Consider the following 57671-nt stretch of genomic DNA (forward strand, 5'->3'; position numbering starts at 1 on the left):
CAGGCCGGTAGCGAGCATAGCTACGACGACGAAACCGGCGACGGCAGCGACCAATTGCAGGAAGCTGGGGTGCCATCCGGCAAAGAAACAGGCAACAACCAGGACGACCAACTGGGGAATGAAATGCACTGCGGAAACCCAGACCGATGCAACCGGAAATAGCTCGCGCGGCAGATAGATCTTCTTGATGAGACCACCATTGCCCACGATGGAGCGGGCCGCGTTGCTGAGCGCCTCGGTGAAAAAGTTGATCAGAACAATTCCGGAGAACAAGTACACAGCGTAATTGCCCAGGCCGTCCGGGTTTCGGGCGCTCTTCTCAAGTCCAAGGAAGACGCCCAAGGCGACATAGAAGACGAGAAACTGGACGCCAGGCTTTACATAGGACCAAAGCAGCCCAAGTACCGATCCCTTGTAACGGATCTGCAGCTCTTTCCGGACAAGCAGCTTGAGCAAGAATCGCTGTCTAAACACATCAGCGAGCCCGCCCCCCACGCCCGGACGGACGAGAGGGGCGGACTCGTTGAAGTCACTCGCAGTTGTCACCCGTTGACCTTTTCCTGCGGGGTCGTGGTCACCGCGTCGAAAGTCTCGCGCCACGCCCGCTGGGACGTGAACTCGGGCAAGCTCCGGGAATATTCTTCGGCAAGCTTTTCCCAGTCCTGGAGAAGCTGTTGGTGGAGTTTGATACTGCGGGCCATCATGTTGCGGAAATGCTCGGGATGGCGCTTGTACCAGGATGCACCCGTTCCGTCCGCGGACGACACAATTGCGGAGTCCAGCTGGGACAGGCGCCACCAGCGGGCATCCATTGCCGGGACGAGTGCCTCGGGGTGCTCGAGCGCTCCAGGCCGCACGCCCTGAACCTGACGGACTCCTGCCGACGCGGCAGTCGCCAGGGCCGCGAAAATCGATTTCGGAGAGGACGGCTTCTTGCCGCGCCGCGGGGGCTTCACGCGCTTCACTTGGGGGAAGGTTGCAACGTCCTTTGTGATGCGGGCATCATCAAAGTCCGCACGTCGCGCTCGTATTTCGGGGAGCTTGGTCTTGATTGTCTCGTGCAAGTGGGACGGCCCCTTGAGGAGGTCCTCAAGGGCATCAAGCCGAAGCTCAACCGCGGAATACTGCATCGACAGCAGGTGCTTGACGTCCACCATGAAACTCTGGCGCGGCAGGAATCCGCCCTTTTTGTAGGGCGAGTAGACCAGGGCGGCAAGCCAGCGGTTTCGCTGGTGGAAGTATGCCTGCCAGTCGATCGTGTCATCTTTTTCAGTCCAAGGCATGTGCCACACGGCAGCCCCCGGAAGAGTGACTGTCGGGTAGCCATGGCGCCGGGCCCGGATGCCGTATTCGGCGTCGTCCCACTTGATGAATACCGGAAGCGAGAGCCCTATCTCGCGCACGACACTGGTCGGAATCAAACACATCCACCAGCCGTTGAAGTCCACATCGATCCGGCGGTGCATCCAAGGCGTCGTGCGAAGGTTGCTCGCGGAGAAATCATGTGCCTCTTTTGTGCTTTCGACGGCGCCCCACTGGAACTTGTACTCGTTGACTTCCTCGCCGAAGCTGTGCATGACGGAGCGTTCATACAGATTGAACATGTGACCGCCGACGATCGACGGCTTCCTCGTAAAGTCAGCGAAATTGATGGCGCGCAACACGCCTTCCGTCTCGATGATCACGTCATCGTCCAGCAACAGGACGTATTTGCTTCGGCCGTCCTCAACCGTCTCGAGCATTCCTCGGGCAAAGCCGCCCGAACCGCCGAGGTTTCCCTGCTCAATGAGTCCGAACTTGTCTCCAAGTCGGGCGGCGGCCTCTTCAAACCCTTCCTGGTCCCGAACCTTCTGCGTTCCCTGGTCGGTGATCAGGAGCCGGTCCATGACGTTCAAGAGCTCTGGAGAGTCTGCAAAAGTGGACAGGTGCTTGACACAGAAATCAGGGCGGTTGAAGGTGGTTACCGCAACCGTGGCGGTGCCCGCCTCGAATCCTTCGGGCTTGCGCACGGACCATTCGGCACCGAGAAGTTTGACCTGTTCAGACGCAGCCACGAGGTCAAACCAGTACCAGCCGCCATCGCCGAAGTTCGCCAGCGGTAGGACGACGTCCACCGGCCGCCCGGCGTCTACGCTGATGCTTTCCACCCTGTTGGAGGTGCCCCTCGCAGTGGAACGAAGGATGACTACGGTTGCCGGTGCGTCAACCGCGACCGTAAGACGCACACTGGTGACATCCGTGTGTGCCCTCCAATAGCTTGCGGGAAAAGCGTTGAAGTAGGTGCCAAACGAGAGTCGTCGATAGGCCGGCAAGTGCAGCTGGCGGCGGTTCTCAATGAAATCCGAGCGGATCTTTGCCCCGCTGGAAGTGACAGCTGTGACACCTGACCCCGACTTGGATGTCTGCGATTCTTCAGATACAACGCGCTGGGCCGCGTTGAAGTCCAGGTACAGGGGAAGGGTGTCGGAATCTCCGTCAGTCGGAAAGACAACACGATGGACTGTCTGCCACTCTTCGCCCAGCCCGGGCGTAGCGCCCGGATTCATGGGCTCCGTTGAAACGCTCATGCGTCCACTCCTCCGCTTTCAATCTCTGCGCCGCTTTCGAAGTGCGGACGGATCTTGTTGTCAAACATGGACAGGGCAGAGCCGATGGCCATGTGCATATCGAGATACTTGTATGTGCCCAGACGCCCCCCGAACAACACGTCCTTTTCAGCGGCTGCGAGATCGCGGTATTTCAGGAGCTTCTCGCGGTCATCCGGGGTGTTGATCGGGTAGTACGGTTCATCGCCGCTTTCCGCAAACCGGGAAAATTCGCGCATGATGACGGTCTTTTCCGTCTGGTAACCACGCTCCGGGTGGAAATGGCGCGGCTCGATGATCCGGGTGAACGGGACGTCGTCGTCGTTGTAGTTGACAACGGACGTTCCCTGAAAATCGCCCATGTCCAGGACTTCTTCTTCGAAATCGATGGTGCGCCAGGACAGATCTCCGGCGACATAGTCGAAGTAGCGGTCAACGGGGCCGGTGTAGACAACGGGTATCTTCCCGGCAACCTTGTCTTTTGAATACTCGTGGGAGTCATCGAAGAAGTCGGTGTTCAGACGTACTTCGATGTTCGGGTGTTCGGCCATCTTCTCGATCCATGCCGTGTAACCGTTGGTCGGCAGGCCCTCAAATTTGTCGTTGAAGTAGCGATTATCGTAGTTGTACCTGACGGGAAGCCGCGAGATGATTCCCGCTGGCAGGTCCTTGGGGTCCGTTTGCCATTGCTTGCCGGTGTAGTGCTTGATGAACGCCTCGTACAGGGGGCGGCCGATCAGCTGGATGCCCTTGTCATTGAGATTCTGCGGATCGGTTCCCGCGAGTTCGCCAGCCTGTTCCTTGATCAGGTCCTGCGCCTGGCTGGGAGTCAAGTTGGCGCGGAAGAACTGGTTGATCGTTGCCAGGTTGATGGGGAGAGAGTAGACCTCGCCCTTGTGCACGCCGTATACCTTGTGGACGTAGTTGGTGAAGCTTGTAAACCGGTTGACGTACTCCCATACGCGCTCATTTGAGGTGTGGAAGAGGTGTGCGCCATAGCGGTGCACCTCGATTCCGGTCTGCTCTTCCGTTTCGCTGTAGGCGTTGCCACCGATGTGGTGCCGGCGGTCAATGACAACAACCTTCAAGCCCAGCTCAGTGGCGGCCTGTTCTGCGATTGTCAGGCCAAAAAAGCCTGACCCGACGATGACGAGGTCAGCGGTCACAAATACTCCTGGTTCGAATGCGGGCAGCCCAATGATCTGCACTGGCTGCAGGTCAAGCCTACCCGAGATGCCGCATCCAATTGCCGCCGTGCTCGTTCGCCGCTCAGCGGACGGAGCGTTTTCCACATAGGCCAATCGACCAAGAACATCCGGCGCTCATTGCAAATACGTTGGAGGAGTATCAATCGTCCAAGCCGAAGGAGCGGCTACAAAGTGACATTCCATTGCACCTTGGTCCGGGGTCCGCGGGCGCCTCGGCAAGGGGAACCCATTGAGCTGACCATCGCCGTGGGCGACGGCAACTCAGGCGCCCTCGTCCAGGCCGCAGTCGCCGCTGAGTTCGGAACCGGGGAACTGGTGGTCGACGGGCTGCCGCTCAAAAGCCTCACCGTCGGCGCGGCGCCACTTATGCCCGGAGCCGTGTTGGTTGACGGCGCGGATTCGTGTGGACAGGACACCCCCGACAGCGGACGCGCGCCCACGGGGCTGTCGCTGCTGGTCCATACGGGCCCTTCGGCGGGCCTGATTGTTCCGCTTGAACGGGGCAGTTACAGGATCGGGCGGAGCGGCGCTGATATTTCCCTCCCGGATCCTGACGTTTCCCGATTCCACGCTGCCCTTGAGATATCCGAGACAGCAGTCACGATTACTGACAATGGGAGCGCGAACGGGACACTGGTGGATGGACGCAAGATCCGCTCGGCTTTCCTCTCGACCACGTCCAGAATCCGATGTGGTGGCTCTACCATGTCGGTTGTCTTCGACGATGGAGATTTCGGGGCGGAGTCACTGGGGACAGCGGGGCTTAGCATCGCGGAGCCTCTCTTGGTGCAGTCTCGAAGCGACGCCCATGCCCGCATCCAACTGCTCCTCACAGCGGGGTTACCGCTTCTGCTGGGAGTCGGCATCGCCCTGGCCACGGGAATGTGGATGTTCCTCGGATTCACGGCAATTTCTGCGATCGCAGTCCTCGCTCCAGCGATTTCGGGAAGACAGCAGCGCAGGCTTCTGGCCGCGGCGATCGAAGAGGCTGTCGAACAAGACAGAGCCCGGCGACGGCGATGCTCACCCTCCGCCGCAGAGCTAGCCGTTGCCGTCAGGTCATCTGCCTCATCGGCGTCGGACGAACGCGGGCGCAAGCAATTGACACTGCCGAGAACCGGCGCGGCGCAAGGAACGGTGGGCTGCCATGAAATCTGGCTCCGGCTCGGCACGCGTCCGCAGAACGCCTTGGTTGCACTCAATCCTCCCGATCCGGGCTTTGAACCGCCGCAGTTGGGCCCGGTTCCAGTAGTTTTGGATCCCACCACCCAAGCAGTTTCCTTCACGGGACCTGAAGCCAAGGTCGAAGGCATGTTCAGGTTTCTGCTCATGCAACTTGCGGGGTTTCCCAGCGCAGCGAATGTCCCCATCCTCATTCACGGCCCAATTGCCCATGTGCCGTTCAGTGCCCGTTTCCTACCCCGCGTCACGATGACCACGGACGCACGGTCGGCAGCAGCCATTCTCTCCACGGGAACCGGGGAACCGGGGGCACTCCTTTTGGTGGGGCCCGAGCCTGATCCCGACGACGATTCACTCCGGCAGGCGGCGGCCGAATCTGGCTGGAGAATCTTCCAACGGACGGCAGGCGGAGCTGAGGGCAATTGCGTTGTCGAGCTTTGGAACAGACGCGCAGTCCTCCGATCGTGTCTTTCAGAGACGGAATTTGATCCTGACCTGGTCCCGTACTCCGTCTTTGACCGCTACTGCCGCTCGTTGGCGGCCTTGCCGGCACCGGCGACAGCAAAGGCATCGTTTGTCCCCTCTACGTGCATGCTCGCTGAGCTGCTTCCGAACGACCCATCAAGCATCGCTGGCCGGTGGAGCGACTCTTCGTCGCGAAGCGGCCTAGCCGCGGTCATCGGACAAGGGGCCGAAGGGCCTCGGTCCCTTGACCTGGTTTCCGACGGCCCGCATCTCCTTGTGGCCGGAACGACGGGATCGGGAAAGTCCGAACTTCTACGCACTATCGTGATGGCGATCTCGCTGACCCACAGTCCTGACAGGGTCAACTTCCTGTTTGTTGATTTCAAGGGAGGTTCGGGCCTCGGGCCTTTGATTGATCTGCCCCAATGCACCGGAATGCTCACAGATCTCAGCGAACACGAACTGGAGCGTACCCTTGCGTCGCTACGTGCCGAGGTTCGGATGAGGGAGGCATTCCTTGCTGAGGCCAATGTCCCTGATCTGCCGGGATACTGGGCCAGGGTCGCTTGGACGGGAGCCGGGATCCAGGCGGTACGAGGAAAGCAATTGCCCGTCCTCCCCGGGCTAGTACTTGTGATCGACGAATTCAGGATGCTTGTTGAAGACGCGCCGGCCGCCCTGGCCGAACTGATGCGAATCGCCACCCTCGGCCGGTCTTTGGGCATCCATCTGATCATGGCAACACAACGCCCGCAGGGCGCACTGAGTGCTGACATCCGGGCCAACGTCACCACGAGCATCGCTCTTCGAGTCCAATCAGATATGGAGTCGCGGGACATCATCAACTCGTCCGCAGCGGCATCGATTCCGGTGTCCCTCCCTGGCCGGGCCTATTTGGTTCGCGGGGTAGAGGATGCTGCGCTTTTCCAGTCGGCGGTTCTCTCTCGCGGCGAAGGAGTTCGATCACTGACGAGGACCGTTGCCCGGCCGGCAGCAGAATCGCTCCGTGCCAGCGGTTCGTCTGAGATCGCCGAGGCAAAGATTCAAAGTCCAGAAACTACCCCGGCAGAAGCAGCGCGTCCCATTATCAAAAGAATCAATCAGGTTTGGGACACCCACGGAGGTAGACCGCTCCGGAGACCTGTTGCGGATGCGCTTCCTGAATCCATCTCGTTCCACCAATGCCTCAGGGCAGCCGCATCGGCGGGCAAACATGCGGCGCCCGCGAAATCGGAAGGGGGAGCGGCTTACCTTGGCTTGGTCGACTTGCCCACGCAACAGCGACTCACAGGCCTTCTCTGGTCTCCTTGTCTGCACGGGAATCTCGGGCTTGTGGGTCCTCCGGCAAGCGGAGTCGAAGACGCCTGCCGCGCGGTAGCAGCGCAGCTTGTTGCTAGTGCCGAGGAACTTCATCTCTATGTTCTGGATGGTGACGGCACTTTCGCCGGTGTTGCAGCCCACGGGCGCGTCGGTGCCATCGCTTGCCTCAGCCACCCAAAGAGGGGCGTCCGGATTCTGGAGCGGCTGACGGATGAAATGGCAGCGCGGCAGGCCCGGGCTGCTGTCGCCCGGGAAGTTCCCTTGCTGCTTGTCATTTCCGGCTGGGGGTCCTGGATCTCACAATTGCGCGCTGGGCCGCTTGCCTGGGCTGAGGACCTCGTTCACGCCATAGTCCGCGACGGGCCGAAGTCAGGACTGACGGTTCTGGTAACGGGTGACAGAGAACTGGTCGCATCGCGCATGTTCGGGTCAATTCCCAACCGTGCATACTTTCCGCTTGGCACTACGGAAGAGGGGCGGATGGCGTGGCCGCGGTTTGCGGCAATGAGGACTTTGCGGGGCAGGGCCCGCGTGAGTGGCGAATTCCTTGATGTCGACACGGCAGTCGCCCAGTTCGTCGCACCACCGTCAACCACGGCCTGGCCGTACTGCGAACCCCCTGAGCCTGAGCGGCGCCCTTTCCGGGTGGAGCCGTTGCCGCAGTTTGTCCGGGCCTCGGACATCGTGGCGGGCCACGGTATCGAAGCCATTGCTCCTTCTTCGGCTCGCCCGCGCGGGGCTGTGCTGCTCGGGTTGGGAGGCGACGAACATGAACCCGTTTGGATCACGCTCCCGCGATCGGGAGTCCTTCTTGCCCTTGGTTCCCCTGGATCCGGCAAGTCCTCGTTGCTCACCGCGCTGCCGTTGCTCAATCCAGGCCGTCAATGGAGGTCACCACCACAAGGTACAGATCCGGACGCTTTCTGGGCGGACTTCCACAGGAATGAAAGCAGCAAGCTTGTGGGTACCGGCACCATTCTCCTGGTGGACGACGCCGAACACTTGAGCAGCGCAACCGGCATGCTGCTTGCCGAGCTTCCGACTATGGGATTCTCCGTAGTGGCAACTGCGGGGCACAGTGCGGCCCTGCTGCGGCGGACGCCCCTGGTATCCCTTGCCCTGGCCCACGGAAGCGGGATTCTCCTTGGCAAAAGATCGCCTACGGATGGGGATCTCTTCGGTATCCGCGTCGACGTCGAACAGGCACCCACACCAGGCCGCGCTGTCCTGATTGAGAACGGAAGAACGCGCCCGGTACAGATCGCCGCTCCGGAATGACGAGCCGCGCCGGAGCGAAACGGTCAGAGCGCGGCGCGGGATCCGCCGGTTCGGGACGCAAACGCGATGACCCGCTTGTCGAACAGAAGGACAATTCCGGCCAAAGCCGGCACCACCATGGCAAGTCCTGCGAGTGTCAGCCCACCGGTCATCGTGGGAAACCCGATCGTCAACACGAACAACTGAGCGACCAACGCAGCCGCGCGGGTCCAACGATAGCCTCGGAACAAGAAATGGCCCACAGCAAACAACCACGCAGAGAAGGCCAGGAGCAGGCCCAGGGTAAACACCGCTCCCCAGAATGAAGCCACCGGCGCCCCGATCGCCAGCTGGTAGATATACAGGGCCGCTGCAGTCAACAGAGCGAGGCCTTCCAGCACAACCACAACCGAAATAAAAACGATTCCTCGGGGCCGCTTTCCTTCGCCGGATGCTCCGGCAGGGTTGTTGGGGCTGGTCCCTTGGCCGTCGTCGCCGGGCACGGCGGGGTCTTGGGCGGGGTTCAGAGGGGGTCTTGACACACTGGCACACTACCGGACATAGTCGAGTACCTGTGAGTAGACCGGCAGCCAATGTGATGCATCGCTCACGGTTTCAACGGCTTGAACCCCTTGTTTACATGGCGTTAACATGACACGCTTGACTGAGACGACCAAGGGGGCCCAATGGGTCCCCTTTCCTATGAAGCCTCTCGTGAATATTTTCACAAAAGGCTCAACTAGTACTCACGAATGGAGTGACTGATCAGCATGGATTGGCGTAACCGCGCAGCCTGCCTTGACAAGGACCCGGAGCTTTTCTTCCCAGTAGGCAACACCGGCCCTGCGCTTCTCCAGATCGAGGAAGCGAAGAGTGTCTGCCGTCGCTGTCCTGTCGTGGACACATGCCTTCAGTGGGCTCTTGAGTCGGGCCAGGATGCCGGCGTCTGGGGCGGCATGAGCGAAGACGAGCGCCGCGCGCTCAAGCGCCGCGCCGCCCGCGCACGCCGCGCTTCCTAAACGCCTACGGCAAGAGAACACGCCGCCCGAAGCGAACAGAACATACAAGGATGGCCCGGACCAAGGTCCGGGCCATCCTTGTATGTCTCGCCGGCTGCCAACACACCGGGTGACGTGTCCCTGGTGTCAGCTTCGCTCCAGGCTCAGGACGATCTCGACGGCGGTGCCGCCCCCTTCGCGGGGCATCCACTGGATGCTGCCACCCAACTCGCTCGTGACAAGCGTCCGCACAATCTGAAGGCCGAGGCCTTCTGTGTACGACCCCTCGGGCAGTCCAACGCCATCATCGGCGATCGTCACGGTCAGGAGTTCATCGCCGCGCTCCCCTGTCGAACGATCGGCCATCAACCATACAGTTCCGGCCCGGCCTTCGAGGCCGTGTTCCACGGCATTCGTCACGAGCTCGTTGATGACCAGGGCAAGAGGTGTAGCAAAGTCGCTCGGCAATTCACCGAACAGACCTGAGCGCTCGGTCCGGACATGCTGCGATGGGGACGCTACTTCGGCCGAGAGCCGGAACTGGCGTCCGATCAGCTCATCAAAGTCCACGCTCTGAGTGAGCCCCTGCGAAAGCGTCTCGTGCACCAGCGCAATGGTCGCCACCCGCCGCATTGCCTGTTCCAGGCCTTGCTTCGCCTCATCGCTGACCATGCGTCGCGACTGCATGCGCAGCAAGGCGGCCACAGTCTGCAGATTGTTTTTGACGCGGTGGTGGATTTCGCGGATGGTGGCATCCTTGGTAACAAGCTCAAGCTCGCGGCGTCGTAGTTCGGACACGTCGCGGCACAAGACCAAGGCACCGAAGCGATGCTTTTCATCGCGCAACGGAATCGCGCGCAATGACAGGCTCACGCCGCGGGACTCAATCTCGCTCCGCCACGGCATCCGGCCAGTGACTACCAACGGCAAAGTCTCGTCCACCATGCGCCGGTCCTTGAGGAGCCCTGCGGTTACCTCCGCGAGAGACCGCCCTTCCAAGGTCTCCACCTCGCCGAGGCGGCGGAATGCGGAAACACCGTTCGGACTCGCGTACTGCACGATCCCGTCCGCGTCGAGCCTGATCAGGCCGTCCCCCACACGGGGCGCGCCGCGGCGAGAGCCCGTGGGTGAAGCGAAGTCAGGCCACAGTCCCAGGGTTCCCATGCGGAGCAAATCGTAGGCGCATTGCCTGTACGTCAGCTCCAGGCGGGAAGGCATCCGCGAACTGGAGAGGTCCATGTGCGACGTGACGACGGCGAGGGTCCGCCCGTTCCTGACCATGGGCACGGCTTCAACCCGCAGCGCCATCTCGCTGCTCCAGCTCGTTTCACTGGAGCGTTCGATTGAACGGCTGGACCATGCCTTGTCGACTATCGGTTGCAGATCCGATCGGATGCCTTCCCCGACAAAGTCCGCATGAAACACCGTGTGGCTCGTCGAAGGCCTGACGTGTGCCAGCGCGATGTAGCCGAATTCCGGATGCGGAAACCACAAGGCCAAGTCTGCGAACGCAAGGTCGGCGACCATCTGCCAGTCGCCGACCAGGAGGTGCAGCCATTCGGCATCTCCAGGCCCGAAATCAGCGTGCTCCCTGATGGGGTCTGTAAAGATTGCCACTGCACCTCCATATAACGCCGGGGTTGTCCCTAGCGTCGAACGATTGACCTCAAGAGCCTCAATGCTACCGACAGCGAAGCCATGTCGTCGGCCTCCAGCGCGTTGACCTCGTCAAACATGCTCTTCGCACGACCTAGCTGCTCGGCGTTGAGGTCCTCCCAAGCCCGCAAACGGGCTTCGGCGTCGAGACCGGCGTCGGTCGATTCGAGCACCGACAACGTCATGTCCGCCACGGTCGAGTAGAGATCGTCGCGCAGAGCTGCACGGGCAAGCGCCTGCCACCGGTCGTCACGCGGGAGCGCGGTGATCCGCTCGAGCAGCGAATCTACATGGAAACGGTCAAACACCGTGTAGTAGACATTGCTGACCTCTTCCACCCGGGCGTCGCGGCTTTGCGCAATCTTGGCGATGTCCAGGAGCACGAAGCTCTCGAAAAGCTCAGCCCAGCGATGGGCAAGCTCGTCCGGCAAACCCCACGCACGTGCCTTTTCAAGCCAAGCGGTGACGCGCTCCTTGTCGCTGCCGCGCAGGTAGTCGAGCACCCGGGCCCTCATTGGATCCATCATCGGCTTGAACTCCGCAACGACCTCCGAGATCGGCTTTGAAGCGTTGCCCTGGCTCAGCAACCAGCGAACCGCGCGGTCCAGAAGCCTCCGGATGTCGAGGTGGACGGTGCTCCAATGCTCCGTGGGGAACGAAGCCGGCAGGGCATTGAGCTCCTTGACCATCGAGTCGAGTTCGTAGATCTCCCGGAGAGCGACAAACGCCTTTGCCACGGCAACCTCGGTGGCCGAGGTCTCCTCCATCGTGCGGAAGGCGAAGGTAATGCCGCCCAGGTTGATCATGTCATTGGCAACCACGGTCGCGATGATCTCGCGACGCAAAGGATGCGTGTCCAGTTCGGCATCGAACCGTTCCCGGAGCTGTTTCGGGAAGTACGAGCGGATCGTCTTACGGAACCAAGGATCGTCCGCCAGGTCGCTGTCGCGCAATGCCGACCCCAATTCGATCTTGGCATATGCGGCGAGGACGGACAGTTCCGGAGACGTCAGGCCCTGGCCTTGTTCCAACCGTTCGCGCAGTGTGTCGGTGGTCGGCAGGGCTTCAAGGTCCCGCTTGAGATCAGCAGACTTCTCGAGCCAGTCCATCAGGCGCTCGTAGCTCGGGCTCCATTCGGCGACGCGTGTGCGGTCGTTGAGCAACAGGATGTTCTGATCAATGTTGTCTTCGAGCACAAGGCGCCCAACCTCGTCAGTCATGTCGGCAAGGAAGGATGTGCGCTCGGAAGCGTCAAGTTTCCCGGCGGCAACCATCCGGTCGACGAAGATCTTGATGTTGACCTCATGGTCGGAGCAATCCACGCCGGCAGAGTTGTCGATGGCATCAGTGTTGAGGATGACGCCCTGCAGCGCTGCCTCGATGCGTCCGCGCTGCGTCATTCCGAGGTTGCCGCCTTCACCGACAACCTTGACGCGCAGCTCGCGGCCGTTCACTCGGATGCCGTCGTTCGCCTTGTCCCCCACTTCGGCATGGGACTCGGTGCTGGCCTTGATATACGTCCCGATCCCGCCGTTGTACAGGAGATCTGCCGGCGCGAGGAGTATGGCACGCAGAAGTTCCGGAGGGCTCAGCTGGACCGTTCCGTCCGGAAGGCCGAGGGCGCTGCGGATCTCTGGAGAGATCGGGATAACCTTGGCCTGGCGCGGAAAGACACCGCCGCCTGCACTGATGAGCGAGCGGTCATAGTCATCCCAGGAGGAACGCGGCAGATCGAAGAGACGCTGCCGTTCATCGAAGGAGGAAGCGGCGTCCGGCGTCGGGTCCAGGAAGATGTGGCGGTGGTCGAAGGCGGCCAACAGGCGGATGTGCTTGGAGAGAAGCATTCCATTTCCGAACACGTCTCCGGACATGTCGCCTACGCCAACCACGGTGAATTCCTCGGTCTGGGTGTCCAGATCCAGCTCGCTGAAGTGGCGCTTGACCGATTCCCACGCGCCGCGGGCTGTGATGCCCATTGCCTTGTGGTCGTAGCCAACCGAGCCACCGGAAGCGAACGCGTCGCCTAGCCAGAATCCGTACTCGGCGGCAAGGCCGTTGGCAGTGTCCGAGAACGTCGCCGTGCCCTTGTCCGCAGCCACCACCAAGTACGAATCGTCGTCATCCTGACGGACAACGTCCGACGGCGGCACAATCCTTTCGCCGTCGGCTGTAGTCACGAGGTTGTCGGTGAGGTCGAGTAGACCGCGAATGAAAGTCTTGTAGCTTTCGATGCCCTCGGCCATCCAAGCTGCGCGGTCAAGTGCGGGATCCGGGAGCTGCTTCGCAAAGAAACCGCCCTTGGCGCCGGTGGGCACAATGACAGCATTCTTCACCGTCTGTGCCTTGACCAGGCCGAGGATCTCGGTCCGGAAGTCCTCACGGCGGTCCGACCACCGCAGGCCGCCTCGAGCCACCTTGCCGAAGCGCAAGTGCACGCCTTCAACACGGGGCGAGTATACCCAGATCTCGTACTTTGGCCGCGGGAACGGCAGACCATCGATCTTGGTCGGATCCAGCTTGAAGCTGACGTATGACTTGCCTTGGAAGTAGTTCGTGCGCAGCGTCGACTCGATGAGGTTGACGAAAGTCCGCAGGACGCGGTCGGCGTCGAGCGTGGCGACTTGGTCAATCGCTTCGGCGAGCGTGGCGCGGGCGGTGTCCTGGCGGGCCGGACGTGCGGCGTCAGCTGATACAGGATCAAAGCGGGCTCCGAAGAGATCGATCAGGCCACGGGCAACCTCGGGGTTGGCGAGGAGTGTGTCCGCAATAAACTCGAAGGAGTTGGTGTTCCCCATCTGGCGCATATACTTCGCATAAGCGCGGAGCATCACCACTTGGCGCCAGTGGATTCCCTCGCGGAGCACCAGGCGGTCGAAACTGTCGGATTCCACCGTGCCGGTCACGGCTGCACTAAAGGAATCCGCCAAGAGCTGGCCGGTAGCCACCGGGTCGACGCCGGCGGGGTACTTCAGGCCGAGGTCGTAGAGGAAGAAGTCCCGGTGGTCGGCAGTTTCTATTTCGAAAGGCCGCTCGTCCAGAACCTCAAGGCCAAGGTTGTGGAAGTAGGGCAGGATCTGGCTCAGGCTCTTGGGTTCCAAGAGGTAAAGCTTGACGCGGGCATCCTCTTCAAGGAGCTCACCGGCACCATCGGGCAGGTAGACATGCACCCCAGGGGCCGCCTGGACGGCGACGGCGTCGCGATCGACCGTGGCGCCGTACTTCTCAAAGCGCTCAATGTCCTGAAGGGCGTCCTCGACTTCGTAGTCCACACGGTAGCCAGCGGGGAACGCATCGGTCCAGAGGGCGGAAAGCGCCTCGGCGTCCGATGTACTCGTGTTCTCGCGGAGCACCTCCGCAATTCCTTCAGCCCAGGACCGTGAGGCCCGGACGAGGCGCTTTTCGAGCTCTCCGGCGTCGACGTCGCGAAGTTCCGCCTCACGCGGCAGCCGGATGCGGAAGAATACCCTCGCGAGCGCGGACTCTGTGATGCGGGCTTCGTAATCGATGCTCTCGGCTTCGAATGTCTCGCGGAGTTCCTGTTCAATTCGCTGCCGGACATTGGTGGTGTAGCGATCGCGGGGCAGGTAGACCAGGGCGGACATGAATTGTCCGTAGATATCCGGACGCAAGAAGAGCTTCGTACGGCGCCGCTCCTGAAGCCGTTGGATGCCCAAAGCAGTCGTGGCCAGATCGTCGGTCTCAATCTGGAAGAGTTCATCACGCGGGTAAGTCTCGAGAATACCTACGAGGTCCTTGCCGGAATGGGAGTCCTGCGGGAAACCCGCTGAGCGGAGCACGGCGTCGACCTTTTCCCGGACGATGGGGATGTTCCGCACGGAACCGGTGTACGCGCTCGTGGCGAAGAGCCCGATAAAGCGGCGCTCGCCGTTGACGTTGCCTGCGACGTCAAAGCTCTTGACTCCGATGTAGTCAAGGTACGCGGGGCGGTGCACAGTAGAGCGAGAGTTGGCCTTCGTGATGACCAAGGCGCGCTTCTCGCGGGCCTTCCTGCGTCCTGCGTCGGTGAGGTGCTGGATTTGGTGCGGGTGGTCCCCCGCCCTCAAGAGCCCCAAACCGCTTGCTTCGCGCAACTCAAGGACGTCTTCACCGTTCTCGGTGATGAGGTCGTATTCGCGGTAACCGAGAAACGTGAAATTGCCGTTGTCCAGCCAGCGCAGGAGATCCTGTGCTTGCCTGAGCTCAGCAATGTCTTCGGGGTGGGCCACCTTGTCCAGGGATGATGCCAGTTCCAGCGCCTTCGTGCGCATCTTGGGCCAGTCTTCGACGGCGGCGCGGACGTCGTTCAGGACGCGGTGGATTCCGTCTACGAGTTCCTGCTGGAAGTCGTCCGCCACCCTGTCAACCTCGACGGCGATCCAGGACTCCATGTGGGAGACGTTGTCGCCCTGCGCGATCAGGTGGGCAACATTCGGCATCGCTGCGGTATCACCGCTCGAGATACCTATGTTGGAGGGCACCCGGGCGATGCCGGTGAGATCGCCTGACAGGTGATCACGCGAAACCACGAAGAGCGGATGCATGACGAGCCGGATGGCGCAGTTCTGGCGTACGAGCTCGGCATTCACGGAATCCACCAGGAACGGCATGTCATCCGTGACGATGTACAGAATGCTGCGATCTGCCTCGTTGGAAATCTTGACGTTGGCGGTGCCCGGTTTCCGGCTCTTTCCTACTTCCCGGTGCGCGTCCGCCCTGGAGGTCAATTGCTCGGCAGCGTATCCGCGGGCGTCCTCCTCTGCGAGATGCTCGTAGTAGTCCCCGAAGAACCCTTCACGGACTACTGCAGGTTTAGAACGATCCTCCACGCTGGATCCTGACGACATCGACAAACGCCTCCATCACATCTTGATTGCTGCGTCCTTGCAGCCCACATGGCGAGCCTAACGCTTTAGCCGCCGCCTTGCTCTGGAATAAATGACAGAGGATTTGCCATTTTGCTGGACGGGTGCACAGACCATTTTGGCGATTGCGTGCCGCAAGGCAGATTCAGGCGCTGTTTCCAAAAGCACAGAGCCGGATAGAAGGGCAGCGTCGCAGGCCTCCGGGTCGGACGGAAGAAACACTTCGATGCCGGAGCCAGGCCCATATCGTTCCCAGGCTTCGCGAAGCTCACGTTCAGGTGATCGGCCGGCAGCTGCTGCCCGGACCTTGTTCAAAACCACCAGGGGAACGGCTTGCGGGACGGCCCGTTCGAGCTCCGCGAGGCCACGCACGAGTCTCGGAACTCCGATTGCGTCGGCAGCACCCACTGCGTAAATGGTGTCCGCCAGTTCGATACTGCGGAGAGTGGAGGCATTGCGTCGGGGTGCCATGCTGTCGAAACTGAGTTCCTCATCGGCTTCGAGGCAGAATCCTGCATCGACCACAACGGCCTCGGCTACATCCCTGGCACACTCCAATACTGCGGCGAGCGCAGCGGCGCGGAGTTCGGTCCACCGGTCCGCGCGGGTTACGCCTGTCAGAACCCGAAAGCTACCGGCCTTGGTGAAGACAGGCACTGCGATCCGTTTGAGGGATTCAACGTCCAGCAATCCTTGGTCTGCCAACCGGCAAGCCTGCGCCAGTCCGGCGGATTCGTCCAACAGACCCAGCGAGGCCGCGACGCTGGCCCCGTAGCTGTCCGCATCGACAAGGATCACGGACTTGCCCTCGGACGCGAGTTCCGCGGCGATGTTCACCGCCACAAGTGTTCGGCCCGGCGCTCCAGTGGGTCCCCAGACCGCGATGATCCGGCCGGCACCTGCAGGCGACCGTTCTGCTGCTTCCTCAATATCGGAGGGGCGGAGTTCTGCGGCGGTGTCCGCGTAACTGGAACCCCGCTCCTCTGCGTGTTGGCTCCCCTGCCCGGACAATTGGCCTACTGAATCGGAGATCTTGGAAGCCAGCGTCGCCGAATCCACCCCCAGCGAGGCTGTCACGACGCCGATACTGCGCAGGCGCACCACCTCCGCCTGGTCATCGCTCAGGGCAACAATGGACACGCCGACGGCCGCCAGCCGGTCTACCAGCGATGCCGTCAGCTCCTTGGTACCTTCGGCTATGACCGCTGCACGAGCTAGACCGCTTTGGCACGCGGCCAGCAGTTCGGCGAGTTCAGCACATCGGCGCACGACGGTCACCGGCCCATGGAGCCGCTCGAGTCCTCCAACCAAATCTTCCCTGGACTGCCCGACTGTGACAACGGGGATGCTCACTTGCGGGCACCGCCCGGGTTCCAGACCACGGCAACCTTCGCTTTATTCGCCTGGGCGCCAAGAAGTTTCGGCATCTGCTCGTCCGTCACAAGTACCAGCACTACCTTCTCCTTGGACGCTCCGAGCGTGGATGCACCCTCGGTGACCTGGGCGATTTCCGCACTGGGCAACAATAGCTGCGGCGTGCCGAAGCCGTTACGAGCATCAGGGAGCGCAACCCAGACGTCCACCCGGGAACCAGCTACGGCTTGGGTGGGCAAGGACTCCTGAATCGAAATCGCAACAGGTTTGCGGTTCAGGGTATCGGCCGCTCCCAGGCTTTCCTGCGGGACAAGTTGGTTCTTGGCGATTCTTTGGACGGCGACCCTCCCTTCGGGCAGGCCGTCGGCCAAAGTCACGTAGCTGGACTCGACATCGTCGAGCCGCACTTTGACAACCGCAAGATCGTCCTTGCTCACTTTCTGGCCCACGGCAATCGGCTCGCGCGCCGCATACACCTGGATGGTGCGGTCCGCCGTTCCAACGAGGGCGATGACTCCAGCCAACGATGCCAGGACCAAGAGAATCCCCACCAAAAGGCGCGGATCCCTCCATGACGGCTTCTTGAGCCGCGCCGCGGCGGCTGCGCTAATTGCACTCACCTTGCTCCCCCAATCGCGTAGATCGTCGGCCGTAGCCTTCAGTGGCCCTTATTCTGACCGCATACAGGCAGATTCCAAAAGTCAAATTCTGCAAATGACGTCAAACTGTGGATAACCTCAGCAAATGGATTCAACAGTGGCAAAATAGAGGCATGCCCCGATTCCTCACCTTGGCTGACGTCGCCGAACAGCTTCAGATCAACTCGCCGCAGGCATACGCCTTGGTGCGAAGCGGAGAACTCAAAGCAATTCAGGTGGGCGGCAGGGGCCAGTGGCGCGTCGAAGAAAAGATGCTGGAGCAGTACATCGAGGAACGCTATGCCGAGGCGAGCAGGATGATCCAAGAGGCCAAATCCAAGTCCTCCTGATCCCCGGCAAGCATTCGGAAGCTCCCAAGCACTCAAAAGCTCCCAGGCACCAAAGGGATGACGGTGCCGGAGAGTCACCGCCCGAGCTAGAGGTCTTGGCCCCGCAGTGAACGCAGCGCAGCCAGGGACTGAAACGGAACTGTCGCCACGGAAACAACATTGCCGGACCGGCGCACTTCGCCCGGCATCATGACTGCGAGATCAAAATGGTCCTTGCCCACGCGGTCAACGACGCCGCGCATGGCCCTTTCTTCCGGCGTCGACTCAAGCAAATGGACTGCCAGTTCCGACCTGTCCCGGGCCAGCATCCGGAGTGCGCTTGCCAAGCCAAGGCGTTGCGCCGCCTTGGATTGGCTTGCCCACGCTTGGCGGCCAAGTCCCTGATACGTCAGTACCGCCGCTGCCGGCACCAGCCACTGGTGGCGTCCCTCGTCCAGGACCAGCCATTCGCTCCCGACATGACTCACAGCCCCGGAAACAAGTGTCCCCGAGCGAAGCTTCACATCAATCTTCCGGCCGATTGCTCCACGCAGCCTGTCAAAGACTTCGATTCCGGCGATCTCCACCCGGGCCCGTTCTGAAATTTCGGACTCAAGTCCCAGCAGGTGTTCAGAGGCTAGCTGTGCCTCCATGTCGTTAAACAGAGCATCCCAACGCATTGCGTCAGCGTAAGCGGGTACCCTCTGCGGGTCAATTTTCCTTCGTCGAACACGCAACTCTAGACAAGTGACGCTTAATATGATCAAAATGGTTCAAGTTTCATTAAACAGCATCAAATGATATCAACTGGGTAAGGGGAACCCATGGAACAGACCATGAGAACGGTTCGGAACGACGCTGCAATGGCCGCGGCCATTCTGACTCTCGGACTTTCGCTCGCTGCCACCGGACTGATCTTGACTGACAGATGGCACGTTGCAGCGGGGCGTCACCAGACACCGATGTTTGAAGATCTTCTGGGATTTGTGGCAACGGGTGTCGGTCTGGCCATCGTCGCGTGGTGGATTGCGACGCTCCTTCTGGCCATTGCCGCCGAGGTCCTCCGGCAATCGGGCAAAGGCAGCAGGGCCACCATCGCCGCCAAGCTCAGTCCCGCTTTCATGCGCAGACTGGCTGTGGCAATTCTTGGCCTGAACCTCGTGGGAATTCCGCTGGCGAATGCGGCCCCGGCACCAGTTGAACCTGCGTGGAGCCCCGCTGGCGGGACAACTGCATCCAGTGCCGTTTCCGCCGAGTGGGCACCAGCCGCAGTCCCGTCTACGCGCCTTTCCCCCTGCCGTCGATTGAGTCCGATCCTTCGAAGATCGAACCGCGCTGGCAACCACGTGCGCCTGCTACCGAGCCGGGTCTCCTAGGGTCCGCACCGCAGCGAACCTCAGAAATGCCGGATTCGCCCGGTCAGCGCACGGTAGTGGTGAGCCGGGGAGATTCACTGTGGTCAATTGCCGCAAGGCAGCTTGGCCCGATGGCCAGCGACGTCGACATTGCCCTCCACTGGCCAAAGTGGTACGCGGCAAACCGGCATGTCATCGGAAACGACCCTGGGCTCCTCGTCCCGGGTCAAATCCTCCAACCACCGCCCCGTGACTGAACCGTCCGAACCAAACCTTCCGCAGCCAACCCGCCATCCGTTAGCAACCGACCGATTCAACCAAGGAAATCCATGAGCGCAACATCAACTATCCATGCCCTGCCCGAAGCATCCCGGACGGCGACTTCGCCACGAATCACCCCTCCTTCATTCGGGGTCTCGTCTCGCGCCAAAGCCAAGGTGGACGGTTCGTCCCGCCAGGGCCTGCGTTCTCTCCGCAAAGTGGCCGACGTGGTCAGCCTAGATGGGGAAATACGCACGCTGGCCCGCAGCATCGCCCAAGCCGCGGTCGAGGTCCTTGCCGGCACGCGCCCCGCCCAGCAGCTCTCGCGGTCCCTGGATCCCAGATGCCTCACCGCACTCCAACACCGGGCGGCGCTGACCCGTGCCCATGCAGCCCGCGCCCAGGGCGGGCGGTCACGGCTTCACAGCAATCCGGTGGTCCGCTCGGTTCGTGTCTGCCCGGTGAAGCAAGGCGTGTACGAGGCCAGCCTGGTTGTCTCCGAAGAACTCCGCTCCCGCGCCGTAGCCATGAGGCTTGAAGGAGGCAATGGCGCATGGAAGGTCACTGCCCTCGAAATCGGCTGAGGCGAAGTCCACCAAGGACGGCACGGGGAAACGGAGAAGGACCTAAGGGCTTAGGTCCTTCTCCGTTTTCGCAGTACACGTCTGGAGCTGTATGTCTGCGAGCCACGTGTGGCTGCCAGCTCTACGCGTCTTGCAACGACCGGGCTAGCGGCGCTTCTTCTTGCTGGTCCCGCGCTGTTTGTCTTCGGCGGCGGCCTTGGCGGGGTTGCCTGAGCGTCCTGAGGACCGACCTTCTACCCGAGTCTGGCTCGCACCATCCTCACCGGGCGCTGTGTACTGCAGCTGAACAGGCTTCTCCGGAGCTTCGAGGCCGGCCGCATGGATTTGCGGATCGTGATGTTCCACGTGACCGCCCTCGGGGCTGCCGTCCACGACTACCACGTCTTCGGCGGGCGTGACTTCGACTTCGAGGTTGTAGAGGAAGCCAACGCTCTCCTCGCGGATAGCCTCCATCATGCTTTGGAACATCATGAACCCTTCGCGCTGGTACTCGACCAGGGGATCCCTTTGGGCCATTGCACGAAGGCCGATGCCCTCTTTGAGGTAGTCCATCTCATAGAGATGTTCCTGCCACTTGCGTCCGAGGACCGAGAGGACAACCCTGCGCTCCAGCTCGCGCATGTTCTCCGAGCCGATGGCTTCCTCCCGCTCCTTGTAGACGAGCTGTGCGTCCGAAAGGATCTCGTTCTTGAGGAATTCCACGGAAACGCGGGATTTTCCACCGGCTTCGTCAATGATGTCCTGGGACGTGACCGTCACCGGATACAGGGTCTTGAGGCTGGTCCACAGCTGGTGGAAGTCCCAATCGTCCCCGGTTCCCTCCGCCGTTGCAGCGTCGATCAGGGCATTGATGGTGTCTTCGAGGAAGAACTGGACCTTTTCGTGCAGGTCGTCTCCCTCGAGGATCCTCCGACGGTCGCCGTAGATGGCTTCACGCTGGCGGTTCAGGACGTCGTCGTATTTGAGGACGTTCTTGCGCTGCTCGGCGTTTCGGCCTTCAACCTGGCCCTGGGCCGAAGCGATTGCACGCGACACGAGCTTGGATTCGAGCGCGACGTCGTCCGGCACAGAGCTGTTCATGAGGCGCTCGGCGGCGCCGGAGTTGAAAAGCCTCATGAGGTCATCGGTCAGCGAGAGATAGAAACGGGACTCACCCGGGTCACCTTGGCGGCCCGAGCGGCCGCGGAGCTGGTTGTCGATTCGACGGGATTCGTGGCGTTCCGTTCCCAACACATAGAGCCCGCCAAGTTCGAGTACTTCCTCATGCTCGTCCTTGACTGCCTGCTTCGCGGCTTCAAACGCCTCGGGCCATGCGGCCTCGTATTCCTCGGAGTTTTCCTCGGGGTCCAGGCCGCGCTTTGCCAGTTCGGCGATGGCTGTGAACTCGGCGTTGCCGCCCAACATGATGTCAGTACCACGGCCGGCCATGTTCGTAGCGACTGTGACTGCGCCCTTGCGCCCCGCCTGCGCGACGATGGCCGCTTCGCGTGCGTGGTTCTTTGCGTTCAAGACCTCGTGGCGGATGCCTTCCTTGGCCAGCAGCTTGGCAAGGTATTCGCTCTTCTCCACGCTGGTGGTACCAACAAGGACGGGCTGGCCCTTTTCATGGCGTTCCGCGATGTCCTTGACCACGGCCTCGAACTTCACGATTTCGTTCTTGTACACGAGGTCCGACTGGTCGATGCGCTGCATATCCCGGTTGGTGGGAATGGGCACCACGCCAAGCTTGTACGTGCTCATGAACTCGGCGGCTTCGGTCTCAGCCGTTCCGGTCATGCCCGAGAGCTTCGAGTACATGCGGAAGTAGTTCTGCAGGGTCACCGTGGCGAGGGTCTGGTTCTCAGCCTTGATCTCGACGTTTTCCTTGGCTTCGATCGCCTGGTGCATGCCCTCGTTGTAACGCCGACCGGCAAGGATGCGGCCGGTGTGCTCATCGACGATGAGGACTTCGCCGTCCAGGATGACGTAGTCCTTGTCCCGCTTGAAGAGCTCCTTGGCCTTGATGGCGTTGTTCAGGAAGCCAATGAGCGGAGTATTGGCGGATTCGTAGAGGTTCTGAATGCCGAGGTAGTCCTCGACCTTCTCGATGCCGGCTTCCAGGACACCGACGGTACGCTTCTTTTCGTCGACTTCGTAGTCGGTTTCCGGCTGGAGGCGTAGCACGACCTTGGCGAATTCGCTGTACCAGCGATTGGTGTCACCTTGGGCGGGTCCTGAAATAATGAGCGGGGTACGGGCCTCGTCGATGAGGATGGAGTCCACTTCGTCGACAATCGCGAAGTTGTGGCCGCGCTGTACGAGCTCGGATTTGTCCCACGCCATGTTGTCTCGCAGGTAATCGAAACCGAATTCGTTGTTGGTGCCGTAGGTGATGTCCGCCGCGTACATCTGCCGGCGCACTGATGGATCCTGGTTGGACAGGATGCATCCGCTGCTGAGACCCAGGAAGCGGTAGACGCGGCCCATGAGTTCGGACTGGTATTCGGCGAGGTAATCGTTCACTGTGACGACGTGTACGCCGTTACCGGTAAGGGCATTGAGGTAGGCCGGAGCAGTGGCCACGAGGGTCTTGCCTTCACCGGTCTTCATCTCGGCGATATTGCCAAGGTGCAGAGCGGCCCCACCCATGAGCTGGACATCGAAGTGGCGCATCCCAAGCGTGCGGGAGGAAGCTTCACGCACGGCCGCGAAAGCCTCCGGCAACAGCTCGTCCAGCTGCTCACCGTCCTCGTGGCGGGCACGGAGCCTGTCAGTCTCTTCGCGCAATTCGGCGTCGGAAAAGGTTTTAAAGAGTCTTCGAGGGCGTTGATGGAATCGGCATAGGTCCGCAGTTGCCTCAGGGTTTTTTTGTCACCCGTGCGGAGAAGTTTTTCGATAAGTGATGCCACGTAAAGTTGCTCCCAGTCTCAAGCTGCCGAATTCTGGCGGTTTCAGTCTACGGGAGAGACCAAGACCACGCGGCCTCGTTTCCCTGAGAGCGGAGAGCCGGGCATCGTCCGCGCTTGGGGATGTCCGCGGAATTCAGTTTCGGGCCTCTACCGAGGCCAGCGCCGCGGAGAGATCGCCGCTCGGTGACACGACGATGTCGTCGAGTCCGAGCCAATCGGCCATGAGCCGCAGCTCTGCGAAGAGCTCGACGGCGGTGTCCGCCGGAGCGCCCGCTTCACCATGTGCGGCACGTACCAGAAGCTGCTTGGCTGAGCGGTCGGCTTTGAGGTCTACACGGGCGACCAAAGCATCGCGGAGAAGGAACGGCAGGACGTAGTAGCCGAACTTGCGCCTCTCCGCGGGAGTGTAGATTTCTATCCGGTAATGGAAGCCGAACAGTTCCTCAAGCCTTCTGCGCTCAAAAACCAGGGAGTCAAACGGGCTGAGCAGCGCCCTGCCGGTAGCAGCACGGGGAAGTCGGGCTTCCACGTGCCGATACACTACCCGGTCCCAGCCACGCACAGTGACCGGCTCCAGGCGCCCGGCGGCAACGAGCCTGCTGAGCGATGGTGCAGCAGCCTTCACCGGCGTCCTGAAATAGTCGGCGAAGCAACGGATTGTTCCGATTCCGTGGGCCTGGGCTGCGGCGTCGATCAGCCGGTCCATGGCCGCCGCCGACAGATCGGCACCACCGCCCTGGAAACTTGCCAAGCGGCCGTTGACTGCAGGCGATCCCGGCGGCAGAACCCTCGACGTCAGGGTGTACCTGCGCTCGAATTGCTCCGTCCTTGACGCAGCCGTCACGAGTCCCTCTTCAAACAAGTGCTCCAAAACCCGTTTGACCAGGTTCCAATTCCAACCCCAGTTGTCGTGCTGGCGTTCTTCCTCGTGCCCCAAGTGCGCTGTCAATTGGGCGGCCGTCATGGGGCGCCCGGTTGCGAGGGTGTCGAGGATACGGCTAGCCATATCTTCGCGGACTCCGCGCTCCAGGTGGGCCGCGCCGACCCAGCTGCGGTTTTGCCACAACAGCAGGTCCTGAAAGTGCTCCGGGCGGATGAAGCTGGCCTCGTGTGCCCAGTACTCCATCATGCGCCGCGGACTTCGCCCGGCCATTGCGTGGAGGATGCTTCGGTCGTAGTTGCCGAGTCTTGAGAAAAAGGGGAGGTAGTGACTGCGTGAAAGGACATTGACGGAGTCGATCTGCACCACCTGAAGCCGGGCAAAGGTGCGGCCCACCGTCCGTGAAGTCACGGGGCCGGTGGGCCGTTCCTTGTCCAGTCCTTGGGCTGCCAATGCAATCCGCCGTGCCTGCAACAGGCTCAGCGAAGCGGCCATGCCAGTCCTTTCATGGGAGATACGAATGTTGCCTAGGCTGTGGCAGCTTGGTCATTCGAGCGGTAAGCGTGGATCTTTTCCTCCACGGCTTCGTCTCCCGGCTCGCACGTGGAGTCGAGGGTGATCACTCCATATGTCCAGCCACGGCGACGATAGACAACCGACGGGGTGTTGGTTTCCTTGTCCACGAACAGGTAGAAATTGTGGCCCACCAATTCCATGTTGTCCACCGCGTCATCAAGGGTGAGCGAAGCGGCGGGGAAGACCTTGCGACGAATCAGGACCGGGGAATCGCCGGCCGGAATGTCGTTGTCGACGTCGTAGGGCGAGGTCTCCACCGGTGGCGTCGTTGGCTCCTGGTTATTGCTGGCCTCTACGTAGATGGGTTCGCTCGCACTGGCGGGCTCGAGCGCCGCGGTGGCCTCACGGACGGCTTTGGGCGTGTGGCGGCCATGGTGGACCTTCTTGCGGTCCTTGGCCCGGCGGAGTCTTTCCAGAAGCTTGCTATAGGCGAGATCAAAGGCGGCAAACTTGTCAGCGGCGCTCGCTTCGGCCCGGATCACAGGGCCCCGGCCCAGAACTGTCACTTCCACGGTGAGCTGGCCCGGTGTCTGGCGCGGGTTGGTTTCCTTTGAAACCTTCGCGTCAACCCTCTGGACCTTGTCCCCAAGCGATTCAATCTTTGAAATCTTCTCGCCTGCATACTCGCGGAAGCGATCCGAAACGGTCAGATTACGGCCGCTGATCATGAACTCCATGGTGCCCTCCAAACAACTCAGGTGACACGATAAGGGCGCTTCTTGGGGCTGATCTGACGGACAGTCGAGCCCCTTTCCGAGCCGCTATCGACAGGTACATCTGTTCTTGGTACCCATAACCGACGTTAGTTCATCGCCACGGGTAATTCACCCTTTCGTCACTTATTTTTTGTTTGAGTCGACGTGGGCTGCCACTCGCGCGCAATTTGGGGGAGCTCGTTTCCTGCCGGCGGCCGAGTAGCTGCGAGGACAACCGCGCCACACACTGTGCCGCCCGCAGCCGTTACTGCCCGGGACGCTTCAGCGAGGGTGGCACCGGTGGTGAGGACGTCGTCGACGATAATGCATGCCCTGCCCTCCAGGGAAGCTTCGTGGAACAGCCGAACAGTCATGGAGCCGCGGACACGGCGAGCGCGGTCCCCACGGCCCAAGCCCTTTTGTCCGCTTCCCGGTCCCCACGGCCCAAGCCCAGCCCGTTGGGCGGCGCCAGCCTGTTGGGCGGCGCCAGCCCGTTGGGCGGCGCCAGCCCATTGGAAGGCGTCGACACAACGTGAGGCGTTGCCCACAACCCTGTCGGCAATACTTTGAAACCAGGCCGGCAGGGCCCGGGTGAAGGTCTGGACAGCAATTCCGGGCCCCACCTTCTTCAAGGCATCCTTCACCTCCAGGCTTGGCAAGCTGCCCCGGCGCCGCAAATTGCCGAGCAAGAGATGGACCGGACTGAATCCGCGGCGTCGGAAGGCTGCGTTGCTGCTGGGAACAGGGACCACACAGATATCCACCCCGTCCCCAACGGCTGCACGGATGGCCTTCCCCAGGGCAGGAGCGAGTGTTGAAACCAGCTGTCCCTGGCCTAAGTGCTTGAAAGACAGCAGGGCTTGCGCAAGTTCGTCCCGATAGTGGCCGGCCGCGACAACAGGCAGGAGGACGGAGCCATCCACCGTAAGCAAGGCTGGCGCCTGCCCTTCGGCGCGGAAAGGGCGATCGCACAAAAGGCGTATCTCCCGCGCACAGACACCACAGAGAGCTGAGTCCTCGGCACCACAGCACACACATTCAACGGGAGCCAGAACGGCCAGCAACTCAATGACGGCGTCGCCCAGGCCCTGTGTGAGCCACATCAAGCGAGCAGGATGAATTCCCCGATGACGTGCGGCATGGCCCCTGACCACAAGATCGGGATCACGCACGCGGCGCTGCCTGTTGTCATTCCCCATTCCCCAAGCATGGGCCTTCTCACCCGCGGCCAACGGCAACGAACTTGCGCATGTGGAGAACCAGCCTATGTGGACAAGGGGCTACGTGGAGAAGTTGGCGATAGCCGACTGTTAGCCCGGGAAGGCCGGGTCCACCGGACCTTTGAGTTGCAGTTCCCAGCCATTGCCCACCCGCTGGAACACTCCGGCCGCCGACTGTCCGAATATCTGGTCGGGCCCGTTGCCCGCGCTGATGGTTGTCAGGCTCGGCCACGCCGGTAACAGCTGGGGCTGGCTGGATGTCAGGGAGAGCAACTCGGGAACAACGTTTTGACTGGATGAGGCCTTCATCACGGCAACCGTTGTGGAATTGACCCAAACACCTTGATCGGCAGGGGCCGAAGAAATCAAGGTAATCGGGGCGGTCAGATCTTTGGGGGTGCCGTCGGGATTGCGGACAATGCCGGTCACTTGCACGGATGACTTGCCGTTCATTTCGGAGATGACCAGCGCGCGCGTTCCTTCGCGGGATATTCGGAAATCCCTCACGACGCGCCCGGCGAGCCATGCCGGTGTCATCGTCACTGTGGGGACAGGCTGGCCCTGCGCAACGTTGGAGGGTTTGAATGCCACGACCTCGGTGGCACCGCTGGCTCCCGGCCCTGCCGTCCAGACCCAATCCTGCGGACTGAAGGAGGGATGGCTCAGCGTGCTCCTGGTTGTCAACTGACGGGCGGGCTGGCCCGGAATGATCGAATAAAGGACGGTTCCAGCGTCGTTGAGGAAGGCCACCGCCTGGGATGTCGGAGACTCGGCGGGCGCCTTCGGATTCAGCCCAGCCACCGGCTGCATGTCCGGGAGGGGCGAGATTCTGTTGTTCTCGTAGCGCACCAGTTCGTTGTTGCTGACTGCGATCTGACGGGCTGGTGCACTCTTCTCGAGCACCGGCGGCAGGACCGAACCGTTGTCTTCCACCCGGACAAGATCCTGGTCAGCCCGGAGCTGCACGTTCACCACATCCGATTGGCTGCGGAACGTCAGTGCCAGCTGATTCTGCATGCGCTGCCTGTCTTCGGCAGAAGCGTCGACGAGCTCCTTCGCTGACAGGTCAACCTGGGCTGCTCCCGAAACAACGGGCACCGATTCCCTGGCCAGCTTCATGCCCGAAGGAAAAGCGCTGACGACGGCGCCCCGCAGGTATGGTGCCGGACCGGCGAGCAAGGCGCTGGTCATCGCCTTGACGGTGTTCTTCTTGATGAACCAGCGGATATCCGGAACCGCGTACGTAAAAGTGGGGTCGTAGAAATAGATGGGCTGGGCCGCATAGATGACTTTGAATGTCTCTTCCGGGATCGCCGTACCGTCCGGAACCGCCGAGATCCGCCACTCGCCGTCGACCTGTTCCAGAGTCACCGGGATCGTCTCGGTGGTTCCTTCGGGAAACTGTGTGGCAACGCCGTCGGCGTCGACCGCGTAGGCGAGGTCGAGCTGGTACTTGAACTCATTTTCCACGCCGGTTTTGACGACTGTCGCCTTGCGGAAAACGAGGGTTCGCTTGTCCGACTTCCAGCTGACGGACAGCGACTGCGTAAGGTATTGCCGGGCCACTGCATAGTCGCCTTCGTACCCGCTGCCGGCGCCGTAGAAGTCTTCAATGATGGACGCCGGGCTGGCTCCCGGGTGTGGCGGCGGAGGGAAGAAGACGGGAGCGTTCGGGTTGCCCGCGCTTTGGTCTTTGCTCTTTCCCACGGGACCGGACCGTGGAATTTGCGCGCAGGAACTGAGGACCACCATGAGGACCGCAAGAACGGCGATTGTGGCCCTCAGCAGATACCGGCGCCGGGGCAAGTACGAGCGTCGGGAACTCATAGTGCGGTTCCCCCTGCTGTGTCGGCATCGTCCTTGCCGCCCGGAGGCGGGGCCGGAAGTAGCGCCGACGGCATCGCCGAAGGACCATTCGGCGTCGGGTTCGCTGAACCCTGCTCCGGCGGGGCTTCGCCCGCATCCACGACGAGCATTTGGCGCTCGGGGGCGGCGCCGGGCAAGTGGATATCCGCCGGTTCAAGCTGCAACGGGGATTTCACAATGGCGCCTCCCTTCTTGAGAGGCAAGGTCAATCGGAAGTTGGAACCAGATCCTTTGCGGCCCCAAGCCTGAAGCCAACCGTTGTGGAGCTTGGTGTCCTCCGCCGCGATGGAAAGCCCAAGGCCGCTGCCACCGGTTGTCCGGGCACGGGCGGGATCGGCACGCCAGAAGCGATCGAACACCCGCGCGGCCTCGGCCGGACTCATCCCTATGCCGAAGTCGCGCACTGAGACAGCGACCGCTTCATGGTTGGCTGCGACAGAGACATGGACGGGTTTTCCCTCACCATGTTCGACGGCGTTGAGCAGCAAGTTCCGAAGGATGCGATCGATCCTGCGGGAATCCATTTCGACGATGATGCGTTTGTGGCGGGAGGTGAGACGCACTTCGGAGCCGTACTCCGCGGCGACCGGCGAGGCACTGTCGATAACATGGGATACCACCTGGAGTATGTCCGTCGGCTCGGAGTCCAGAACAGCAGCGCCGGCGTCGAAGCGTGAAATCTCCAGCAGGTCCGAGAGCAAGGACTGGAAACGCTCCACCTGGTTGTACAGGAGCTCGGCGGAGCGCTTGTTGATGGGGTCGAAGTCATCCCGCGCGTCGAACAGCACCTCTGCTGCCATCCGGACAGTCGTGAGGGGGGTCCGCAGTTCGTGGGACACATCGGACACGAATCGCTGCTGCATCTGGGACAAAGTGGCCAATTGCGTGATCTGTTCCTGCAGGCTCGCGGCCATGTGGTTGAAGGAGGCGCCCAGCCTGGCCACCTCGTCTTCGCCTTTGACCACCATTCGCTCCTGCAACTGGCCCGCGGCCAGCTTCTCGGAGACGACGGCGGCATGGCTCACCGGACTCACGACGTTCCTGGTCACGTACCAGGCAATGCCACCGATCATCAGGATGAGCGCGGCGCCACCCGCCCACAGCACGTTCTGGATCTCGTCCAGCGTTTGTTGGGCGGTGTCCAGGTCGTAGAGGAGATAGAGCTCGTAGACGGTGCCGTTGAAGGTGACTTTGTTTCCAACAGCGATGCCCGGGTGGTCTTGGTTGCCGACCGGGAACTCCGTGGAAGCCCAGTACTGGTCCTTGCCCGATTCCTGGACCGATTTGCGGAGCGCGGGGGGGATGACGCGTACCGTCAATTGATCCGATGCCCGTGATTCCACCCAGCGGTTGCGCGGCTTGGTCTGTTCGGGCATGGCTTCGAAAACGTATCGCCGCTGGATGACCGAACCGTTGCCCTCGACTGCCTTGAGGGTGTCGTAAACGAGGGTGATGACGCTCGATTGGTCGTTGGCCTGTGAACCGTCAAAGGTGTCTTGGACTTGTTTGACGTAGTAGCGGCTCTCAGATTCGGCTTGCTTCAGGCGCTCCTGGAACAGGTTGTTCGCTATCTGGTTTGAGAGGTACGCCCCGACCACCGCAAATGACACGACCGACAGCACGATCGTCACGGCAACGGTCCTGAATTCAAGCGAGCGGCGCCAACGGCGCAGCAGGGCGCGCCACAAATACCGGATTCCTGGACGAATGTGGCGAAGTCCGGTCACCACGAGGCGGGAGACACGAAGTGCCAGGATCAGGGCGCGGCGGGTCCAGATGCGAGTGCGCTCCAGGATCCAGGGGAGGTTTAGTGCCCGCGCGTCGGTGTGTTCCGGGACAGGATGTCCTGCAACGGTGTGTTTGACCTCGGCCGATGCTGTCTCTTGGTCAGTGCCGGACTCGCCGGTGGAAGACTCAGGAGCCTGCTTTATATCCGACACCACGAACCGTCAATACAACTTCGGGGGCTTCCGGATCACGTTCGATCTTGGACCGCAGCCGCTGGACATGGACGTTGACCAGCCGGGTGTCGGCAGCGTGGCGATAGCCCCACACTTGCTCAAGGAGCAGTTCGCGGGTGAAGACCTGCCAAGGCTTGCGCGCCAGGGCGACCAGGAGATCGAATTCCAAGGGCGTTAGCGAAATCCGCTCTCCGCCGCGCGTCACCAAGTGGCCCGCGACGTCGATGGTGACATCGGCAATCCGCAGGGTCTCAGGCGCTTTCTGGTCTCCCGGGCGCAGGCGGGCGCGGACCCGTGCCACGAGTTCGGCCGGCTTGAAGGGCTTTGGCACGTAGTCATCGGCCCCCGATTCAAGGCCGCGGACAACATCGGAGGTATCCGATTTGGCGGTGAGCATGACGATGGGAACGTCCGACTCCCCGCGGATCTGCCGGCACACTTCGATGCCGTCCGAACCGGGCAGCATCAGGTCAAGCAGTACCAGGTCGGGCTTTGAAGAACGGAAAACTTCAAGCGCTTGCCCTCCGTCCGCGCAAAACACCGGGTCGAAGCCGTCGTTCCGCAGCACGATGCCGATCATTTCAGCCAGCGCTTCGTCGTCGTCTACTACCAGGATGCGTGCCTTCATAGTTATATATTCCCTTATCACCCTGCCTTTGTCCCGTTGAGCCGGATCACGGCATGGCGCGCTGCAGCCCGCAACCAAATGGGCTATGAGGCGCGACGGCGGAACTATAGGCTGGTGCGAACGGCCCCTTTCGGGGTCCGTGCATTGCCGCGGACGCATCTTTTGGGGAGGAAAACGTGTCACAGCCCGATCCGGGTTACCGGCCTGAACAGGGACCGCGGCCACCGTGGGGCGCCCCGCCACAATGGGGGGCTCCGCAAGCGGGCGCACAGCCACAGTGGGGAACGCAGCCACAGTGGGGGCCGCCACAGCATCCTGGGCAGCCGTGGGGCGCCCCGGTTGATCCGCGCTGGCCGGCCGGGGGTCCGCCGCCTTACGGCCAGCCCCGCTACGTCGCTCCCCCGAAACCCGGAATCGTGCCCCTCCGGCCACTGATGTTCGGCGAGATCATGGATGGCGCCTTTCAGACCATCCGCCGGAACGCCAAGACCATGTTCGGTTCGGCACTCGTTGTTCAGGCAATCAAGGGCGCGTCGAGCGGGGTGGCCACACTGGGCATGCTCGGCATAGCCCAAGCTCCAGTGGATGGTTTCACCACCCAGTCCGAAGCGATGCAGTACCTTGGCCCGGTCCTCGGCGTCGCCGCCGGAACCATGGGTGTTTCAATGCTCGCCATGGTGCTTTCCGCCATCCTCCAAGGCGTCATGGCAATCCCCGTCGCGAGATCGGCGTTGAACCGCCGGACCGGGTTCAAGCAAATGTGGACGCTGGCCCGCTCACGTATCTGGTCCCTTGTGGGGCTTGGCTTCCTCATGCTTGCCGGCTCATTGCTGTTCTTCGTGGTCATCATCGTGTTGGCCGCCCTCATCCTGACTGGCCTGGGACCGGTCGGGTTGCTTTTGGTTCTTCCTTTGGGACTCGGCGCGGTCGTCGTCTATGCCTGGGTCTACACAAAGCTGATGGTGGCCCCGGCCGCCGTCACCGTGGAAGAACTCGGCGTCCTCGCCGGTCTTCGGCGCTCCTGGAACCTCACGGCCAGGAATTGGTGGCGGATCTTCGGCATCACGCTGCTTGTCGGCTTCATGGTGGGAGTCATCGCGATGGTCATCCAGATTCCCTTGAGCTTGGCCTCCGGCGGAATGACGGCAGTCTTTTCCCCTCATGCCAGCGCCGAACAAATGACCACCACCTCAGTGGTCCTGCTGGTGGTTTCGCTGGTCATCGCGGCCCTGGTGGGTGCAGTTGGCTTCGCCTTCCAAACCTCGGTCGCGGCCCTGATCTACATGGACCTGCGGATGCGACGAGACGGCCTGGACGTGGAGCTGCTGCGGCTTCTGGAGACGGGAGAAGAACCCGACGGCGTTCCCGGCCGGAGCGGGGTTCGTCAACTTCGCACGCCGACATGGCCGCCAACGACCGGTCAGGGCTCACCAACGGGATGATCCAGGCTTCCGGGTCCTTGGCCTTTCTTTTCGCTGCCTCCGAACCTCCCGTTAACCCGGATCGCGAGGAAGCCCAACGGTGGGCAGTTGAGGAACTCTCCAAGCCGCAATACGCATCGGCCAAACCCAGTTGGATCGATGAAATGTGGAACCAGTTCGTCGAGTGGCTCCGTTCACTGAACGGCGATTCCATCAACGGGCCGAATATCGGCATGCCGGTGATTGGAGCGTTGGTGGTGGTCCTCATCGTGGTTGCCGTGATCGTGATCAGGCCGCGGCTCAACGCCCGCAAGAAGGAATCGGCGGAGGTTTTTGACGAGGCGTCGTCGGTGAATGCCGAGGCATTCCGCGCGTTGGCATCTGCCGCCGCGGGCCGTGGAGACTGGCAGACGGCCGTCGTCGAGCAGTTCCGCGCGGTGGTTCGCTCGGCTGAGGACCTCGCAATCATTGATACCCAAGCCGGCCGGACCGCGGACGAGGCGGCCGCCCAATTGGGGCGCTCGTTCGCGTCCGCCGGTTCGCGGCTTGAGCACGCTGCCAGGCTTTTCGACGGGGTGAGATACGGCAAGGCAGCGGCCACCTCTTCCGATCACGCCGCTGTCCTGGCCCTGGACACGGAGTTGTCGGCCACGAAACCTGATTTCGCCGGTCAGGCAGGCAACAGTCTGGCGGTGCCGCGATGACGTCAACTCCCGGCAAGGCCAAGGAAGGCGACACCCCTGGCCGAGCCCCCGACGCAGCACACAGTCAGGATGGAACCAAGGACGGCCAAAGAGTCCGGTGGACCGCGCGGTTGCTTGGCTGGTCAAGACGCCACATGGCCTGGATCATCATCGGAGCGATCGTGGTGGTGCTTGGGATCCTCACCGTGGCCCAACATCCCGCGAACACGGACAAGGCAACGCTGTCTGCACGTAATCCTGCCCCGGACGGGGCAATGGCAGCGGCCGAAATCCTCCGACAGCACGGCGTGACAGTCACGGAATCCGATTCCTTCGCCTCTACAACCTCGTTCCTTGCAGGGAAACCAGAGGCCACTGTCCTGCTGTATGACCGCAACGGCTATCTTGACTCTGCCCAGTTGCACGCGTTGGTGAAAGCAGCCGGACGCGTGGTGGTGGTGTCCCCCGGCCCCCGGACCCTGACCGGACTGGGCAGCGGGATCCGTCACGCAGGCGTGGTTCCGAGCGGCACGGCAACCTTGGAAGCGGGATGTGGCCAAGCGGATCCCCTCGCCGCGGGCCGTGTCTCCGGCAAGAACGGGTTCCTTTACAAGGGAGCCGACGCGACGTGCTACAGCCCAGGCAGTGGCGACGGCGGGATGTACGCCGCCAGTGCGGACGGCCGGCTCGTGGTTCTCGGCAGCACGGCCCTGCTCAGCAACGATCTGCTGCAGGAGGAGGGCAACGCCGCCTTGGCCTTCCGCACCCTTGGACCTGCCCCGGATCTCGTCTGGTATCTCCCCGGCCTCGGAGACGTACCCACCGCCGGTAGGCCGCCTACGCTCAATGAATTGGCGCCACCGTGGGTGGGGTTCCTGGGCCTGTGGCTCATGGTGGTGGCACTGGTCGCCGTGCTGTGGCGTGGCCGGCGGCTCGGTCCGCTCGTATTCGAACCGTTGCCGGTGGTGGTCAAGGCCGCAGAAACGGCCGAAGGCCGCGCCCGGTTGTACCAGGATTCGCGGGCGGTCGGCCGGGCAGCAGACAACCTACGGGCCGGCGCCCTGACCAGGCTTGCCAGGCACTTCCGGCTCGGCCCCGAGGAGGGCGCAGCTGCCGTCATTGACGCGGTGGCCCGAAAGGTGGACCGCCCGGCACAGGAGCTCCGGATGCTGCTGGACCACCAGCCCGGCACCGATTCCGAATTGGTCCGATGGGCACAAAGCATCGAAAAACTCGAGCAGGAGGCAACAGCCCCATGAGCAGTCAACCAATGAGCAATCATGCAAACAGCTTCACGGACGGGAACTATGGTTACTCGGGAGGGACGGCATCGCAGGGACCACCGGCGGAGCAGCCGGTCCGGCACTCTGTGGAGCCCGATCCCGCCCGCAAAGCCCTGCTGGACGTCCGTCACGAAGTAGGAAAGGCCGTCGTTGGGCAGGATGCAACGGTGACAGGCATGCTCATCGCCTTGCTCTGCGGGGGTCACGTCCTGCTGGAAGGCGTGCCAGGGGTTGCCAAGACGCTGCTGGTGCGTGCTTTGTCCACCGCGCTCAGCCTGGAGACGAAGCGCGTCCAGTTCACGCCAGACCTCATGCCTGGCGATGTCACCGGCTCCCTCGTCTACGATTCGCACACCTCGGAATTCACCTTCCGCGAAGGCCCGGTCTTCACCAACATCATGTTGGCGGACGAAATCAACCGAACGCCTCCCAAGACCCAGGCCTCGCTGCTGGAGGCCATGGAGGAACGCCAGGTATCCGTGGACGGACTTTCCCGCCCCTTGCCATCGCCGTTCATCGTTGCCGCGACGCAGAACCCCGTGGAATACGAGGGCACCTATCCCCTGCCGGAGGCCCAGCTGGACCGCTTCCTCCTCAAGCTCTCCATGCCGTTGCCCGGACGTGCCGAGGAAATCGAGGTGATCAGAAGGCACTCGGAAGGCTTCGATCCGCGCAACTTGTTGGCAGCCGGGGTCAGGCCGGTGGCGGGCGCGGCCGAACTCCAAAATGCCCGCGACGCGGTGGCCCGAGTGACAGTGGCCCCGGAAATCCTGGGATACATCGTGGACGTCGTCCGGGCGACACGCGCGGCGCCGTCGTTCCAGCTGGGGGTCTCCCCACGTGGCGCCACGGCACTGCTCAACACTTCGCGCGCCTGGGCATGGTTGTCCGGACGCAACTTCGTCACCCCCGACGACGTCAAAGCACTGTCCTTGCCATGTCTGCGGCACCGTGTAGGGCTTCGCCCGGAAGCCCAGATGGACGGCGTCCACGTGGATGATGTCCTGGGCAGAATCCTTGCTTCTGTCCCCGTTCCGCGCTGATTGGCCGCGGCTCATGACTTTCCACTTTACGTCTGTCCGCCCTATGACTATCCAGTGGTGCTGAATGGCGATCACAGGCCGCTTTGTGCTGCTGGTATTTGCCGCGTTGGCGCCCTTGGTGCTTTTCCCCGCGTGGGGTACGGTCCTGCTCATCGCGACCGGGCTTTTGGCCCTGATGTTGTCCGACCTCCTGCTGGCAGCATCGCCCGCCAAGATTGCCCTGCAGCGCCAGGATCCGGGCAATGTCACCCTCCACTCGGAGGCGGAGTCCGTGCTGACGCTGGATAACGGCACCCGCCGGACCTTCCGCGGGCTGGTGCGTGACGCTTGGCAACCCTCCGCCGGAAACGTCGCCCCCATCCAGCGCGTCGAGATCCCTGCTGGTGAGCGGCGGCGAATGTCAGTCCGGCTCAGGCCTACACGGCGTGGCGACCTGACGGCACCGCACGTCACGCTGCGTTCCTTCGGCCCTCTCGGCCTGGCAGCCAGGCAACGCACCGTACCCCTCCCCGGCCGCCTGCGCGTCCTGCCGCCGTTCCACTCCAAGCGGCACTTGCCCTCCAAGCTGCGGAAACTGCGGGAACTCGATGGCAAGGCGGCGGTCCAGATCCGGGGAGCCGGCACGGAGTTCGATTCCCTCCGCGACTACGTCCGGGGCGACGACGTGCGCTCCATCGACTGGCGCGCAACCGCGCGGCGCACCGCCGTCGTCGTCCGGACTTGGCGTCCCGAACGGGACAGACGCGTCGTGATCATGCTCGACACCTCGCGCACGGCGGCAGCACGGATCGACGACGAGCCTCGCCTGGACACCGGAATGGAAGCGGCCCTCCTGCTGGCTGTGCTGGCCGAGCGAGGCGGAGACCGGGTGGACTTCTTCGCATTCGATCGACGCGTCCGCGGGCGCGTGGACTCAGCAGCCAAGGGCAACCTCCTCGGCTCCCTTGTCCTGGCCATGGCGCCGCTTGAGGCCGAACTGATAGAGATGGATTGGGCCCAGATCCCGGCCCAAGTGCGGGCCATTTCCGCGCACCGTTCACTGGTAGTGCTGTTGACCTCGCTCGACGCCGGGGCCCCCGAGGAAGGACTCATTCCCTTGGTGGCGCAACTGGTGAGGCAGCACGTCGTGTTGGTTGCATCGGTTCGTGACCCCTTGCTGGGGCGAATGAAAGAGGAACGCACGACGGCGAGCCAGGTCTTCCGTGCCTCGGCTGCCGAGCGGGCCCTCCTTGACCGTGAAGCGGTCAGCGCTCAATTGCGCCAGCTTGGCGCAGAAGTAGTCGACGCCGAGCCGCTTGAATTGCCGCCGCGCCTGGCGGATGCGTACATTCGCCTGAAGGCTGCGGGCCGTTTGTAGCCGGGACGGCCGCCGAGCCCATCAACCAATACCGGGAAACCGAGGAAACCACATGAGCACACCCATCTACGAATTGGCGCTGGGCAGAAAGTTCCGGCAGCTGCAGCCTGAGCTCCAGGACTATTTCTCGCTTGCGCCGGGATCCGGATCATACGGAATCGGCGAGGGCGTGTTCGATGTGGTCGGCTGCAGGCAGAAATGGCTCCGGCCGCTCCTGGCCACTGTTGCCGGGGACCAGGCCTTCTTCCCGGAGTATGGCGAGCACGTTCCGTTCCGCATCGAAAACCATGCACACCTTGATCCATTCGGGCGCTCCAGCCTCACGGCCCGGCGTGAAATATTCTTTCCCGGGCGTACCCGGCTGTTCCACGACACCACCGCCGCGGAAACCGCCAGCGACGGGGCCACCCTGCTGATCGACTACCTGGGCCGCTACCGCAGACTGGCCACGGCATTGGAGCTGGATGTCACCCCGGAAGGGCGGCTTCGCGGCGTCTCGGGCGCGTCACGTTTGTTCCTGGGTCCCCTCAGGCTCACCTTGCCCATTGCCCTCGACGCGAAGGCCTACGCGGAGCAGTGGTGGGATCCGGCAGAAGGCAAGCACCGAATCCAGGTGAAGGTGCTCCAGAAACACATCGGCCTGGTCCTTGTTTACGCGGGCTCATTTGACTACCGCTTGGCGCCCTCGCTGCCCGGGACGGATGGCGCGGCAGCCGCGCGGACCGCCACCGCCGCCGTCGGGCTCCCCCGATACGCCGAGCCGGACCGCTGGGAACGGCGGGTCTAGACGACGTGGGAGACGGCTAGCCGAGGGCGAGCTGGTTCAATCCATCGGCGAGCTGGGTCAAGCGGTTAAGGACCTCCTTGGCTCCGGACGGCGAGTACCCGGCCAGCCCGTCCGACGGCGTGACACGCACGGCCCTCAAACTCGACGCCGGTAGGCCGAGCTGGTGCCAAGGCCGCCAGACGGTGTCCACCACCTCGGCAGTGCGTGGCAAGGTTGCTCGCGGATTGTCAGTGGGCAGAGCGCCAGCCCAGAAGCGCTTGCCGTCCTCTACTGCCGTCGCAATCTGTTCCCATTGGCGCGTGGTGAGCGCTTTAAGCGGAAGGGCGACGCCATCGGCTCCGGCGGCCAGGATCTGCTGGATGGGTGCTTCGATCTCCGGAACGGAGACTACTGTCTCGGCCACTCCGGCTGCCCGCACAGCGTCGATCACCAGCCGCCAGGCGCCCGTAACCTCTTCGCCCGGGATGGACCGCAGGGTGCGGTAGCCGCTCGCGGTGGGAATGGTACCTGCCAACACAGAAGCAATGTCCGGCTCGTCGAGTTGGACCACCACTTCAGCTCCCGGCACTGCGGCCCGGACCCTGGTGACGTGCTCGGCGATACCGGCGGCCAAGGATTCCGCAATATCCCTGCGGGCACCGTAGTCAAGAAGGGCGCGCTCCCCGTTGTGCAAGTAAAGGCCCGCGGCGAGGCTCATAGGACCGCGCAGCTGAATCTTCAGCGCCTCCGCGGAAGATTCTTCGGAGCCGGCAACGTCAGCCAGCACATTGATGTCCGTGGCAAGGGCGGACTTTGCACGCCGCAGGTCCTTCCCGGGGCGGTCAACCAGGCGCCAGCCGTGGGGCTGCACATCGATGGCCAACTCAACCAGCAGGGAAGCCGTCCGGCCAAGGGCATCGGAACCAACGCCGCGGTCCGGAAGCTCAGCCAAGAATGGCAGGTGAGGACTGCCCAGTTCGCCACGGATGATCCGTGCAGCCTCCGCGGGATCGGTCCCGGGCCAAGGACCCAGGGCCGTCGCGGTGACCTGGTTCTGCGTGGTTTCTGCGGGCATGTGTTCAGGCCTGCGCGATGGAAGCCTGGTGGTCTTCGGCGATTGCCTCGTGGTGCCGGATGACCTCGCTGATGATGAAATTCAGGAACTTCTCAGCAAAGGCGGGATCCAGGTGCGCTTCCTCGGCGAGCCGGCGCAACCGTGCGATCTGGGCGGATTCGCGGCCCGGGTCCCCTGCCGGGAGCTTGTGCGTCGCCTTAAGGACTCCTACTTTCTGGGTGGCCTTGAAGCGTTCCGCAAGGAGGAACACAAGGGTGGCATCAATGTTGTCGATGCTGGACCGGATGGAGAGGAGCTCGTCCATGACGGACTTGTCCACACGGCCGGCAAGGGAGCTGGCTGAGGGATCGAAGGAATCGGCGTCGGGAAGGGCATGGTTCTGCTCGGTCATTCCTCCAGTCTAGGTGTGCTGGCCGCGCGTCGAAGGGCAGAATGGGCATGTCCACGCCGATGAAAAGGAGAGCACGCATGAAAATCGCAGTTCTTGGCACCGGAAGGGTGGGGCATGCGCTGGCCGGCAAACTGGTGGCGGTTGGCCATGAGGTCATGATGGGTTCCCGGGAGGCGGGCAATCCCAAAGGGACGGCGTGGGCGGCGCAGGCGGGTCCGCGGGCAAGCTCCGGTTCCTTCGCCCAGGCGGCGGCCATGGCCGAGATCGTGGTCAACGCAACACCCGGCACTGTCTCCCTCGCCGCATTGAGTGAGGCCGGGGCAGCGAACCTGGCAGGCAAGGTCCTGGTGGATGTGTCCAATCCGCTGGATTCGTCCGCCGGATTCCCGCCGTCGCTTTCCGTCTGCAATACCGACAGCATCGCTGAAACTATCCAACGTTCCTTCCCCGAGGCCCGTGTGGTCAAGACCCTCAACACCTTGGAGGCTCCGCTGGGGGTTGATCCGCTCAGGCTCGCCGACGGGGCGCACGACGTTTTCGTGGCCGGGAACGACGACGAAGCCAAGGCCGCCGTCGTCGCGCTCCTGCGGGAATTCGGCTGGCTCCCCGAACACATCCGGGACCTGGGCGCGCTCGACGCCGCCCGAGCCTTGGAAATGTGGCTTCCGCTCTGGCTGCGGATCTTCATGCGCCAGCCGAAAGGCAAGATGTTCAACATCGCCGTAGTCTCCGAGTAGGCAGCCCCCGGAAAGACCGACACAGACGAAAGACCCGCCCTTCACACGAAAGGCGGGTCTTCCCGTCGAGGGACACGGCTAGCTTTCGAGTAGCTCGGTGCCCAGCAGCTCGCGGTGCTCTTCCCGGCGTCGGGCCTGTTCATCAGGATCCGGTACCGGCAGCGAGGCGATGAGCCTGCGGGTATAGTCGTGCCGCGGATTGCCCATGATCTGGCTACCGATCCCCTGCTCCACCAGCTTGCCCTTGAGCAACACGCCAACCCAATGGGAGAGCATGTCCACCACTGCGAGGTCGTGGCTGATGAACAGCGCGGCAAAACCGAACTCTTCCTGGATGTCCTTGAACAGTTCCAGGACCTTTGCCTGAACGGAAACGTCCAGGGCCGAGGTCGGCTCGTCGGCGATCAGGAGGCGCGGGTTGAGCGCGAGCGAGCGCGCTAGCGAAGCGCGCTGGCGCTGCCCGCCCGAGAGCTCGTGAGGGAAGCGTTCAGCGTACGACGCCGGCAGCTGCACCGATTCGAGCAACTGGGCCACCCGCAGACGTGTTTGCGCCGGACTCGGGTGGGTATGGATGAGCAACGGCTCCGCAACGCATTCGCCGATGGTCAAGTGCGGGTTGAACGAGGCTGCCGGATCCTGGAAGACGAAACCGATGTCCCTGCGCAGCGGCTTGAAGGTGTGCTCCTTGAAGTCCAGCATTTCGTAGCCGAGGACCTTGAGGCTGCCACCGGTTGCCCTGGTGAGGCCTGCTATGGCCCGGCCGATGGTGGACTTGCCCGAACCGGACTCGCCCACCAGGCCGAAGACCTCGTTCTCGGAGACGGTGAAGCTGACGTTGTCCACGGCCTTGAACCCGGGCTTGCCGAGGCGTCCCGGATACTCGATGGTGAGGTTCTTGGCCTCGACCAGGACCTTTCCGCCCTGGTGCATCCGTTCGGTGGCCCCTTCGGACGCTGAGTTGCGGCCGAGGTGCGGCACGGCGCCCAGCAACTTCTTGGTGTAGTCCTGCTTGGGCTCGGCGAAGAGAACCTTTGCCGTGGCTTCTTCCACTACGTCGCCCTGATACATGACCACCACGCGGTCCGCCAGGTCAGCCACCACACCCATGTTGTGTGTAATGAGCACGATCGATGTGCCGTACTTGTCCCGAAGATCCCGCAGCAACTGCAGAATCTCCGCCTGGACAGTGACGTCCAAGGCCGTCGTCGGCTCGTCCGCCACAATCAAACCCGGATTCAAGGCAAGCGCGGCCGCGATGACCACACGTTGCTTCTGGCCCCCGGAAAGCTGGTGGGGGTAGTAATTGACCCGGATTTCGGGATCGGGAATGCCGACCTTCCGCAGGGCTTCGGTGGCCCGCTTCTTGGCTTCCTTGGCGGAGATCCGATGTCCGTCCGAGGCATGGGCCCGGATGCCTTCGGCGATCTGCCAGCCGACGGTGAACACCGGGTTCAAGGCAGTGGAGGGTTCCTGAAAGACCATCGCCACGTCACGGCCACGGATCTTGCGCAGCTTGGAGGCACTGACGCTGATGACGTTGTTGCCATTGATCAGCACGGTTCCCGAGCTGATGGCCGTTTCCGGGAGCAGACCGAGGATGGTCTTGGCGGTGACAGTCTTGCCGGAGCCGGACTCCCCTACGATCGCCAGCACTTCGCCGGCCTTGACCTCGAGGCTGACGTCCTTGACGGCGTAGACGTCGCCGCTGTCCGTGGCAAAGGTGACTTTGAGCCGTTCGATGTCCAGGACGGGCTGCCGTGGTTCCCGCGGCTGGTCCGAGATGTTGCCGATGTTGGTGGTCATGCCTTACCTGCTTCTGGTTCAGGAGCAGTGGTGCCCCCTGTGTTCTTGCCGTCGGTTCCTGCCGGCGCCTTGGAGCGGGAAACCTTCCCTCCAGCACGCTTACGTCCGCGTAGTCGGGGATCGTTGAGGTCGTTGATGCTCTCACCGACGAGAGTCAGCCCAAGCACTGTGAGGGCGATGGCAAGACCGGGAAACACACCCGTCCACCAGATGCCGGACGAGGCATCCGCCAGCGCCTTGTTGAGGTCGAAACCCCATTCAGCTGCGGAAGTCGGCTCGATGCCGAATCCCAGGAAACCGAGGCCCGCCAGCGTCTGGATTGCCTCGGAGGCATTGAGCGTGAACATCAGCGGCAGGGTGCGCGTGGCGTTCTTGAAGATGTGGCGGGTGATGATCCGCAGGCTGGAAGCACCCAGCACCATGGCTGATTCGACGAACGGCTCGGCCTTGAGCCTGATGGTTTCGGCGCGGATCACGCGGAAGTATTGCGGCACGAACACCACCGTGATTGCGAACGAGCACGATAGGATGCCGCCCCAGAAGCTCGATTGTCCCTGCTGATCACGATCGAGATGACGATCGCCAGCAGCAGCGTCGGGAAAGCATAGATGGCGTCGGCAACGACCACCAGGATCCTGTCCAGCCAGCCACCAAAGTAGCCGCTGAGCAGGCCCAGTGCGACGCCGAGGAAGATGGACATGGCGACCGACACAATGATGACTGTCACCGCCGTCTGGGACCCCCAAAGAACGCGGGAGAGGACGTCGTAGCCGCCGACCGTGGTACCGAGCAGGTGCTTGCTGCTGGGGGCCTGCTGGGTGGGGAACGTGCCGGAGGCGTCACTCAGTTGGGAGTAGCCGTAAGGCGCTATCCAGGGCGCCAGCACTGTGCAGAGCAGGAAGAACCCGGTCAGCACGAGCCCGGTGATGAGCATGCCGCGCTGCAGGCCAACGCTCTTGTTGAGGTGCGAAATGACAGGGAGTCCGGACAGGAAGGACTTCTTCCGTCCGGAAATTGTTGCAGTGCTCATTTCAGTACCTCACTCGCGGGTCGATCAGCGCGGCGATGATGTCCACGACAAAGTTGGTGATGGCCACGATGACTGCCAACAGCACCACAATGCCCTGGACTGCCACGAAGTCCCTGGCGTTCAGGTACTGGACCAGCTGGTAACCGAGCCCTTTCCATTCAAAGGTTGTCTCAGTCAGCACGGCACCGCCCAGCATGAGGGCAATCTGCAGTCCCATGACCGTGATGATGGGGATCAGCGCCGGCTTGTAGGCGTGCTTCGTGACGAGCCGGAACTCGCTGACTCCGCGCGAGCGCCCGGCCTCAACGTAGTCCTTGCCCAGAGTGCCGATGACATTTGTCCGGACGAGGCGCAGGAACACGCCGGCGGTCAGGAGGCCCAAGGCGACGGCAGGAAGTACTGCGTGCGAGACAATGTCGCCCAGGGCGTTGAAGTTCCCGCTGCGCAATGCGTCTAGCCAGTAGATGCCGCTCGGAGCCGCGAGCTGGCCCATCGTCAGCTCGGTGCGGGTGGAGACACGCCCGGCCACCGGCAGCCAGCCGAGCCAAACGGAGAACGTCAGCTTCAGCAATAGCCCCGAGAAGAAGACCGGGGTGGCATAGCAAAGGATTGCAAAGAAACGGAGGAAGGCGTCTGCGGCCTTGTCGCGACGCTGGGCGGCGATCAGGCCCAACGGGATACCGACCGCGAGTGCCACGATCAGCGCGTTGATCGACAGCTCAAGGGTGGCTGCACCGAAGGTCGACAGCATTTCGACGACGGGGCGCCGATCCGTAATGGTGGTGCCGAAGTTGCCGGTGATCAGTTGGCCCAGGTATTCGAAGTACTGGATGACGATCGGCCGGTCGTAACCGGCGTCGTGGATTCGCTGTGCCAGGACGTCAGGAGGAAGCCGACCACCCTGCGCTGCAGTGATGGGGTCACCAATGACCCGCATGAGGAAGAAAACCAGCGTTACAAGGACGAAGATCGTGGGGATGATCAGGAAAAACCTGACCACGATGTACCTGCCCAGACCTCCGCCCGCTGATTTGCTCTTGGGAGCGACCGCGTCCGGTTCGACGTCGGGCACCTCTATAAGTGTTGTCATTGCTACCTAAAGTTCATTGCCCGCGGATCGCGCGGGGTTTTGCTCATATGTGAGGCAATCAGCAGTAAGGGGAGGCAAAGCGCCTGTTGGCACCCGCCTCCCCCGACCGGCTGCTTACTTTGAAACGGTTCCCAATCGGAACTTGAAGGATGCGTCAAGCGTCTTGTCGACGCCGTTCACGCCCTTCGCCGAGATGGCAACCTGTGCACCCTGGAGCAGCGGCAAAGTGGAAATGTCCTTCGCCAATGCATTCTGGGCGTCCTTGATGGCCGACTCGCGGGCCGACTTGTCGGTGGTGGTCAGCTGCTTGTTGATCAGATCCGTCACGGCCGGGTTGTCGTAGTGGTTCTTCAGGAAGCCCCCCTTCGGGAAGAAGGGGGTGAGGTAGTTGTCGGCGTCGCTGAAGTCCGGGAACCAACCGAACTGGAACAGCGGGTACTCGTCCGCGCGGCTGGCCTTGCTGTAGGTCACCCATTCAGTGGACTGCAGGTTGACCTTGAAGAGACCCGACTTCTCAAGCTGGTCCTTGATCATCGCGTACTCGTCGCCCGAGGACTTGCCGTAGTGATCCGGGTTGTACTGCAGGTTCAGGGTGACAACATCCTTGACGCCGGCGTCGGAGAGGACCTTCTTGGCCTTGTCCAGGCTCGGCTTTCCGTTGTCGCCGTATGCGTCCTTGAACGACTCGTTGGCGCCCAGGAAACCGCTCGGGACGTTGGAGTACAGCGGCAGGTACGTGCCCTTGTAGACCTGGTCGGCGATTGCCTGGCGGTCAACGAGGTTGGCGATCGCTTGGCGGACGGCAAGTGCTTTGGCCGGGTCCGCCCCGGTTGCCTTGGCGCCAAAAGGCATGGTGTTGAAGTTGAACGTGATGTAGCGGATTTCGCCGCCCGGTCCAACGTTTACCTTCACCTTGGAGTCCTTCTTGAGGTCATCGACGTCGGTGGCGCTGAGGCTGCGGTTAGCAACGTCGATGTTGCCCTGCTGGATGTCGAGCTTCATGTTGGTCGGCTCGGCGTAGTACTTGATGGTGGCAGCATCGTTGGCCGGCTTGCCCAAGACGCCCTTGTAGTCCGGGAAGGCCTTGAGGCTGATGAGCTCGTTCTTCTTGTAGCTGTCGATCGTGTACTGGCCGTAGAACGCTTTGGCCTTGATGATGTCGTCATCGGAGAGCAGCTTGTCCGCTGGGAAGACTTCGTCATCGACAATCGGCGCTGCCGGGCTGCTGAGGATCTGCGCAAAGGTTTGGTCGTTTGCGAGCTTGAGCTTGAAAACCACCGTGTTGGCGTCGGGGGTGGAGACGCTGTCCAGGTTTTCGAGGAGGGACGCCGGGCCTGCGGGGTCGTTGATCTTGACCTGGCGGTCGAAGGAGAACTTCACATCCTTGGAGTCCAGGGTGTGGCCGTTGGCCCACTTGAGTCCGGGCTTCAGCTTGACGGTGAACTCGGTAGGAGACGTGAACGACGCCGAATCTGCCAGGTCCGGAACGGGCTCGGCGCTTCCAGGCTTCGAGTTAAGCAGGAAGGAATAGACCTGGTTCATCACCATGAAGGAACCGTTGTCGTAAGAGCCAGCGGGATCGAGCGCGGTCACTTTATCGGTGGTGCCATAGGCGATCGGGCCGCTGGCAGCTGAAGAAGCCGAACCGCCGCCGCCGGACGGGCCCGTGCAGGCCGTCAAAGCGAATGCGGAGATGCCCGCGAACGCGATAACGCTGCGCAGGGCTTTTTTGTTCATTGCCATCAGTGAACTTTCTGTTCGATGGATACGGCGTACCGCCGTCGGTAATTTCCTCGGAGCACACACTCCTGATTCCACGATTCAATCAGAAGCATTCGTGGTGAAACGTTTGATTTTGTGAGTTGAGACACAAAATTTACTTTTCTTCGGTCGCGTGCTCGGCTATATCGATCACCATGCGCAGGATTGCTTGGTGCCGAGAGCGCTATTCTCCCGTCCTGTGGAACTTGTCCTGGACTCCGCTGGAAGCCTCCTCTTCGGCGGCGCGTTGTTCGTCCGAGACGAACAACGCCCCTTGCCGTTCTCGGGACATCACCGGTTTCAGCGCAGCGTAGACGAGGCGTCCACCGGCGTCGAACCTCAAGACTCCGCCCCCGCGGATGTCCACATAGTCACGCTTGGTCTTCAGGCCAAGACGCACATAGGCCTCCTTTCGGCTCATGCGCACCGTCTGGATGAACGATGCCCCGATCTCCGAGACAACGAAGCCATCCGGGGTGACCCGCTCCGAAGTCCGCACCCGGGTGGAACTAAGCGGAGTGCGGCGCTCCAAACGGGCGGCATCGAGCAGGCGGGGATTTTCCCAGACAAAGCGCTGGACCTCCTGGGGATCCGAGCCCAGTGCCGTCAGGCGGATGGGGTATCGCAGCCCCTGGTAGTTGTCCACCCCGGAAATATTGGACAGAGAGACACGATGGATGCCGATTCCGGAAAATTCGGCTTGAAGGGCCTCCCGGTAGCCATGCAGATCCTCTGGAACCATGTCCAGGTCCGATGCCATCACTCCCCGCAACAGGTCGTGCCAGGAGACATCCACGGGAGGCATGTAGGCCAGTCCCCGGATGAGCATGCGTAGGACCCTGGTTCCGACGATGGAACCGGATTCGGCTTTCTGCTGCAGGCTCTGCCCCTCGCCGAAGCGACGGTTCCGTTCGACCCAGAGCCCATGGACCGCCCGCAACACGGCCCCGACGACGACGGCCCCGCGCTTGTGCGGCTCCGTCAGCTCCTGCCAGTGGTCGGGGACCGCGCCGACGAATGGCTCACGCAGGGGGCCACGCGCATAGAGATCCCGGGCAAAGTCGAAGATGGACCGCATCATGACGGCGTCGTCCACTTCGTGTCCGGCCTCGAATCCGCCGGCAGCAGCCTCGAGCTGGCGGTACACCACATCCCGCGAAGAAAACACGGAAAGAATGGCAACAAGGTCCGCCAGCGCTTCATGCAAGGCGATTTGTTCCGTCGTGGCCATCGCATCACCCCATGCCGGCCGGAATCCATCGAGGATTGCATGCGTCACCTCGTGCGCCACGATGTCACGGAACAACGCAGTCGGAACCTTGTATCCCATTCGGTCGATGGAACCGAAACGGATGATGTTGGTATCCCGCTCGTAGCCGGTGTCCGTGGCCGTCACGAGATCGCGCGCTTTCAACACGAGCCGGCCCTCCGGATTCCACGGCATGCGCCGGCCCAGCGTCGATTCGAAGAGGTCAAGGGTTGCCGAAGCCACACCGTAGACGTGCTGGGCCAAGAACCGCGAATCGTCAAGGAGTGCCCGCAAGTCCGCGGGCGGGTCCTCCGAGACGACGCGCCAAGGATCCCCCGGCGCTGTGAGGGTAATGGGAACCACGTTGGTGCCGCGCCATTTCCTGATGTGCACCGCAAGCCGGGCTCCCGTGGGACCGCGTCGCAAACGCTCCACGGGGATGCGCAGCCGGGCGATCAGCGGACCGGCGCCGCCACTACCGATCGGGCCCTCAGCAAGAACCGCCACTTCGACCATTTGCCCGGCCTTAATGTCCCCCGGGGCCTTCTTTTGAAAAGCCACAGCCATCGCCGTCCTGAATGCGGACCCCAACCACCGCAGCGGAAACGCTGCTTAGCCAAGTATGGAGCGGCCCTTCATGCGAGGCAATGGCGTCGGGCCGGGCGCAAACAAAGCAAACAGCATGAGGACTGCGCGCCGACACGCCTGGAGTCCTGCTGCGGACACCCTCAGAGCACTGCTGCGGACACCCTCAGAGCGCTGCCGCCGGCACCCTCAGAGCGCTGCGCGCTGGAGGGACCGGGCGGTGTCGATGGTGGCCTGGCCCAGGACACGCGTGCCTTGATACAACACGATGGTCTGCCCGGGGGCCACTCCGCGGAGTGGATCGACAAGTGTCACCACGAGGCCTTCGCGCTCGACCCCGGCGTCGTCGACCTTCCGCTCGACCGATGCCTTGGCGGGAACGGGATCGCCATGGGCGCGCACCTGGGCATAGCAGTCGAACTCGGCGCCGGTAGAGACCTCGGCGATAGGCAGTCCGGCCCAGGACACCTTGATTCCGCGGATCTCGTCGATGGCGAGCAGGGCTTCGGGCCCGACGACCACTTTGTTTTCCTTGGGCCGGATTTCCAGTACGAAGCGGGGCTTACCATCAGCGGCAGGAGTGCCCAGCTTGAGCCCGCGGCGCTGGCCAACCGTGAAGGCGTTAGCGCCAGGGTGCTCCCCTACCTTGGTCCCGGCCTCGTCCACGATGTCGCCTGTGGTCATGTCGATCTTCTCGGCAAGCCAGCCCGCGGTGTCGCCATCGGGGATGAAGCAGATGTCATGGCTGTCCGGCTTGTTCGCCACGGACAAGCCGCGGCGTTCGGCCTCCGCCCGGACCTCGGCCTTGGAGGGGGTCTCCGCCAGCGGAAACATGGAGTGCTTGAGTTGCTCATGGGTCAGGACACCGAGAACGTAGCTCTGGTCCTTGGCCCAATCGGCCGCGCGGTGGAGTTCGGGATTGCCGTCTGCATCCTGGACGACCTTGGCGTAGTGACCCGTGCAGACCGCATCGAAGCCCAGCGCGATGGCCTTTTCCAGCAAGGCCGCGAACTTGATCCGTTCGTTGCAGCGCATGCAGGGATTCGGAGTGCGGCCGGCGGCGTATTCGTCAATGAAGTCCTGGACGACGTCTTCCTTGAAGCGCTCCGAGAAGTCCCAGACGTAATACGGGATCCCCAGCACATCACAAGCGCGCCACGCGTCACGCGAGTCTTCGATGGTGCAGCAGCCCCGGCTGCCCGTACGCAGCGTTCCGGGCATGCGGGACAGCGCCAAGTGGACGCCGACGACGTCGTGCCCCGCCTCGACGGCGCGGGCGGCGGCAACGGCGGAGTCGACCCCGCCGCTCATGGCTGCAAGAACTCGCATGCTGGCTTTCTGTTGATGTTGGGGAGAAGAATTGCGGCTGAAGAGAGTAAGCGCGCCCGACTATTCTAGCGCCCCGCCGGAAGGGGCCCCAAAAATGCCTTGACCGCCGTCGCGCACACTTCTAAAGTCAAAATTATCAGTTTTAGATTTCGGCTGCGTGCTCGTTCACCCAGACGCAGGCGCCCACGCGAACCTCCCCACCCCCGCGAATCGAGTCACCATGGACACTGAACACATCCTTATTGCCGGCGGCGGGCTGGCCGGAGCCACCGCCGCCAAAACCCTGCGCGCAGAAGGATTCGAAGGCAGGATCGCGGTGGTTTGCGCCGAGAATGAACAGCCTTATCTGCGCCCTCCCCTCTCCAAGGAGTTCCTCCTGGGCAAAGCTGCCGAAGACACCGTCCCGGTGCTGGCGGCCGGCTGGTACCAGGAGAACGAGGTCGAACTCCTCCTTGGCGAGGCGGTCGCTGCTGCCGATCCTGCCGCCCACACGGTGCGGCTGGGCTCGGGAACCGAGCTTAAGTTCAGCAAGCTCCTTGTCGCCACCGGGGCGCAGCCGCACCGGATTCCGCTCGCCGGTTCAGATCTTGCGGGTGTGATGACGTTCCGGACATTCAATGATTCGCGCAGGCTCAAGGAAGAGCTGGCTGTTGGCGGAAGGAACGTGGTGATGGTCGGCTCTGGTTGGATCGGCATGGAGCTTGCCGCGGCCGCCAGCACCTACGGGAACACGGTGACCCTGCTGGGACTGGAGGACGTGCCGCTGAGCATGGCCATCGGACCCGAGTTGGGCGGCTTCTTCCGCAGCCTGCACGAAAAGCACGGCGTGCAGTTCCGGCTCCCCGCGAGCGCAGCGGAGATCACGGGACGTGAGGGCAAGGCACAAGCCGTTATCACCAACTCCGGTGAGGTGCTTCCCGCCGACCTCGTGGTGGTGGCCGTCGGTGTGGTTCCGGATACGGCCCTGGCCGAAGCCGCCGGGCTGGATATCCGGAACGGAATCGTAGTGGATTCTTCGCTCCGGACCAGCAGTCCGGACGTCTTTGCGGCGGGAGACGTCGCGAACGCCCTCCACCCGTTCACAGGCGAGCACCACCGCAGCGAGCATTGGTTCAACGCCCTCAACGGCGGCAAGGTCGCGGCGAAAGCGATGCTGGGACAGGACGCGATGCTGGACGTGGTTCCGTATTTCTACACAGACCAGTTCGACGTCTCGATGGAGTACTGGGGATATCCCACGCTCGCGGCAGGTTCCGTACCAGCCATCCGCGGCGCATTGGAGGAAAACAGCTTCCTCGCCTTCTGGCTTCGGGACGGCGCCGTGGTGGCGGGCATGAGCGTCAACCAGCAACGGGTTCAGAAGCACATCAAGGCATTGATTGCCGGGCGGGTCCACGTGGACGTCGACCGTTTGGTTGACCCTTCAGTACCGCTGGATCAGTTGTTGCCGGAGGGCTGATCGCCTGCTGGGCCCCTGGCAGAGTCGCGGCCGTCACCACGGGCCACCGTGGCAGCGGTCTGGATACTGGACTCATGTCCGGCCATTCCGGCCAGCTTCGCCCGGGCATACGCGTCCGGCAGCGCGTTGAGCAGCGAGTCGACGTCGGCGTCGTTCGAGGAATGCCCCAGGCTGAATCGCTGCGCCCCCCGCGCGGTGTCCTCATCCAGCCCCATGGCAAGCAAGACGTGCGAGGGCCTGGGGACGCCTGCTGTACAGGCGGATCCCGTGGATGACTCAATGCCCGCGAGGTCCAGCAGGAACAGCAAGGAATCGCCCTCACAGCCCGGGAAGGTGAAATGCGCATTGCCCGGGAGCCGTGCGTCTCCAGGCGCTCCCCGCAACACCGCCTCGGGAATGGCCGCCCGGACCCCGTCAATGATCCGGTCCCGCAAGGCGCTGATTCGCTTGCGCTCCGCGGGCAGGTTCCGGGCAACTGACTCCGCCGCGGCGGCAAACGCCGCGATCGACGCCGTGTCCAGGGTTCCCGAGCGGACGTCGCGTTCCTGCCCTCCCCCGTGCTGGACCGGTATGACCTTGGTGGACCGCCCGAGGAAGAGTGCGCCCACGCCCACGGGTCCGCCGATCTTGTGGCTCGACACCGACATCGCGGCGAGCCCTGAGTCGCGGAAGCTGAGGGGAATCGAACCGAAAGCCTGGACTGCGTCCGAGTGCACGGGAATGGCGTGGTCGGCGGCGAGTTCCACGATCTCCTTGACGGGCTGTATGCTGCCGACCTCATTGTTTGCCCACATGACGGTAACCAGGGCCACCGATCCCGGATCGCGTTCAATCTCCGCCCGGACAGAGTCGAGCCGCACTACGCCTTGGGAATCGACGGGGAGCCAGACTGCTTCGGCTCCTTCATGCCGTTCAAGCCACTCCACGGTGTCCTGCACAGCATGGTGCTCGACGGCGGAGCACAGGATCCGCTTGCGGCGGCTGTCTTCGTCGTGGCGGGCCCAGTACAGGCCCTTGACGGCGAGGTTGTCAGCCTCGGTGCCCCCGGAGGTGAAGATGAGTTCGGAAGGATGGGCCCCTGCCGCGGCCGCAATGGCTTCGCGGGCTTCTTCCACAGTGCGCCGGGCTCGTCGCCCGGAGGCGTGCAACGACGAGGGATTGCCGGTCCGCGCCAGTTCGCGCGTCATTGCACTCAGCGCGACGGCGGCAAGGGGCGTGGTGGCGGCATGGTCCAGATAAACAGGCACCACCCAAGTCTATCGATGGAGCGGGATTCAGGCTTCGGCGACGGAAGGCGCCTGCTCAAACTGCCGCGCGGTAGTCCGCCGGACGGATTCTGGCGCAGCAATGGCCTTCACGGTTGTCATCGGCGATCCGGTCTTCGGCAATTCCGCACGCGGCTGCCGCTCCGCTGAGAAAGGCGCCATTCATGGCACAGACGACGTTCGTGTGACCTTCGGCCAGGCGATGGAACGGGCAATTGGCCAAGGAGTACCCGCCGTCGTCGTCAGCTTCCGGACGGTAACCGTGGCTCGCGAGAACGTCGAGGAATTGCGGCTCCGCGCTTCCGGCCTCGCGCCCCCGCGCATAAGCAGTTTCGAGGAGTACTTCGCGGGGGAACCTCCTTCGGCCATCAGGTTCTGGATGGCCGAAGCCATCACTTCCCCGGCGAGGTCATAGTGGCGCTCCGGAACCGATGCGCCGATCTCTTCGATGACCGGGGCGTAGAGCTTTGCAGGGCGCCCGGAACCCGGCCCTACCTTGCCACCCAGCTTGCGGAATTCAACGCTCAGGAGCCCGTCCCGGACCAGCCGGTCCAGGTGGAACGAGGCCGTGCTGCGGGGAAGTCCGAGAGCCATCGCGGCGTCGTCGCGACTCACCGCGTGGGTGGCACCGCAGACGTGTTCGTACAAGCGGCGGCGGTTGCCGTCGTCGAGGGATGCGAGGGCCGAGAGCCGACGCAACCAGGGAAGTCCGGTCATGGTTACAGCTTAACTCTAAAATCAACATTCATTGCTTAATCCTTCAGGACTTCAGGCCAATACCCGCAGGCCGCCCGGAACGACGTCGATATCCAAGGGAAGGAAGCCGATCCGCTCACCGTCGGCGTAGGCCACCACGTTGTCGGCAGCTAGACGGACCGAGCGCACCCGGCGAATTTCCACGGCCGGATGCGAGGTATGCCGGCCGGAGAAGACCTTCGGGAAGACCGCGAGGAAAGCTAGCCGGGACAAAGGCTTGACGATGAACAGATCCAGCAAGCCGTCGTCGGGCGCGGCATCCGGGACAATGCGCATTCCGCCGCCAATCGACTGACCGTTGGCGACCGAAATGAGCATGGCACCCTCACGCGAGGTCGCGCCGTCAGCCGTCACCGTGTAGTCGATCGCTCGGAACGAACCCAACTCCCGGAGCATCGCCAGCGTGTAGCGAAACGCGCCACGCGGCCACCGCCAGGAGTTGGCCCGTTCGTTGACGGCGGCGTCGAAGCCGGCGGACACAGCCCCGGCAAACCACGTGGTCCGCCCGCCCGCGGTGATGCGGCCGGCGTCGAGCACCCGGCCGCCGCCGTCGAGCGCAGCGATCACGCGGGAGCACGACGCCCCGACATCCTGCAATGGCAGTCCAAGCATTCGGGCTACGTCGTTTCCGGTGCCGACAGGAACGATTCCGAGCGGCAGCCCGGTCCCGCCAAGTGAGTTGACGCCCAAGTGGACCATGCCGTCCCCGCCCACCACCACCAAGGCCTCGGATCCCGTGTGAAGGGCGTCGTCCACCGCTTCCCGCAGCGCGTCCATGCTGTCGCGCCGAAGTACGACGACGTCGAGGCCGGCGGCGCGGAGGCGGCGCGCGGCTTCGTCCCCGGCAAGGGCATGCCGGCCAAATGCCGCAGCGGGATTGACCGCCAGGACAATCCTTCGGCGGGGCGCGCCATCCTGCCGTTCAGGGCCGATGCTAGGTAGGTCAAGGGGATTGTTGCCACCGGCCGGGGAGTTCACAGCGTGAATTATGCCACCGGCACGGCCGGCAACCCGGGAACTAAAGACCGGACCGCCGTCGTTCTCAAGAATGGCTGGCTAGACTTGCCAAGATCGCCGTTCCTTATGGATACGGCGGGAATCTTCAGAATCCCAGAGAAAGGCCCGTGGTTGGCTGAGGGCAGCAGTTCCCACTATCAGGTCCTCCGGGTCTCCGTCACTGCGACGGACAAGGAGATCAAAGTGGCCTACCGGAAGGCTGCCAGGAAGGCCCACCCGGACCACGGCGGGGATCCCGAAGTCTTTCGGCAGGTCACACTCGCGTACGAGACACTCATTGATCCCAAACGGCGCGCGGAGTACGACCGCCGCTATGCCAGCGGTACCGCCGGAAGGGTAAGCCCGCATCCAGCTCAGAGACCGAACTACGGCGGGGCCGGCGCTCCCGGACCGGAAACCCGCACCACCGCCGGGGTCCACCGGCCGAATGTCCCACGCAACACCGCAGGTGACGCGCCCGTCTATGTCCCTTCCTTCGACGATCCCCACGAGGTGCCGCTCCTCTCCAAGGGCGAGGCCGCCCTGCAGATCCACGGGATACCCAGGAAACGGGGAATCTTCGGCGCCGAGGCCCGGATCCAGCGGGAAATGCGGACGGTCCAACTCATCAGCCGTCAGATCCTGCCTGCCATTCCCGCGGCCCGGCTCATCAATGGGCTCCTTTCCCCTTCGGACAACAGCCACATCGATCACGCCCTGCTGTCCGGCTACCGCCTGGCGTTGATCGGTTCCATGCTGCTGCCCAAGGGTGCGTATGCCTGGGACGGGGTGGCGCTCAAGCACGGTGGTCGCTCAGTTCCGCCGCCTCAGCTCGAGCTGATCGTGCGCCACATGCAGGAAATCTTCCCGGAACTGAATGTGACGGGCTGGGTGGTAGTCCACAGCCCGGACGGCAACCCGCACGAGCCCGTCATCGACCACTACAGGCGGACAGACGGAGACTTCGGAACCGTGCAGATTGTCAACGCTTCTGGACTGGCCCGCGGCCTCAAGCAATTCCTGAGTTCCGGCCCCGTGCCCAACACCGTGGTTGTCCCGGTGCTCGCCCGGCTGCTGCGGGGCATGCACTGAGCTGTCGGCCAAATCGGGCACTTCCGCTGGCTAGGATTGGTACGTGTTCCGCATCCTCTTCCATACTCCTGAAATCCCGGGCAACACGGGAAACGCCATCCGGCTCGCCGCCATCACCGGCGCAGAGCTGCACCTCGTGGAGCCGCTGGGCTTCGACTTCTCCGACGCGAAGCTGCGCCGGGCGGGGCTCGACTACCACGACCTCGCGGTGGTCACCGTGCACAAGGACATCGAGGCGGCATGGGCGGCTCTGCGGCCCGAGCGCGTCTTCGCCTTTACGTCCGACGGCGAAGCCTCCTATGCGGACATTGCTTACCAAGAGGGCGATGTCCTGCTATTCGGCCCCGAATCCGTGGGGCTTCCGGACTGGCTGAAGCAGGACCCGCACGTGACAGCCCGCGTCCGGCTCCCGATGCTGCCGTCCCTACGCTCCCTGAACCTCGCCAACGCTGCCTCCATCGCAGTGTACGAGGCTTGGCGCCAACACGGTTTCGCCGGGGCGAAACTCTAGTGCGCCGTTCCTGCGGCGGGTCGAAGAAACCGACCCTCCCCACCGTTGCGGCAGCACCTCTCACGTAGTTCGTCTGGGCAACACTTGACCTTGACGTAGCGTCAACTTCTACGCTGGATATATGAAGCAGGACAAAGCCGCTACATGGACCATTTCCGAAGTGGCCAAAGCCAGCAAGGTTTCCTCACGGACTTTGCGGCACTACGACCAACTCGGGATATTAGAGCCTGCCCATACGGGACACAACGGCTACCGGTACTACGGCCAGCCCGAGCTGCTGCGCCTGCAGCGGATCCTCCTGCTTCGTGAACTTGGCCTTGGGCTCGAGACCATCGGCGAAGTTCTGGATGGCCAGGCCGATCCTGCGGAAGCACTTGCCATCCACAGGAACTGGCTGCTGGCCGAGCGGGACCGTCTGGACCGGATGTCCCGGACGGTCGACGCCACTATCGCAGCACTACGTCAAGGAGAAACCATGACAGCGGAGAATATCTTCAAGGACTTCGACAACAACCCCTACGAAGCCGAGGCGCGGGAGCGCTGGGGCGATCGGGCCGTCGACGACAGCAAGGCCCGCCACTCGGCGATGACACCGGCCCAGAAGCAGGCGTTCATGGACGAGTACGCGGCCCTGAACGAGGGTCTCGCCCGTTGCTTCGACGCCGCCCTTCCGGCGGACCACCCAGAGGTCCAGGCCGCCGTGGACCGGCACTACAAGTGGATCTGCGCCAGTTGGACACCGAACGCCGAATCCTATGTGGGCCTTGGCCAGATGTACGTGGACGATCCGCGGTTCACCGCTAACTACGACAAGGTCCGGACCGGTTTGGCTACCTACCTGCTGGAAGGCATCAAGGTCTACGCAGGTGAAAAGCTCAGTTAGGGCATCCCGCTGAAAGCCCGACGGCGGCCCGCAGCCCCCGTGTGAACCACTGGGGCGGCGGGCCGCGGTCGTACTTGCTGCCAAGGAGCCCGGCTAAATGATCAGCGAGAGCACCATGGTGAAGGCGAAGCCGACCACCGAGATAAGCGTCTCCATCACCGACCACGTCTTGAACGTTTGCCCGACTGTCAGGCCGAAGAGTTCCTTCACGAGCCAGAAACCGGCGTCGTTGACGTGGGACAGGAAGAGCGAACCTGCACCGATGGCCAAGGCAAGTAGTGCCGCATGCGTCGGGCTCAGACTGCTGGCCAGCGGAGCCACAATGCCGGCAGCCGTCACAGTGGCAACTGTCGCCGAGCCCGTCGCCAGGCGGAGCGCCACAGCCACAATGAAGCCCAGGACCAGCACGGACATATTTGCGCCCTCGGCCCATTTCTTGACGGCGTCGCCGACACCGGCGCCGATCAGGGTCTGCTTGAAGCCACCGCCGGCGCCTACGATCAGGAGGATCGCGGCGATCGGTCCGAGGCTGTCGCCGAGCTTGGCGGTGATCTTGCTGCCGGTGAAACCGACGGCGTATCCGAAAGTCACCATGGCAGCGAGCACGGCCAGGGTCATGGCCACGAGCGGCTGGCCCACGAAGTCCAGGACCGTGCGGATCATCGGGGCATGGGCGGCGTCGGGCCAGACGATGTCCGCCACGGCCTTCAGAAGCATGAGCACCACCGGGAAGATGATGGTCAGCAACGTAACGATGAAGCTCGGCTGACGCTTCACTTCGCTGAGATCGACGGCGTGCTTGGTGTCGACGCCGCCAGCCACCGCGGGAGCATCCACGGGAACCCAGCGCGCGGCCAGACGGGAAAACAGTGGACCACAAATAATCACTGTGGGGACGGCGACCAGGAGACCCAGTGCCAGCGTGGTGCCCAGTTCAGCCTTTACCGCGCTGATGGCGATCAGTGGCCCGGGGTGCGGCGGCACCAGGCCGTGCAACACGGACAGGCCGGCCAGCGCCGGAATGGCGATGCGCATGAGCTTCATCTGCGAGCGTTGGGTGACCAGGACGATCACCGGCAGGAGCAGGACGAGGCCGATCTCAAAAAACATCGGGAGGCCGATGATGACCGCGACCAGGGTGATCATCCAGACCACTTTGTTGCCGCTGGCCTTCTCCAACAGGGTATCCACCACGCGGTTCGCGCCACCGGAGTCAGCCAGGAGTTTACCCAACATGGCGCCGAGTGCAATCAGGATCCCGACCTCTTTGAGGACGCCTCCCACGCCGTCTTCGAAGTTGCTGATGACCTTGGCCAGTTCCACTCCGGATGCCAGGCCGACAAAGGCTGAGCCGAGCACCAGGGACAGGAACGGGTGAACCTTGAATTTCGCGATCAGCAGGACGATCAGCGCTATGCCAATGGCCGCGACTACGAGGAGTTGAGTATCGTGCCCGGTCCAGTTCACGCTGTGCCACCGGCCGAGCGGGCGTGCAGTGCCTCAAGGCCGAGCCGTTCGATGATTTCGTCTGCCTCTTCCGATGGAGAAGCAGATACGCACAACGAAATGTGGTTCTCCTCCTCCGTGGGCTCTTCCAGTGCATCGAACTGGGATTCCAGCAAGGAGGGAGGCATGAAGTGTCCGTGACGGGAAGCGAGTCGGTCGGAAATCTTGTCTTTGCTTCCCTGGAGGAAAACAAACACGACGCCCTCGCCGCGAAGGACATCCCGGTAGCGCTTCTTCAAGGCCGAGCACGTGATGATGCCCGGCTTTCCAGCTGCCGTGCGCTCCTTGATCCAATCGGCAATGATGTCCAGCCACGGCCAGCGGTCCTCATCGCTGAGGGCGTGCCCTGCCTGCATCTTTGCCACGTTCGCCTCGGGGTGCAGGTCGTCGCCTTCGGCGAGGTCCCAACCCAGCCGGCCGGCCAAAACGCCGGCCACTGTCGATTTGCCGGAACCGGAGACGCCCATGATCACCAATACCGGTTGTTGTGCAGTCTTCGCCATCAAAGTCTGCCTTCCTCAATTAAATATGATTTAAACGAGACTAAGCATATGACACAGGTTACACATCAGCAATTTCAGAAACCGGCGATGGTTCCGGAGCCGTTCACTTCCACCACGTGGAAAGCCTCGGCGCCGTGCCCGGCCGCCATCCCGCCGCGCGAGGCATTCCGCTCCAGCATGCCCCGGACAGCGCGTTCCATGCCTTCCAAGTCGGGATGTTGGCTCGCATGGATCCGGATCGCGGCGAGCTTGGCGTCAACGTGCCCCGTGACGTCCACGAAATAGTTCTCACGGGCTTCCGGACCGGCA

The 57671-nt window shown here is 62.8% G+C and carries 44 protein-coding genes and 2 pseudogenes (2 of these 46 running past the window's edge); 16 read left to right on the top strand and 30 right to left on the bottom strand.

Annotated features, from left to right (window positions below; translation table 11 throughout):
- The 3 genes in view from ACX5I4_RS14410 to glf are tightly spaced (each overlapping or abutting the next) and all read right to left on the bottom strand, a layout consistent with a single transcriptional unit that may run on beyond the window.
- Window positions 1–546 carry the 5' portion of an ABC transporter permease gene (locus ACX5I4_RS14410; RefSeq protein ID WP_461837249.1) on the bottom strand. The gene continues 348 nt to the left of window position 1, outside the view, so only the first 546 of its 894 coding nucleotides appear in the window; it begins with the start codon at window positions 544–546; the stop codon falls past the left edge of the window.
- Window positions 543–2567: a glycosyltransferase gene (locus ACX5I4_RS14415; protein WP_461837250.1), complete on the bottom strand. Its 2025-nt coding sequence runs from the start codon at window positions 2565–2567 to the stop codon at window positions 543–545. Before ACX5I4_RS14415 ends, ACX5I4_RS14410 begins: the two co-directional genes overlap by 4 nt.
- Entirely contained in the window at window positions 2564–3751 is a 1188-nt protein-coding gene (gene glf, locus ACX5I4_RS14420; protein WP_461837251.1) for a UDP-galactopyranose mutase, read from the bottom strand. The genes ACX5I4_RS14415 and glf overlap by 4 nt, the downstream gene beginning before the upstream one ends.
- Before the next feature lie 213 nt (window positions 3752–3964).
- Here glf and ACX5I4_RS14425 point away from each other — a divergent pair, with 213 nt between their 5' ends.
- Complete coding sequence (locus tag ACX5I4_RS14425; protein WP_461837252.1) at window positions 3965–8038, top strand: FtsK/SpoIIIE domain-containing protein; 4074 nt, start codon at window positions 3965–3967, stop codon at window positions 8036–8038.
- Window positions 8039–8061: 23 nt separating this feature from the next.
- Here the strand turns inward: ACX5I4_RS14425 and ACX5I4_RS14430 are convergent, their stop codons facing one another.
- The gene (locus tag ACX5I4_RS14430) at window positions 8062–8559 is read right to left on the bottom strand and encodes a hypothetical protein (protein WP_461837253.1); all 498 of its coding nucleotides are present in this window, start codon (window positions 8557–8559) and stop codon (window positions 8062–8064) included.
- A 228-nt stretch (window positions 8560–8787) separates the two neighbouring features.
- On the opposite strand from ACX5I4_RS14430, the gene ACX5I4_RS14435 reads away from it, so the two are divergent.
- Window positions 8788–9036 (top strand): WhiB family transcriptional regulator, encoded by a 249-nt coding sequence (locus tag ACX5I4_RS14435; RefSeq protein ID WP_003804966.1) that lies wholly within the window; start codon window positions 8788–8790, stop codon window positions 9034–9036.
- Between the two features lie 126 nt (window positions 9037–9162).
- On the opposite strand, the gene ACX5I4_RS14440 is transcribed toward ACX5I4_RS14435, so the two are convergent.
- From ACX5I4_RS14440 to ACX5I4_RS14455, 4 genes are read right to left on the bottom strand one after another with little or no spacing between them, the layout of a single operon-like run.
- A complete protein-coding gene (locus ACX5I4_RS14440) occupies window positions 9163–10632 on the bottom strand; it encodes a sensor histidine kinase (RefSeq protein WP_461837254.1) in 1470 nt (489 codons plus the stop codon).
- Window positions 10633–10661: 29 nt separating this feature from the next.
- The gene (locus ACX5I4_RS14445) at window positions 10662–15515 is read right to left on the bottom strand and encodes an NAD-glutamate dehydrogenase (protein WP_461837255.1); all 4854 of its coding nucleotides are present in this window, start codon (window positions 15513–15515) and stop codon (window positions 10662–10664) included.
- Between the two features lie 57 nt (window positions 15516–15572).
- The gene (locus tag ACX5I4_RS14450; protein WP_461837256.1) at window positions 15573–16886 is read right to left on the bottom strand and encodes an AAA family ATPase; all 1314 of its coding nucleotides are present in this window, start codon (window positions 16884–16886) and stop codon (window positions 15573–15575) included.
- Window positions 16883–17527, bottom strand: a complete 645-nt coding sequence (locus ACX5I4_RS14455; RefSeq protein WP_461837257.1) for an SAF domain-containing protein — start codon at window positions 17525–17527, stop codon at window positions 16883–16885. The genes ACX5I4_RS14450 and ACX5I4_RS14455 overlap by 4 nt, the downstream gene beginning before the upstream one ends.
- 152 nt (window positions 17528–17679) lie before the next feature.
- Between ACX5I4_RS14455 and ACX5I4_RS14460 the strand changes: the two genes are divergently transcribed.
- A complete protein-coding gene (locus ACX5I4_RS14460; RefSeq protein WP_268021148.1) occupies window positions 17680–17895 on the top strand; it encodes a helix-turn-helix domain-containing protein in 216 nt (71 codons plus the stop codon).
- Between the two features lie 86 nt (window positions 17896–17981).
- Here ACX5I4_RS14460 and ACX5I4_RS14465 read toward each other — a convergent pair whose 3' ends face one another.
- Window positions 17982–18554 carry a hypothetical protein gene (locus ACX5I4_RS14465; RefSeq protein WP_461837258.1) on the bottom strand — a complete coding sequence of 191 codons (573 nt, stop codon included), beginning with the start codon at window positions 18552–18554 and terminating at the stop codon, window positions 17982–17984.
- A 156-nt stretch (window positions 18555–18710) separates the two neighbouring features.
- On the opposite strand from ACX5I4_RS14465, the gene ACX5I4_RS14470 reads away from it, so the two are divergent.
- Complete coding sequence (locus tag ACX5I4_RS14470; protein ID WP_461837259.1) at window positions 18711–19250, top strand: hypothetical protein; 540 nt, start codon at window positions 18711–18713, stop codon at window positions 19248–19250.
- A 308-nt stretch (window positions 19251–19558) separates the two neighbouring features.
- Entirely contained in the window at window positions 19559–20074 is a 516-nt protein-coding gene (locus ACX5I4_RS14475; RefSeq protein WP_461837260.1) for an Rv3235 family protein, read from the top strand.
- Between the two features lie 144 nt (window positions 20075–20218).
- On the opposite strand, the pseudogene secA reads toward ACX5I4_RS14475, so the two are convergent.
- The 7 genes and pseudogenes from secA to mtrA all read right to left on the bottom strand — a co-directional run bounded on the left by secA (window position 20219) and on the right by mtrA (window position 30788).
- Window positions 20219–22962: pseudogene (gene secA, locus ACX5I4_RS14480) on the bottom strand (preprotein translocase subunit SecA).
- 133 nt (window positions 22963–23095) lie between these two features.
- Complete coding sequence (locus ACX5I4_RS14485; RefSeq protein ID WP_461837261.1) at window positions 23096–24337, bottom strand: winged helix-turn-helix domain-containing protein; 1242 nt, start codon at window positions 24335–24337, stop codon at window positions 23096–23098.
- Between the two features lie 32 nt (window positions 24338–24369).
- Window positions 24370–25095 carry a ribosome hibernation-promoting factor, HPF/YfiA family gene (hpf, locus tag ACX5I4_RS14490; RefSeq protein WP_461837262.1) on the bottom strand — a complete coding sequence of 242 codons (726 nt, stop codon included), beginning with the start codon at window positions 25093–25095 and terminating at the stop codon, window positions 24370–24372.
- Between the two features lie 158 nt (window positions 25096–25253).
- Window positions 25254–26216 carry a ComF family protein gene (locus ACX5I4_RS14495; RefSeq protein WP_461838738.1) on the bottom strand — a complete coding sequence of 321 codons (963 nt, stop codon included), beginning with the start codon at window positions 26214–26216 and terminating at the stop codon, window positions 25254–25256.
- Between the two features lie 207 nt (window positions 26217–26423).
- Window positions 26424–28160: an LpqB family beta-propeller domain-containing protein gene (locus ACX5I4_RS14500; RefSeq protein WP_461837263.1), complete on the bottom strand. Its 1737-nt coding sequence runs from the start codon at window positions 28158–28160 to the stop codon at window positions 26424–26426.
- A complete protein-coding gene (gene mtrB, locus ACX5I4_RS14505; protein ID WP_461838739.1) occupies window positions 28157–29995 on the bottom strand; it encodes an MtrAB system histidine kinase MtrB in 1839 nt (612 codons plus the stop codon). The genes ACX5I4_RS14500 and mtrB overlap by 4 nt, the downstream gene beginning before the upstream one ends.
- 118 nt (window positions 29996–30113) lie before the next feature.
- Entirely contained in the window at window positions 30114–30788 is a 675-nt protein-coding gene (mtrA, locus tag ACX5I4_RS14510) for an MtrAB system response regulator MtrA (protein ID WP_184736948.1), read from the bottom strand.
- A gap of 416 nt (window positions 30789–31204) precedes the next feature.
- Here mtrA and ACX5I4_RS14515 point away from each other — a divergent pair, with 416 nt between their 5' ends.
- From ACX5I4_RS14515 to ACX5I4_RS14540, 6 genes are all read left to right on the top strand, one after another.
- Window positions 31205–32230, top strand: coding sequence for a DUF7847 domain-containing protein (locus ACX5I4_RS14515; protein WP_461837264.1), 1026 nt, complete (start codon window positions 31205–31207; stop codon window positions 32228–32230).
- Window positions 32191–32913, top strand: coding sequence for a DUF4129 domain-containing protein (locus ACX5I4_RS14520; protein ID WP_461837265.1), 723 nt, complete (start codon window positions 32191–32193; stop codon window positions 32911–32913). The genes ACX5I4_RS14515 and ACX5I4_RS14520 overlap by 40 nt, the downstream gene beginning before the upstream one ends.
- Entirely contained in the window at window positions 32910–34151 is a 1242-nt protein-coding gene (locus ACX5I4_RS14525) for a DUF4350 domain-containing protein (RefSeq protein ID WP_461837266.1), read from the top strand. The genes ACX5I4_RS14520 and ACX5I4_RS14525 overlap by 4 nt, the downstream gene beginning before the upstream one ends.
- Window positions 34152–34162: 11 nt before the next feature.
- Complete coding sequence (locus ACX5I4_RS14530; protein ID WP_461837267.1) at window positions 34163–35218, top strand: AAA family ATPase; 1056 nt, start codon at window positions 34163–34165, stop codon at window positions 35216–35218.
- Between the two features lie 64 nt (window positions 35219–35282).
- A complete protein-coding gene (locus tag ACX5I4_RS14535; protein WP_461837268.1) occupies window positions 35283–36575 on the top strand; it encodes a DUF58 domain-containing protein in 1293 nt (430 codons plus the stop codon).
- A 52-nt stretch (window positions 36576–36627) separates the two neighbouring features.
- A complete protein-coding gene (locus ACX5I4_RS14540; protein WP_461837269.1) occupies window positions 36628–37362 on the top strand; it encodes a DUF4166 domain-containing protein in 735 nt (244 codons plus the stop codon).
- Window positions 37363–37378: 16 nt separating this feature from the next.
- Here the strand turns inward: ACX5I4_RS14540 and ACX5I4_RS14545 are convergent, their stop codons facing one another.
- Window positions 37379–38416: a uroporphyrinogen decarboxylase/cobalamine-independent methonine synthase family protein gene (locus ACX5I4_RS14545; RefSeq protein ID WP_461837270.1), complete on the bottom strand. Its 1038-nt coding sequence runs from the start codon at window positions 38414–38416 to the stop codon at window positions 37379–37381.
- Between the two features lie 4 nt (window positions 38417–38420).
- Window positions 38421–38807 carry a chorismate mutase gene (locus tag ACX5I4_RS14550; RefSeq protein WP_461837271.1) on the bottom strand — a complete coding sequence of 129 codons (387 nt, stop codon included), beginning with the start codon at window positions 38805–38807 and terminating at the stop codon, window positions 38421–38423.
- A 77-nt stretch (window positions 38808–38884) separates the two neighbouring features.
- Between ACX5I4_RS14550 and ACX5I4_RS14555 the strand changes: the two genes are divergently transcribed.
- On the top strand, window positions 38885–39544 hold the full coding sequence (locus tag ACX5I4_RS14555; protein ID WP_461837272.1) for an NADPH-dependent F420 reductase: 660 nt from the start codon (window positions 38885–38887) through the stop codon (window positions 39542–39544).
- Window positions 39545–39622: 78 nt separating this feature from the next.
- Here ACX5I4_RS14555 and ACX5I4_RS14560 read toward each other — a convergent pair whose 3' ends face one another.
- The 6 genes and pseudogenes from ACX5I4_RS14560 to mnmA form a co-directional block, all read right to left on the bottom strand.
- On the bottom strand, window positions 39623–41347 hold the full coding sequence (locus tag ACX5I4_RS14560; protein WP_461837273.1) for a dipeptide ABC transporter ATP-binding protein: 1725 nt from the start codon (window positions 41345–41347) through the stop codon (window positions 39623–39625).
- Window positions 41344–42377, bottom strand: a pseudogene (locus ACX5I4_RS14565) (ABC transporter permease). The gene ACX5I4_RS14560 and the pseudogene ACX5I4_RS14565 overlap by 4 nt, the downstream one beginning before the upstream one ends.
- 1 nt (window position 42378) lies before the next feature.
- Window positions 42379–43467, bottom strand: coding sequence for an ABC transporter permease (locus ACX5I4_RS14570; protein WP_461837274.1), 1089 nt, complete (start codon window positions 43465–43467; stop codon window positions 42379–42381).
- Between the two features lie 114 nt (window positions 43468–43581).
- Entirely contained in the window at window positions 43582–45210 is a 1629-nt protein-coding gene (locus tag ACX5I4_RS14575) for an ABC transporter substrate-binding protein (RefSeq protein WP_461837275.1), read from the bottom strand.
- Window positions 45211–45412: 202 nt separating this feature from the next.
- Entirely contained in the window at window positions 45413–47038 is a 1626-nt protein-coding gene (locus ACX5I4_RS14580) for a gluzincin family metallopeptidase (protein ID WP_461837276.1), read from the bottom strand.
- A 213-nt stretch (window positions 47039–47251) separates the two neighbouring features.
- On the bottom strand, window positions 47252–48373 hold the full coding sequence (gene mnmA / locus ACX5I4_RS14585) for a tRNA 2-thiouridine(34) synthase MnmA (RefSeq protein WP_461838740.1): 1122 nt from the start codon (window positions 48371–48373) through the stop codon (window positions 47252–47254).
- Between the two features lie 238 nt (window positions 48374–48611).
- Here mnmA and ACX5I4_RS14590 point away from each other — a divergent pair, with 238 nt between their 5' ends.
- Window positions 48612–49850, top strand: a complete 1239-nt coding sequence (locus tag ACX5I4_RS14590) for an NAD(P)/FAD-dependent oxidoreductase (protein ID WP_461837277.1) — start codon at window positions 48612–48614, stop codon at window positions 49848–49850.
- Here ACX5I4_RS14590 and ACX5I4_RS14595 read toward each other — a convergent pair.
- The 3 genes from ACX5I4_RS14595 to ACX5I4_RS14605 all read right to left on the bottom strand — a co-directional run bounded on the left by ACX5I4_RS14595 (window position 49829) and on the right by ACX5I4_RS14605 (window position 52804).
- Window positions 49829–51097, bottom strand: a complete 1269-nt coding sequence (locus ACX5I4_RS14595) for a cysteine desulfurase family protein (RefSeq protein ID WP_461837278.1) — start codon at window positions 51095–51097, stop codon at window positions 49829–49831. The two genes, ACX5I4_RS14590 and ACX5I4_RS14595, sit on opposite strands and share 22 nt — an antisense overlap.
- 180 nt (window positions 51098–51277) lie before the next feature.
- A complete protein-coding gene (locus tag ACX5I4_RS14600; protein WP_461837279.1) occupies window positions 51278–51832 on the bottom strand; it encodes a helix-turn-helix domain-containing protein in 555 nt (184 codons plus the stop codon).
- Window positions 51833–51883: 51 nt separating this feature from the next.
- Window positions 51884–52804 carry a diacylglycerol/lipid kinase family protein gene (locus tag ACX5I4_RS14605; protein WP_461838741.1) on the bottom strand — a complete coding sequence of 307 codons (921 nt, stop codon included), beginning with the start codon at window positions 52802–52804 and terminating at the stop codon, window positions 51884–51886.
- A 195-nt stretch (window positions 52805–52999) separates the two neighbouring features.
- On the opposite strand from ACX5I4_RS14605, the gene ACX5I4_RS14610 reads away from it, so the two are divergent.
- The 3 genes from ACX5I4_RS14610 to ACX5I4_RS14620 all read left to right on the top strand — a co-directional run bounded on the left by ACX5I4_RS14610 (window position 53000) and on the right by ACX5I4_RS14620 (window position 55353).
- Window positions 53000–53959 carry a J domain-containing protein gene (locus ACX5I4_RS14610; protein WP_461837280.1) on the top strand — a complete coding sequence of 320 codons (960 nt, stop codon included), beginning with the start codon at window positions 53000–53002 and terminating at the stop codon, window positions 53957–53959.
- Window positions 53960–54002: 43 nt separating this feature from the next.
- Window positions 54003–54470 (top strand): tRNA (cytidine(34)-2'-O)-methyltransferase, encoded by a 468-nt coding sequence (locus tag ACX5I4_RS14615; RefSeq protein ID WP_461837281.1) that lies wholly within the window; start codon window positions 54003–54005, stop codon window positions 54468–54470.
- 121 nt (window positions 54471–54591) lie between these two features.
- Complete coding sequence (locus tag ACX5I4_RS14620) at window positions 54592–55353, top strand: MerR family transcriptional regulator (protein WP_461837282.1); 762 nt, start codon at window positions 54592–54594, stop codon at window positions 55351–55353.
- A gap of 93 nt (window positions 55354–55446) precedes the next feature.
- Here the strand turns inward: ACX5I4_RS14620 and ACX5I4_RS14625 are convergent, their stop codons facing one another.
- From ACX5I4_RS14625 to ACX5I4_RS14635, 3 genes are all read right to left on the bottom strand, one after another.
- On the bottom strand, window positions 55447–56820 hold the full coding sequence (locus tag ACX5I4_RS14625; RefSeq protein WP_461837283.1) for a GntT/GntP/DsdX family permease: 1374 nt from the start codon (window positions 56818–56820) through the stop codon (window positions 55447–55449).
- Window positions 56817–57362, bottom strand: a complete 546-nt coding sequence (locus ACX5I4_RS14630; RefSeq protein WP_461837284.1) for a gluconokinase — start codon at window positions 57360–57362, stop codon at window positions 56817–56819. The genes ACX5I4_RS14625 and ACX5I4_RS14630 overlap by 4 nt, the downstream gene beginning before the upstream one ends.
- A 74-nt stretch (window positions 57363–57436) precedes the next feature.
- Window positions 57437–57671, bottom strand: partial view of a PIG-L deacetylase family protein gene (locus tag ACX5I4_RS14635; protein ID WP_461837285.1) — the 3' portion only. 545 nt of this gene lie beyond the right edge of the window; 235 of the gene's 780 nt are visible here — the last part of the coding sequence; its start codon lies beyond the right edge, outside the window — the gene reads right to left on this strand; it ends in the stop codon at window positions 57437–57439.

It is taken from the genome of Arthrobacter sp. MMS24-S77 (assembly GCF_054888235.1).

Coding starts and splice junctions, on each gene's coding strand:
- ACX5I4_RS14415 (WP_461837250.1), bottom strand. CDS start 2,567: ATGAGCGTTTCAACGGAGCCCATGAATCCGGGCGCTACGCCCGGGCTG.
- ACX5I4_RS14435 (WP_003804966.1), top strand. CDS start 8,788: ATGGATTGGCGTAACCGCGCAGCCTGCCTTGACAAGGACCCGGAGCTT.
- ACX5I4_RS14445 (WP_461837255.1), bottom strand. CDS start 15,515: ATGTCGTCAGGATCCAGCGTGGAGGATCGTTCTAAACCTGCAGTAGTC.
- ACX5I4_RS14460 (WP_268021148.1), top strand. CDS start 17,680: ATGCCCCGATTCCTCACCTTGGCTGACGTCGCCGAACAGCTTCAGATC.
- ACX5I4_RS14465 (WP_461837258.1), bottom strand. CDS start 18,554: ATGCGTTGGGATGCTCTGTTTAACGACATGGAGGCACAGCTAGCCTCT.
- ACX5I4_RS14470 (WP_461837259.1), top strand. CDS start 18,711: ATGAGAACGGTTCGGAACGACGCTGCAATGGCCGCGGCCATTCTGACT.
- ACX5I4_RS14475 (WP_461837260.1), top strand. CDS start 19,559: ATGAGCGCAACATCAACTATCCATGCCCTGCCCGAAGCATCCCGGACG.
- ACX5I4_RS14485 (WP_461837261.1), bottom strand. CDS start 24,337: ATGGCCGCTTCGCTGAGCCTGTTGCAGGCACGGCGGATTGCATTGGCA.
- hpf (WP_461837262.1), bottom strand. CDS start 25,095: ATGGAGTTCATGATCAGCGGCCGTAATCTGACCGTTTCGGATCGCTTC.
- ACX5I4_RS14495 (WP_461838738.1), bottom strand. CDS start 26,216: ATGTGGCTCACACAGGGCCTGGGCGACGCCGTCATTGAGTTGCTGGCC.
- ACX5I4_RS14500 (WP_461837263.1), bottom strand. CDS start 28,160: ATGAGTTCCCGACGCTCGTACTTGCCCCGGCGCCGGTATCTGCTGAGG.
- mtrA (WP_184736948.1), bottom strand. CDS start 30,788: ATGAAGGCACGCATCCTGGTAGTAGACGACGACGAAGCGCTGGCTGAA.
- ACX5I4_RS14520 (WP_461837265.1), top strand. CDS start 32,191: ATGGCCGCCAACGACCGGTCAGGGCTCACCAACGGGATGATCCAGGCT.
- ACX5I4_RS14525 (WP_461837266.1), top strand. CDS start 32,910: ATGACGTCAACTCCCGGCAAGGCCAAGGAAGGCGACACCCCTGGCCGA.
- ACX5I4_RS14530 (WP_461837267.1), top strand. CDS start 34,163: ATGAGCAATCATGCAAACAGCTTCACGGACGGGAACTATGGTTACTCG.
- ACX5I4_RS14535 (WP_461837268.1), top strand. CDS start 35,283: ATGGCGATCACAGGCCGCTTTGTGCTGCTGGTATTTGCCGCGTTGGCG.
- ACX5I4_RS14540 (WP_461837269.1), top strand. CDS start 36,628: ATGAGCACACCCATCTACGAATTGGCGCTGGGCAGAAAGTTCCGGCAG.
- ACX5I4_RS14545 (WP_461837270.1), bottom strand. CDS start 38,416: ATGCCCGCAGAAACCACGCAGAACCAGGTCACCGCGACGGCCCTGGGT.
- ACX5I4_RS14550 (WP_461837271.1), bottom strand. CDS start 38,807: ATGACCGAGCAGAACCATGCCCTTCCCGACGCCGATTCCTTCGATCCC.
- ACX5I4_RS14555 (WP_461837272.1), top strand. CDS start 38,885: ATGAAAATCGCAGTTCTTGGCACCGGAAGGGTGGGGCATGCGCTGGCC.
- ACX5I4_RS14560 (WP_461837273.1), bottom strand. CDS start 41,347: ATGACCACCAACATCGGCAACATCTCGGACCAGCCGCGGGAACCACGG.
- ACX5I4_RS14570 (WP_461837274.1), bottom strand. CDS start 43,467: ATGACAACACTTATAGAGGTGCCCGACGTCGAACCGGACGCGGTCGCT.
- ACX5I4_RS14575 (WP_461837275.1), bottom strand. CDS start 45,210: ATGGCAATGAACAAAAAAGCCCTGCGCAGCGTTATCGCGTTCGCGGGC.
- mnmA (WP_461838740.1), bottom strand. CDS start 48,373: ATGAGCGGCGGGGTCGACTCCGCCGTTGCCGCCGCCCGCGCCGTCGAG.
- ACX5I4_RS14590 (WP_461837277.1), top strand. CDS start 48,612: ATGGACACTGAACACATCCTTATTGCCGGCGGCGGGCTGGCCGGAGCC.
- ACX5I4_RS14600 (WP_461837279.1), bottom strand. CDS start 51,832: ATGACCGGACTTCCCTGGTTGCGTCGGCTCTCGGCCCTCGCATCCCTC.
- ACX5I4_RS14620 (WP_461837282.1), top strand. CDS start 54,592: ATGAAGCAGGACAAAGCCGCTACATGGACCATTTCCGAAGTGGCCAAA.
- ACX5I4_RS14630 (WP_461837284.1), bottom strand. CDS start 57,362: ATGGCGAAGACTGCACAACAACCGGTATTGGTGATCATGGGCGTCTCC.